The organism is Desulfitobacterium hafniense DCB-2 (genome assembly GCF_000021925.1).
Taxonomy (GTDB): Bacteria; Bacillota; Desulfitobacteriia; order Desulfitobacteriales; family Desulfitobacteriaceae; genus Desulfitobacterium; species Desulfitobacterium hafniense.
In genome coordinates this window covers 3,171,029-3,228,699 of sequence record NC_011830.1, presented here as the reverse complement: position 1 = coordinate 3,228,699, position 57,671 = coordinate 3,171,029, and the positions used below count along the sequence as shown (strand labels likewise).

The window sequence follows — 57,671 nt, the reverse complement described above, 5'->3', positions numbered from 1 at the left end:
GACGGAGGAGGGCGCCGTTTACGCTATTGATGGCTGCCCCATGCATGAGGATCCTCTCCATCTGCTTCCCCAAGTCCTGCGGGAAGAATTCGAACAGCAATACGGAATTCGTATCGAAGGCAATCTTTGTCCGGTCTGCCGGCTGAGAGTGGAAGAAGAGTTCCAGGGCCGTGTAGAGGATGTACCGATCAAGCGGATCATTTTCTCCGAAGAACAGCGGGTAGGCATCGGAACCTTCACTCCCTCTGATCCTAAATCCCAGGACATCGCAGATTTGACGGGAAGCATCGATTTCTCCACCATCACCGAATACGGCTCAGAATCGGATCCCCGAGCCTATCGTTTCGACGGTGAATTGAATAAGGCCAATAGAGGTCTTATGGAGTTTCAGGAGATGCTGAAAAGTGATGAAAAATTTCTCTGGAACCTGCTCAGCCTGTCCCAGGAAGGGAATTTTAAAGCAGGGCGGTTTGCCTTGATTTCCGCTGACGAGCTGATTATCGCCCATACCAATGAAAACGAATATAAATCCTTTGTGGCCAATAAAAAGAACGAGGCGCTTCAATCCCGGATTATCGTGATTCCAGTTCCCTATAACCTGAAAATCAGTTCTGAGGTTAAAATCTATGAAAAGCTGATCCAGCAAAGCGATCTTAAGGGGATTCACTTGGCTCCTCACAGCCTCTGGACGGCTTCGGTCTTCAGCATCATCTCCCGGCTGAAGCCCTCCAAAAAGCAAGGTATGGATCTGGTCAAGAAAATGCGTCTCTACGATGGGGAAGATGTGGAAGGGTTTAATCAGAAGGATATTAAAGATATTATGACTGAGGGTGAAGAGCAGGGAGAAGGGATGAGCGGCGTTGACCCCCGCTATGTTATTAATCGTATCTCAACAGCTCTCATCCGCGATCACAAATCCTGTATCAATGCCTTGGATATTTTACGAGCACTTAAGGATGGCCTTTCCCAACATACTTCCATCACCAAAGAGGAAAGAGAAAACCTGGTCAATCTCATCGCGGTTGCCCGCAAGGAATATGATGAAGTAGCGAAAAAAGAAGTCCAAAAAGCCTTTGTTTATGCCTATGAAGAATCGGCTAAATCCTTACTCAATAACTACCTGGATAACGTAGAAGCCTATTGTAACTCCAGCAAGCTTTACGACCCGATTACGGGAGAGGAGCTAGAGCCGGACGAGCAGCTCATGCGCAGTATCGAAGAGCAGATTGGGGTATCGGAGAATGCCAAGAAGGCTTTTCGGGAAGAAATACTGATCCGCATTTCAATCTATGCCCGCAAAAACAAGGCTTTTCAATACACTTCTCATGAGCGGTTAAGAGAGGCTATTGAGAAGAAATTATTTGCCGATCTTAAAGATGTGATTAAGGTGACGACTTCAGTATCCCATCCGGACCAGGAGCAATTGCGCCGCATTAATGAAGTGACGGATCGCCTGATTCAGCTTCATGGGTACTGCCCCATTTGTGCCAATGAAATCGTCAAATATGTCGGCTCCCTCCTCAATCGTTAAGGAGGATGAACCATGAGTGATGATATTATTGTCAGCCGGGAGGATTGGGGCTTACATCGCAAAGGCTATCTGGATCAAAACCGGCACAAAGAGAAAGTTCAGGAAGCGATCAAAAAGCAGCTTGGGGATTTAATCGTTGATGAAAGCATCATCCTCAGTGATGGCAAAAAGGCTACCAAAATACCGATGCGCTCCTTAGAAGAGTTTCGCTTTCGTTTTGATTACAACAAGAAAAAGCACACAGGCCAAGGAAGCAAAAGAATGCAGGATGGCGATATCCTGGCTCGGGAAAGCCAGCGCAAACAAGGGGCCGGTAAAGGTCCGGGTGCCGGAGATGAGCCGGGAGTCGATATTTATGAGGCTGAAGTCACTTATGAGGATCTGGCTACACTTCTTTTTGAGGAATTGCAGCTTCCTAATTTGGATGATAAAAAACGCCCCTTGATTGCTCATGATAAACCGGAATTTAAAGATATTCGCAAGAAAGGCCTGATGGCCAATATTGATAAAAAACGCACTCTTATCGAAAGCATCAAACGGCAGGCCTTGGCCGGCAAGGATCAAGACCTCAAAATACTTCCTGAGGATTTGCGCTTTAAGACCTGGGAAACTCATCCTAACTATGAAACCAATGCCGTTATCCTGGCTATGATGGATACCTCAGGGTCCATGGGTCAGTTTGAAAAGTATATATCACGAACCTTCTTTTTCTGGATGGTGCGTTTCTTAAGGGAAAAGTATGAAAATGTGGAAATGCGCTTTTTGGCCCATCACACTGAAGCGAAAGAAGTCACGGAAGAGGAGTTTTTTACCCGGGGAGAAAGCGGTGGAACTCGTTGTTCCTCCGTCTATCAACTGGCTTTAGAAATTATCCGGCGGGATTATCCTCCTGCCCACTATAATATTTATCCGGTTCATTTTACTGATGGCGATAATATTGGCTCAGACAACACCCGGTCCTTGAATCTGATGCAAAAGCTTGTGGACGTGAGTCAGGTAGTTGGCTATGGCGAGATTCTCAGAACCCACTACTCCAGCACCCTCATGTCCTCTCTAAAGCGTATTACGGATCCTAAGCTCCGCTTTGTCACGATTCGCGATCGCCAAGAAGTTTATGAAGCGCTGAAAACGGTATTTTCTTAGCCGTGCCGGCGCCGGCAGAGGATGAAAAAAGTCAGGAGAGGTGTCTATGGACTATGAGGTGACAGAACTCAGCTATTATGCTCAAGAAATTGCCAAGGTGGCCAGAGGCCTGGGGCTTGACTTTTATCCAGTGCATTTTGAGGTCTGCCCGGCTGAAGCGATTTATTCTTTTGGGGCTTATGGGATGCCGGTGCGTTTCACACATTGGAGCTTTGGCAAGGCTTTCTATCGTATGAAAATGCAGTATGATTTGAATCTCACCCGGATCTACGAACTCGTCATCAACTCGAATCCATCTTATGCGTTTCTGTTGGAAGGGAATCGCTTAATCCAGAACAAGCTGGTCATAGGCCATGTCTATGCTCATGTGGATTTTTTTAAGCATAACCGCTATTTCCGACGAACCCCTCAGGACATGGTGCTGCGCATGGAAGCTCATGCCCGGCGCATGCGGGACTACGAACTGGAGCATGGCCGGGATAAGGTGGAACAAACCTTAGATGCGGTATTAGCCATCCAAGAGCATGTGGATTTCAGAGCCCATTTAGGGCCTCAAAAAAGCTCTGCCGAAGACTCCAACAAAAAAGGCGGAGCGCAAAAGAAAATTTCCGTCCACCTAACTGAATATGCAGATCTTTGGGATAGAGAAACTGATGATGAAGCTGAGGAAAGATTACCGGAAGAAGACCTGCTGCTTTATTTAATGACTCACTCTTCAAGCCTGGAAGATTGGCAGCGGGATATATTGAGTATGATCCGTGAAGAATCCCTATACTTTTATCCCCAGATCGAAACAAAAATCATCAATGAAGGGTGGGCCACCTTTTGGCATTCACGAATTATGAGAGAACTGGACCTCACTGACGCCGAGGCGGTAGACTTTGCCGTAATGCACAGTCAAGTCGTACAGCCTGCAAAGCTGCAGCTCAATCCCTATTACTTAGGCGTTAAGATATGGGACCATCTTGCTGAGCATTATGACTGGGAAACTTTGTTTGAAATACGAGAGATGGAGAATGACATTTCCTTTGTGCGCAATTATCTCAATCAAGAACTGGTTGAGGAACTCAACCTCTTTAATTATCGTAAGGTAGGTGCCCACTGGCAAGTCATGGATACCGCCTGGGAGAAGGTGCGCGATAACCTGGTTAAGCAGCTGGTCCATGGCGGCCATCCCCGTATTTTAGTCATGGATGGGGATTACGAGGGAAAAGGCGGGCTCTATCTTGTTCATGGTCATGAGGGACTCGACTTGGACATTGTTTATCTGGAAAGAACTTTGCAGCTGCTGCAGACATTGTGGGGCAAAGGTGTTTATCTGGAAACTGTGGTGGATGGCAAAAAGATTCTTTTCGAATGCACGAGCAGCGGTATTTCCCGGAAGAGCATGGCAAAAGTTCAGGATAGGCAGAAAGAGGAACAATAATGAAGCTGTTTCCGCCGGGGGTATCTGCGGCAGAGGGGTAAAAGGTCTTGGCTCGGGTCGCGTAGCTTTACGCACAACGCGTACTCCATAGCTCCGGCGCTGGTCAACTCGCTTTCTTAACAGCATCTGCGGCGGATAAGTAGGCTTTGTAGCATGCCGCCTTGAGCGAAACTGTCCACTGGACACTTTCGCCGCCAAACCTCAGGGTAATACCTGATGTGAACCGTGGCTCCGCTATGTTAAGAAAGCCTCGTTGACCTGACCGCCCCTCCGCTAAATCCGTCCGCTTTTGTACGTAAAGCTACTGCTTGCGGGCCCCCTTTGGGCCGCCGACCCTGCCGCCCCCAGCGGCGTCGGCAAGACGGAAAAAACAGCTTGGGTCGCGACTCATCCCGCAAAGCCTGCATGCAAACACCTGCAAAGCAGCCCAAGGATTTTGCTTTACGGAAGAGAGCGAATTTAAGCGAGCGGAAACAAAACTTCGCGAAAAGCCTGCAGCGGAGTCGGGTTGGAAACAGGACGTTTCCAACCGGCCATTGAGCAGGAGCGATTTGGCCGGGTACCCGACGGAGCGGAGGGCTTTGAGCGGTAGTTTTGTCCGCACAGCTTATGGAGCGACCGCTGTAAAGCAAAATCCTGGAGAAATTCCCCAGGACTTTTGCGCAAAACAGCTTCAGAGGCATGACCCTAAAGAAAGCTCTACCTACGGAGAAAGGAGGACCCCTCTTGTTAGAACAATTGCTGACCACACTGGGAGAGTTCGTCGTCGAATTGATTTCCAGCCTGGGCTACTTTGGCGTCTTTCTGGCCATGGCCATCGAAAGTGCCTGTATCCCTCTCCCCAGTGAAATCATTCTCCCCTTTACGGGATATATGGTCTACATAGGTCATTTTGACTTTTGGACGGCTACTTTAGCGGCAACCTTAGGCAATCTTTTTGGCGGTCTCGTCGCCTATTATGTGGGTGTCCGGGGAGGCCGGCCTTTTATTCAGCGTTATGGACATTATTTTTTTATCAAGGAAAAGGAATTGCAGTGGACTGAGCGTTTATTCAGCAGGCATGGGGAAATTACCGTCTTAGTGGGACGTCTGCTGCCCGTGATACGAACCTTCATATCCCTGCCCGCCGGTATAGCAAAAATGAGTGCCGTGAAAATGGCCATCTATACAGTACTGGGGGCACTGCCCTGGTGTATGTTCTTAATCATCGTCGGAGAAAAGCTGGGCGCTAACTGGAACTCACTTAAGCCATTATTCCACCGCCTGGATCTAGTGATTGGTGTGCTCATCCTGGCAGGCATAGGTTATTTCTTTTTTAAGCGCAAGGGCCGCAAAAGGCGGTAAAAAGGTTCTATTCTTTGCGGCAAAACGGGCATACTCCAAAAAATCTGAGCCAATGCTCCTCGATTTGATACCCGCTGTCTTGCTCAAGCTTCCCGGCGATGTTGGAGATGGGGCATTCCCCTATCCATTCTTCAGTACGACCGCATTGGGAACAGATCAGCTGGTGTGAATGATGGTGATGAGATGCCAAGCTTTCCAGACGATATTTTTCGCCGCCGGCACTGAATTCTTCAGATCTCAGTAGACCTAAGCTTTTGAGCAAACTAAGCACACGATAGATGGAGGCGACACCAATAGGAACATTTTCCTGCTGAAGAAGGTTATGAATATCGTAAGCACCTAAAAATTCAGAATGGCTGGTTAAGATGCGGATAACTTTTTTACGTGGGTCAGTAAGGCGATAGCCCTTTTCTTGAATGAGTTGGATGATCTCATTGTAGTCCATTTGTGTTCACCCTTTCTCTGAGGTCTTTACACGGCCAAAACTGCGGCCCAGGCTGACTCGTTTGGGCGAACAGAGAAAGCTCAGTAAAAAGATTACGGCTGCTGTCAGAGCGATACTGGCTCCGGAAGCCACATTTAAATAATAAGAGAGATAAAGGCCGAGGATGGCGCTGATTAATCCAAAAAATACAGAGAGCAGCACTAATTTCTTCAGGGAATGAGTCCACTGAAAAGCCGACGCGGCAGGTATAGTCAGCAGTGCGGTGACAAGAATAATGCCAACGGTTTGAGAGGCCACCACTACGGTCACAGCGATCATGGCCAGCATGGCATAATGCAGGCGTGCACGGGGCAACCCTGTCACTTCGGCCATTTCCGGATCAAAGGCATAATAAACGAATTCTTTGTAGAATACCGCAAGAATGGCAAGAATCACACATGTTGAACCAACAATGATCATCAAGTCAAAAGAACCGATGGATAATACCGAACCGAAAAGATAGCCGGTCAAATTGCTTGAATAGAATTTTAAGGAGCTGATTAATGCTACCCCTAAAGCCATGGAAGTGGAAAAGAGAATGCCAATGGCTGTGTCCAGGCTGACTTTGGCTTTCTCATGAAGCGCACCAATAAATAAGGCAAGACCTATGGTATAGATATTGCCGGCGATGTATAAATTCCAGCCCAGGAGATAGCCGATAGCTAACCCCGCTAAAGAACCATGTGCTAAACCTTCGCCGATAAAGGCCAGACGTCTTAAGATCACAAAGGTTCCTACGACTGCCGTAAGCACTGCCACAGCAATGGTGCCGATGAGGGCCCGCTGCATAAAAGCATATTGCAAAGGCTCAATAAGTAGATGCATATGGAATATTCCCTCCCAGCTGATTTCCCATGAAAGTGCGCTCCAGAATATGCGGGACCAAAACCTCCTGAGGAGGACCAAAAGCGATAACCGTTTGATTGAGGCAAATTATCAAATCAAAATGATGATACTCCAAGGCCGCTAAATCATGGGTAGTGGTAAGGATAGTTATGCCATCGCCGTGGAGGTCCTCAATCAGGCCAAAAATGCTTTGCTGAGAAGGGATATCCAACCCTGTGGCCGGCTCGTCCAATAGCAACAGACGGGATTCCGTGGCCAGGGCCCGGGCGATCAGGACTCTTTGCTGCTGGCCTCCGGAAAGCTGGCCAATCGGGCGATCCTTCAGATTCAACATATTAACTTTGCTTAGGGCTTGCTCCACCAGATGATGATCCTCGGCTCGGGGACGATTAAACCAACCTAACCGTCCGGTCCGGCCTAACAGAACCACCTCATAGACCGAAATCGGAAAATCTTTATCCATGGTTTTCAACTGTGGGACATAGCCTAACTGCATTTTGCGCCGCCATTCCCGAGTCGGCGGCTGTCCAAAAACCTTAACGCTTCCTTTAGTGGCCTGATTCAGGCCGACAATGCTTTTAATCAAGGTGGACTTTCCAGAGCCATTAGGGCCGATGATGCCGACGCAGGACCCGCTGGCAATGCGCAGATTGATATCCCACAAAATATCCCGTTGGGGAAGTGAATAGGAAAAGGAATCAAACTCAACGGCCAACATTGTAAAACCTTCTTCCTGATGTAGGGTGGCTTAGGCTGATGTGGAATGACTAAGGTGAAATTACTTAAGCGCTGTGACAATGGCTGTGGTGTTGTGCTTCATGATCCCGATATAGCTGTCGGTTTCCGGCGTAACGCCAAGAGTATCATTATACAGATCTTCCACGACCTTAATCCCGGTTTCTTGGGCCAGTTGCAGAACAAGCTTGGTATTGAAACCCACTTCACCAAAGATAGCCTTGACCTGATGCTCTTTAATCAATTCGATGAGCTGAGCATAATCCTTTGCCGAAGGTTCAGACTCATCTCCGTGAACCACCGGCCGCAGGACAGTGAGTCCGTACCGCTCTGTATAATAGACCCAGGCATCATGGTAGACGATCAAATCCCGGTTCTCCTGGGGAATCGTAAGAATTTGTTCCTGTATCCACTGATCTAATGCTTCCAGTTCCCGCAGATAGTTTTCGGCATTGGTTTTAAAAATTTCCTGATCCTGGGGATAGGTCTCAATCAAGGCATCACGAATAGATTTTACATAATGTTGGGCATTTTTTACATCCAGCCAAAGGTGAGGGTTTCCCTGGGAATGGTCATGGCCATCACCTTCTCTATGGACTTCAGCTTCGTCGTGAGCACTCTCTTCCTCATGGTCACTATCATGGTCATCAATGCCCAGTATCTCTAATCCATCGGCCAGAATCACCGTGCGCAGATCCTTATTCTGAGAATTGGTGATGAGCTTTTCTAAATAAGTTTCCTGGCCGACCCCGTTGGCGAAGAAGAGCTTGGCCCCGGTCACCTGGCGTACCGCCTCGGGCGTAGGTTCGTAAGTATGGGGATCGCTCCCGGTCGGAACCAAACTGATCACCTGGATGCTCTCTCCACCTACATTTTTAATCAGATCGGCCAGAGGGGAAATGCTGGTAATGACGACCTTCTGATTCATGGTGCTGACAGGTTTTTCAGCAGAGCATCCTGTTGCCAAGAAGACAAGGGAAGCTATCAGGAATAGTTTTAGCCAATGGGAATGTTTAACGAACGAACGCATAGGTTCCTCCTTATTGATATAATATTTCAATAAGAAAGTGTACTTGAAAATACAGGGGATGTCAAATTATCCTTTAAGGAAAATGTAGAAGTGGTAAATGAGGCGAAAAATGGTTATAATCAGGAAGGAAGTGATTTTTTTTAGGAGGATGCACAGTGAGTGAACACGATTTAAATGACAAAAAACCGGTGGTAACTATTGAAATGGAAAGCGGCAGCACCATTAAAATTGAGCTGTACCCTGATGTTGCACCGGAAACAGTGAAGAATTTTGTTTCCTTAGTGGAAAAAGGCTTTTATGACGGAATTATCTTCCATCGGGTTATTCCCGGCTTTATGATTCAGGGAGGAGATCCTCAGGGCACTGGTATGGGTGGATGCGGTTATAGCATTAATGGGGAATTTACTGCCAATGGCTTTCCCAATAATCTAAAACATGAGCGTGGAGTTATTTCTATGGCGCGTACAGCCAATCCCAATTCAGCCGGGTCCCAATTTTTCCTTATGCACGCTGACTCACCTCACTTAGATGGTCAATATGCTTCCTTTGGTCGGATCATTGAGGGCATTGAGGAAGTGGATCGCATTGCCAATGTCAAGCGGGACTATCGGGATAAACCTGTAGAAGACCAGCAAATGAAGAAAGTTACGGTGGAATTTATTTAAAGAGAACTACATAAGCATGACATGGAAAAGGAGAGGGAATACCCCCTCTTTTTCCTTCTGTAAAATGTTCTTGCCGCGGCGATGCAGACATCCTGAGGAGTAGGAGGAGAAAAAGATGTGGCTCTCATCAGAATTTAATCGGATGGCAGAAAAAACCTTCAAGGCCTATGAGCCTGATGATGCCTTTTTTTCCACGTTGCTTTACGGACCTGAGGGGGTCGGGAAATCAACCCTTCTTGTGAAGTGCTGCCAACGGCTAAAGGAGAAAAAAACTATCCTTTATATAGACGCCCAGGACTTTGTCAAGAATTATGCTTTTGCGGCACAAGAAGGAACCCTGTCGCAATTTCGCCTGCGGCTCCGTACCCCTGGGGTATTGATCATGGATCATATAGAAGTGTTAAAAGGAAAGACCCGCAGCATTGAAGAATTCTATCATACTTATGAAGCTCTTTTTCAAAGGAATGGCCGTATCATCTGTGGTTTCCGCGGGGACCCCTCCCAGTTGGGGTTTCTTGGTGAGAAACTCAGCTCACGTTTGCGGGGAGGCCTGGTTGTTCCTATTTTGCAGCCCACTCCGGAGGATATGCTGAACTACCTGCGGCAGATGGCTTATGGCAAATTCTTGATTGTAGAGGATTTGGTTTTAGAATTAATGGCTGAGGAGGCCGCTAATTTTCCAGAAGCTCAAAGCCTTATGAATGGCTTCATCCAATTTGCCAATCGGACGGACAGTGCCCTCGACCATGACGCTTTATTGCTTTATCTCCAGGAACGCAGATACCAAGAGGGACTCCGCCCTTCTCCACAAAATATTATTCAGAAAGTGGCCGAGCTGACCGGGGTTGCCGCGGCAGCTATTTATAGCACCACTCGAACGCCGGAGGTTCGGCAAGCCCGACAGTTAGCAATTTACGGGATACGCAGCCTTAGCCGGCTTTCTTATCCGGAAATCGGCGCTTCCTTGAATAAATCCCATAGCAGCATCATGAAATCTTATCAGCAGTTTCAGGAAGCTGTCCAAAAGAACCCTGAGCTAAGGGAAATGCTTGAGTCATTAGTGAAGTACTTTAATTCTCCGGACGATGAAAAAACGGAAAGATGAGGAGGAAGAACGATGACCAATACCGTCAGGAAGATCGCTGTTCTTACCAGCGGGGGGGATGCTCCGGGAATGAATGCGGCCATTCGGGCAGTGGTTCGCAAGGGAATTTATCATGGACTTGAGGTTTTTGGGATTCGCAAGGGGTATGAAGGCCTGATTCATGGGGAATTCATAACCATGCATCTGGGAGCAGTAGCGGATATCATTCATAGGGGCGGTACCATGCTCATGACCGCACGTTCCCAGGAGATGCTCACCCCGGAGGGACAAAAAAACGCCGCGGCTCAATTGCGTTATCGCGGTATCGATGCGCTGATTGTGATCGGGGGGGATGGTTCTTTTCGGGGAGCACAGACCTTGTCTGCTCAAGGAATAGCCATCGTCGGTATACCGGGTACCATTGATAACGATATTACCGGCACGGATTTAACTATCGGATTTGATACTGCCGTCAATAATGTGGTTCAAGCGGTTAGTAAAATCCGGGATACGGCAACATCCCATGATCGAACCTTTTTAGTGGAAGTCATGGGACGGGATTGCGGCAACATCGCCTTGCAATCCGGCGTAGCCTGCGGTGCAGAATCCATCCTTGTGCCGGAAATCGAACCGGATCTGGATGATATTGTCGCGAAATTGGAACGCGGCCACCAACGGGGCAAACATCACAGTATCATTATGGTGGCAGAAGGGGCTATGAGTGCTTGGAATCTGGGGGAAGAACTCCGTCAGAGAACCGGCTTTGAAACCCGGGTCACCATCTTAGGCCATATCCAAAGGGGCGGCAATCCAAGTGCCCTCGATGTGGTCCTGGCCTCGCAAATGGGCGGGAAAGCAGTGGAGATACTCTGCGCCGGGGAAACCGATCGGATGACAGCCTGTGTCAACCAGGAAATCCAATCCCTGCCTTTGGAGGTGGCTTATGGTGAGCGCAAACCCTTCAACAAAGTTCTCTATGATCTGGCCAATCAATTGGCTATCTGAGCAAAAGAAATCAGCGGTCTATAGAGGAAATCAGGAAGCGCAGGTAGAATTCTTGCCTTTGAGGTGATCAACGTGGAACAAGTATTTGCATTGGATATAGGAACACGTTTGGTAATGGGGCTCATTATGGAAAAAGCTCCCGGTGGTTATCATATTATAGCCAGAGCCCAAACAGAGCATCGTCAGCGGGCCATGTACGACGGGCAGATTCATGACATAGAAGAAGTCGCTCAAGCGGTGCAACGGGTCAAGGAGGAGCTTGAAGAAAAGATAAAGAGCAAATTGCACTATGTTTCGGTGGCGGCAGCCGGCCGGGCTTTGAAGACGGCTGTGGCCACTGCCCAGAAGTCTGAACTCATCCCCATGATTTGGGAACGAGAAGATATCTTTGCTTTGGAGATGGAAGCTGTTCAAAAAGCATTGCGGGAGGTCCAAGCCGAAGACGAAATCATTCCCTACCATTGTGTCGGCTACAGCACCATTGAATCCCTCCTGGAAGGTCAGAGCCTTTCCAGTCTCAGCGGACAAAGAGGGAAGGAGGCTCAGGTTAAGGTGATCGCCACCTTCCTGCCGCGAACGGTGGTCGATGGCTTAACCCGGGTGATTTCCAAAGTAGGGTTGGAAATGCGGGAGCTGACCTTGGAGCCTATTGCGGCAGGAAGAGCAGCTATACCGCCGGATATGCGGCGTATGAACCTGGCCCTGGTGGATGTGGGTGCGGGAACTTCAGATATAGCCTTAACCAAGTCCGGTTCCTTTTTTGCCTATGGCATGGTGCCCATGGCTGGGGATGAGATTACGGAGAGAATTTGCCAGCATTTTTTAGTGGACTTTCAAACAGGGGAAAAAATCAAGCGCAGTTTAAACACCAAGACCAAAGTGACCTTTACGGATTTTCTGGGCATGAAAACGACGGTCAATAAGGAAGAGGTTCTGGAGCAGATCCAACCGGTCGTCCTTGAACTGGCTCAAAAGCTGGCGGATGAAATTCTGCGCCTGAACCAAGGAAATCCTCACGCCATTATTCTGATCGGGGGGGGAAGTCAGACACCATTATTGGCAGAAGCTTTATCCGATCTTCTTGAATTACCCAGAAACAGGGTAGGGATTCAGGTTCGCGAGCGAATCCAAGGGGTATCGGGTGAAAAATCCCTCAAAGGGCCGGATGCCATTACCCCTATAGGGATTGGCATTTCCACGATAGAAGGGGAAGGGCTGCAGTATTTTTCCGTTCATGTCAATGATCTCACTGTGCAGATCTTTGAGTTGCAATTAGCCACAGTATCCGATGCTTTGCTGGCGGCTGGAATTACGCCGAGGCTCCTTGTAGGCAGGCCGGGGTCAGCTTTAACTGTTGAGCTGAATGGAGACATTAAAGTCAGCAAGGGGCAATTCAGTAAACCTGCTCAGTTTTTCCTGAACGGGGAAGAAGTGAAATTAGACCATGAATTAAAACCAGGCGATAAAATTCAATTCATACCGGCACAGGATGGGGAGAATGCCCAGGCAACCTTTGCCGACTTGGTTCCAGCCATTCCAGAAAAGAAGATCAAAGTGAATGGTGAATCCGTGGTGTTTACCGCCCAAATCTTCTGCAACGGTCGTCCTGTGACAAGAGACGGGGATGTTCCGGATGGGGCGAAGATCACTGTGTTCCAAAATCAGACCCTTAAGGATTTGCTGCATTTTTTAAATGATAAACAGTATAGTTTATCTGAGATTCGGTATAAAATAAACGGAGAAGAAAAGGTTATCCCTATTCATAAAGAATTTTACATTAATCAGCAAAAAGTTGATCTTGAGCGCATGCTCAAGGATGGAGATGATCTTGTTATCCTGGTCAAAGAAGTCTATATCAAGGATTTGCAGCTCAAACCCACTCCCATGGTGTTTTACGTTAATGGGCAAGAGGTTGAATATCCTCCGCAAATTTTCCGTATACTCTCTCGGGGCCGGGTTCTCTCAGATCAGGAAAAAGTAGTAGATGGTATGGAACTCAGCGTTGAGGGGTATGATACCATGCCTTTGCTTTCAGAATTACTGCCCTATGTTAATATTCCTCAGGATGTTCCTGCTAACGCCCGCCTATCTCTAAAAAGAAATAATCAAGAAGCCGAGTTTACTACTCCTCTTATACCGGGGGATCGGATCGAGATTCATTGGGAACAAGTTGCAAGTGCCCTATAAACAATAAAAAAGCGCAAAAAAAACCCCCTCATCTTTCTGATGGGGGAAGGGGCTATTGCCCGGGTGGAAAAGGGTAGAGGAGTGTTTGAACTTAGTATAACTAACTGCCAGGCTATTGTCAGTAAAAAAACCTTCAACGGTCTGTAATTTTCGGTGAATGGTTGATTTTCTACTCTTGACATTCTGACGTTAGACCATAAAATGATAGTGGAGGTGTCATTTATGTTATTTCAATGGATTATGGGCATAGTTGCTCTGGCTGCTCTCATTATTTTCTTACTTTCTGACAAATGGACCAGTAAATCAAGACATTCAAGTTACTATGAACAAGTGAAAAAGCCGCAAGGTAAAGAACCCCGGCTCGCTAATCTGCCTGATGCATCGAAGCATGATAAGTTTTATTCCAAGTTGAATGCTCGTTAAGCGCAAGGAAAAGAAGAGGCTGTTGCAAAATGAACGGTACGTTCGTTAAGCAACAGCCTCTTTCCTTAAGCTATTTTCACTTGAGTTATTTTACTTAAACTATTTTACTCAGTTGTCCCGGAATTTTGTCATAATGGCAAAAAGCTGATTCCTCTAAGGTAAGCACGTATTGGACTCCTTCCAAGACCTTATTCTGTCTTTCCCGGGGGCTTAGATCAGGGTGCCGCAATGTCTCCAGGTGGTCAAGAACAGCTGGGGAAACAGTAAATTGATGAATGTCCTGAGTGCCTGTAAAGTGGAATTGATACATATAACGGTGAGTCTCTTCGATGATCAGAGCATGCCGTCCAATGGTGGCTTTATTCAAGACCTGTATGGCATCCAGGGCACAGGATTGGGTATAGGCCTTGACAAGGCATTCCGAGTCAGGAGCGGGGCGTATTCCCATCTCCCTTTGCGCCAACTGGGCGATCCGATAACCGAGAGCTATATCTGGACAAGTATGTCCATGAAAGTCTATGACAAGTTCCCAAGGGGTTTTTTCTACGCACATAAAAATTCCCTCCCGATTGCTTTTGTTAGTCTTACTTTTATTCTAACGCTAAAAGGAGGGATTTGAAAGTCAATTATGGTAATTCTCAAAAAAGACTGTTCACAAAGAGGAGTTCTATCCCCGGGCTACAACTCCGATGATTCCGCCTGCTGCGCCGGCTGCCAGGATGATGATGGACTTCTCGCCAAAATTCAGCCAGGATGGTGTGTCAGGACTTAAGACAGTGAATAAGAGGAGCAATAGCAGTAGAAAGCCGGCTCCGATACTAATGCCGTAAAACAATCCCTTCATACCGGCACGATAGGTTGTGATGGCCGCTGCCAAAAACACACTCATGCCCAGAATGATGTTATAGACCAGGGACGATTCTTGAAGCGGGGTTAAGGTGAGTACTAAACCAAGAATTAAGGAAATCAACAGGGCAATCCCGGCTGCAAGCAAAATGCCTTTGAAAACTAACCCGAAGTGAAAGGATTTGGGCATATCTCATACCTCCTTCGACTAATAGAATCTATGCATTAACTGGATAGAGTATGCGAAGGAATAAAATAGGACCTAATTGTGAAAAAGAATAAATAATCTACTGATATAATTGGATTTTTCTAGAAAAGGGGTTATAATAAGATAAGAATTATCGGTATTATTAGGCAGGGGAGATGGTTTCTTGGCCTTAAGAGACAAAACTAACCAAAGATTTAAGGAGTTTTTCGAAAAACAGTCCAAAAGAAATGATGGAAAAGAATTTGAAATCTCCTTTGCGGAAATTCAACGGGAGACCGGAGCGGCGAGCAGCACTATGAAACGGGCCATTGAGGCTTTAACTGAGGAAGGCTGGCTTGGAGTAAAACCAGGTCGCAATACTCGCTATGGACTGTTCAAGCTATTGCAAGGGGAAGCTGAAACGGCTGAGGCATTACCTGGAGCACCAGAGCCCGACCCGCCAATGTACGAGTCTACCAGTGATTTCTCTCCTGCTCCAGCCAGCGATTCGGGCAACGGTTCCTCTGCCCTGGCGAGTGAGTCAAGAGTACAGGAATTGGAACATCTTATCGATGGTCTGCGCCGTAGATTAAGAGCGCAGGAAATGACGATCGCACTGCTTCAGGATCGTATGGCAGAAATTGAAGACAAGCTGTATAAAAGATAAATTTCCAACTCTTTCATGATGTTTTTTAAAGTATTAGTGATATAATAAATGTGAATCCTGCGTTGTTCGTAGAATATCTTGGTTTTGATCCTATTTATGACAAGGGAACTGATATGATGAGCCCAGTACATCAGGCCCCACTTGTAGGGGAAGGTGGAAGCGTTTATCTAGGTGCCCACCTGCGAGAGCAGGGTCAGAAACCTGGAGTTTTACGGCAAGGCGGGGATGGTAGGGAGTTTCCCTACCATTGTTTTATTTTTGAGGCTGATTATGTCATAATAGTCTTAGACTTAATTAAAAAATTCCTTAAATAAAAATTCATAAGGGGGCAAAATGGTCAAACTAATCTTTACCCGGCATGGCGAAACCCTTTGGAATATTGAAGGCCGCGTCCAAGGAGCTATGGATTCTCCGCTTACAGAAAAGGGGATTCTCCAGGCTCGCAAGGTGGGGCAGCGCTTGCGCAAAGAAGGGATCACCCGTATTTATTCCAGCGACTTGCCCCGTGCCCGGGCCACGGCCGATGAAATCCGCAAGGCAGTTGGCATAGAAGAAATTCTCCTCGATCCGGCCTTGCGGGAATTATCCTTCGGAGAATGGGAGGGTAAGAATTGGTGGGATTTGCGGCAGCTTCATCCAGAGCTTTTTTCCCTGTGGGACACCGGACCCCATCAGGTACAGATTCCTGGAGCAGAAAGCATGTGGGAGGTCTCCGAACGGGCTTGGCAGTTTGTGCAGGAACTGCCCCGGCTTCATGACGGTGAAACTCTCTGTGTCGTCACCCATGGCATGACCCTGCAGCTCATTGTTAAGAAAGCCTTGGGGATTCCGGTGGAGCAATGGAACGATGTTCCCTGGCAGCATAATACGGCAGTGAATATTTTTGAGTTTTACGAAGATGGCCGCATTTACCCCATTCTACTTGCCGATCACACTCATTTGGATGATGATATTAAGCCGACCAGCGGTTTTACCTCAAAAAAATAGCCAGAGTAGTCTCTGGCTACTGAAGAACTTGTAGTTTTGATAGAGCATTCCTAAAGAGCTTATAAAAATACGACCCTCGCCCCGATGTTTTAGGGGGAGGGTCGTATTTCTGCTTCATTTCATAATACTATCTTTTCGGAGTATCCGGTGAAAACGGTTCCGGTCCCCAATGATTGTCTTTGGGCCAATAATACGCTGCACTTCCAGCAAGCGTTTCTGGCATTACGAGCCAATATCCTGGTATTTCTGTCAATTCAAACTTGATTCCATCACTGTCTGTTAAAAGTCCAAGCTCCTTTGCATTTACATCCATATATCTTAACAAAATCTTGGCGTATAGCTTACGGTCTTCAAGAGATAGACTATCGAAGCCTTCTTGAGTGATATGTACAGGAGCATCAACAAACTTCTGCAACTCAGGGTTTATTGAAACAGTATTTGCCCCTGCTACCCCTTGATAAGAATTATTTTTAGTAACCGCATACATTTCCTTCAGTTCTTCCAGACTGGTAAAAGGTATGCTTTCGTTTACCACTGGGTTGTCAGCCGTTTCCACTGGCTGTGGTGTCTGTTGGTCAACGGAATCTTGCGGAGCCTGGGGCGGGTTAGCATTTGCGGAACAACCGGCAAGCAAAACAACGATAGCGGCAGCAGCGACAAGACTTGTCCATTTCTTCATCATGCTTTCTCCTCATATAAGTCAATTTACATGGGTATTATTGAAGCGCGAACACTTTATGTATAACTCTCTTTAGCTATAACTATGATGAGATCAAGAGGTAAATTCAATCCGTTTTTTCTGGTAATTTCTTCTGGAAAAAAGGTGCGGCTTCCTCAATTTTTGAGGAAGCCGTATATATCTGTGAATTTTCATCAGATCCTGGTGAGTTTTTCAGCCCGGCTCCTGCCCGGGAGGCGTGGGTGAGCTATTCAACCAGTCCTGGTCAAATTTCACGATGAGCTCCTGGCTGGCCGCGGGAGAGGGAACCAAAATGGCGACTTCATGGTTCATCACAAAGGCCTTATACCCCCATCCGGAACTGCTAAAGATAAACGTCTGGCGATCGAAAATCCCTACATTAATCTCAAGAGGAGGATGGGCGGACGAATCATAATACCGAATCTGAACACCGGCAGCTTGGAGACTTTCGATATCACCCTGGTAACTCTTCGGCATAATACCGGAGTCCACGATGAGTTTAATGTCCACCCCTTTGGCCGCGGCATCGACCAAGGCTTGGAGAATATCTGAATCGGTCACATGGGAAACAATGATCCAAATATTCGTAGTGCTCTTTTGAATTTGGTCAAGAAGTTTCTGTTTTATATTGGTATTGGCCAGAACGGAGATATTATCTTCAGTTAATTCAGTGGTTTTAGGGATATCCAGGGATAGGGTTGTCGTAAAAATCCAATCCCGATTAAACACGGTGCTGGCCAGTTTCCAGGCGGAACGCTCAGATAAATGAACGGCTAGATTATGAGAATTAAACCCTTTCTCAGTCCATGGGAAAGAATAGACCATAGCCTCTCTTAAATCCACGATTAGGAATTTAGCTTCATTGGTCTGTCCTTTTTGGGCAGGGTAATACTGTACGGAGATATTGTTGCTTTTAAATTCATTGAGAGTGGTTTTATTGGGAGTTTCAAACTGGTCAAGCAATATTCTTATTTCGATACCGCTGGCAGCTTTTTGGATGATCAGGGCCTTAAGTTCCGGATCGGAAAAGATCTTTTGCTCTACATAGATGGATTTCTGGGCTGAGGTGATCAGCTCTTTAGTTTTTTCCCGTGCGGCCTTACCGTCAAAATACAGGGCTTCAGCAGAAAGGTTGGATAGAGGGACCTCTTCCTCTTTTACAAACAGGCTCTTTATATCTAGTGAGCATCCTGTAAGGAAAAGGCAAAGAATTAGAATAAGCGGGAGAAACCGTTTCCTCATAAGCTCTTCGACTCCTATGTACACATTATTTCATTGGCTCCAGACTTTTCTTCTATTATAACATAAAGAGCTCTGTTCCAAAAATCTGGTTGGCATAGATTTTTATTTTTTTACATAGACATTCACAAGCACAGAAATGTAAAGGGGCAGGATCTTGATGAGAAAAAATAAACACGGGTTTCTCTTAGTGGTCATAATCCTGTTTGTATTTTGTTCACTGAATTTACCTCAGCCGCTGACGCCTATGGCTTACAATAGCGCCCCAGCCTCGGGGAAGGTGTCCAAAGACTTCTCGGCAGATAAAGCCTATGAACATATTCTGCATTTATCGGAAAAGATCGGTCCCCGGCCGGCCGGAAGTCCTAATGAAACCAAAGCGGCTCAATATCTGTACTATATGCTGGAACAATATGGATGGAAGGTGCGGGAGCAGCCCTTCAGCAAGATTGTGGGCAATGCCAATCCTCTTAAACCCGAGCATAAAATTCAAGTGATCAACAGTCAGAACATTATCGCTGAATTACCAGGGGCCTCACCGGAAACCATTCTTCTGGGGGCTCATTATGACAGCGCCGATGTTTCAACTCCCGGAGCTATTGATAACGCTTCCGGGGTGGGCGTGCTGTTGGAAATAGCCCGTATCTTAGGTCAGGAAAAGCATCAGAAGAGCTACCAAATCGTATTTTTTGGAGCAGAAGAAAATGGTTTGGTAGGTTCACAGTATTTCACTGCTCAAAGCGATTTATCGGCGATCCAGTGGATGTTGAATTTGGACATGGTGGGCACTCCACTGGAGATTGATATCGCCGGCAAGACATCAGCACCCCCGGAATTGGTAGATAAGGTTGTAACGCTCGCCCGTCAGGAACAAATTCCTTTCCATATCAGCCGGGATTTTGCAGTGATGACCAGAGAAGGTTCACAGGGAGGGGCCAGCGATTTCAGCCCTTTCCTGGATCAAAGCATACCTGCTCTTGGTCTGGGCATTGCCGGCCGCGCGGAGGGGTACTATCATCGGCCTGAGGATCGGATTGAGCGGGTCACTTTACAAAGCCTGGATACTGTGGGCAAGTTCATTCCTAAGCTTATCGAGTCTGTGGAAGTGACGGGTAGCGGTCAGAAAACCTGGGATTCCTATTATTTGCCGTTCCAGCTGGGATCCTTCGTCGTGATCATACCGACTTTAGGGCTGAGGATACTTTTTATCCTCACTATCTTCTTTACAGTATTCTCTGTTTCCCGGAGTTTCCGTGACCAGGAACCCTTTATTCAAGGCAATCTCAAGGAGTATGTGCTGATCGGCGTAGGTATTCCCGGTGCTGCTTTTCTAGCGAGTTTCTTAAGTGGCGCCGGCGAAGCGTTATGGCAATTACTCAAAGGCAGAGTCTATTTATGGCAGGCCTATCCCGGAGTATTCTTAACGCTGAGGGTTATTCTGGTGTTATGCGCACTGCTGATCTTTTTGAAACTTTTAAGAAGCTTACCCCAGCCCAAAGGAGGCAAACTTTATTGGCTGATTGGCGTCTTGACCTTAACCCTGCTCACCATTATTTTAGGGCTTTATCGAATTGATTTAGCCTTCCCCTTTCTTTTCTGGCTGCTTTGTTTTAATCTATTTCTTTATTATCCAAGCATCATCTTATTGTTTATAGGGCCTTATTTTATCTATAAGACCCATTGGGAGCTCTTAAATTCTCAACAATGGCCCAGTTTTTATGAAACCATTCATCTCTACCCAGTATTATTTATCGTCCTCTATGGACTACTCTTTATCCCAGTTCTTTTAGGGGCCTTATATATCTTAGAAAAAGGAAAAAGACCTTGGGAGCAAATGCTCAAGCGGCTGCTTATTCCCGCTCTGTTGGTAGGTGTTGGCTGTGTTCTCGGAACGGGCTTGATTCCAAATTATAGTAGAGCCAACCCTCAGCCGATCACTGTTCAAAAAGTCTGGACGGAATCGGAAAGGGTTATACTCAGAGTATCCAGTACCGACACCCTCCCCAAGAGTCTCCTTAAAGAGCTTGATTCCCAGGAGACCAAGATTGGGGAAGACAAAAAAGTGCTTGAGTTGCCGATACCCTCTGAAAAAGCCCCCTTGCAGGCCAATGTCTCCGTCACCGACACCGGCGAGCGTCTCCTCAACTTCAAAATGGCTATGAAATATGGGCGGGATCCCTACTTAGTAAGAATAAAACTGGAAAGTAAAAAGCCTTTTAAAATCCAGGAGATGGTTGACTTCGTTCCCATTGCCAAGTTGCCCAAAAAGATTGCTTTGGAAGGTAAGGAGCGCGATGGCAGCTACGCTCTGCTTCTGGAGCGTACACCGCCTCATCAAGGGACAATACAGTGGAAAATTGCTGCCGAAGGTATCGTGAAATGCAGTATAGAAGTGGTGTTTGCCGATCAAACCCCACGGTACAGCATCAATTTGCCTCATATCTCTCCTGACTATAAAGAAGTCTATCAAGATGTTTTTGAATTCTAACTGCCAAATTTCGTCAGCATAGATTACAGAAGTCAAGGCAGAATAATGGTGAGGAGGTTGATATGATGTACAAAAAGATTGCTGTAGAAAACGGCCTTACCAATGTCGTTCAAGAATTACATACGGCGGGATTTCATACGATGCCCTTAGAGGAGGAGCCATTAAGGAATATAAGTGCAGTTGTTGTCAAAGGGGATGGGACTGATATTTTGGCGGAGGAAGCCCAGTTTCATGTGCCTGTGGTTCATGCTTCAGGACGGAGCGCTGAAGAAATCGTCGAAATTCTCAGAGACCGATTATCCTAATAGCCCATTAGTGAGGGAGTGTGCAGACACGTCCCTCTTTTATTTAGGCAACAAACCCAGAAAACGCCATAAAATAGAAAGGGAAGTTTTTTAACACTCCAAATCTTATGAAAGGGGCGATAACAATGGCCTTTGGCATCATTCCCTTTGGAGTTGGCCTGGGGTTGGGATTTGGACTAGGTGCTGTAAGCACATCTTATCGATACCCTTATCCCGGGTTTTATGGTTATCCGCCGCCACCGCCCTATGGTTACCCATACTCCTATGGGTGGTTTTATTAAAAACAGAGTTCAATCTGGAGATGTCTTGACTAATAAGTAATTCTAAAATTAAGAAGGAAAGCCGGGGCTTTCCTTCTTAATTTGTGCACCTGACATGGGAGTTATCGATATGGTGTATATAAACTAGCCCTTGGCTGCGCTTTTGCCGGCGATGTAGCCTTGGGTAATAACGCGGCCCAGTCCGTGAACCGACAGTCCGGAAGAGGCTTCGCCACCGCAGAACAGACCGGGAATGGGTTGGCCCCACAAATCGATGACCTGTTGATCGCCGTTGACTCTGAGGCCGGTCAGTGTGTCATGGAGGCAGGGAGTAGCCCAGGCCGCATAGAAGGGACCGGCGGCGATTTTGTGCTCGAGAGCCTTTTTGCCGTAGTCATCATCTTTTTTAGCATCGACAAAGCCGTTGTATCTGGCAACGGTATCCGCCAGTACCTTCGGGTCCATTTTGATATCTTCGTAATACTTGTTTACAATCTTTCCGGCCAGCTCTTCGATGGTGTCGGACACAAAGAAACGTCCGTCACCAATATCGACATAGGGAGGCTCAACTGTTAATTTGCGGCGGGCCACAGCTTCTGAATCAAAGATGGCCCAGATAGGTCCGCCGATACGGCGTGCATCCGTGGGGGAAGAGCCATCGATAATAACACTTCCCAGGGCAGCTGCAAAATAATCAAAACTGTTGGCAGTAGCATCCTCCTCATTCCAGAACCGCTTGCCTAGCGCATTGACCAGAATGGCATCCTCGAAGGTGCGGTATTCGATACCTGTTGCTCTGATCAGAGGAAAGATAACGCTTGTAGGACGCGTAGCCGCAGCGGAGTTCCGATAGCCATATTGGCAGGCGAGAAAGGCCGGCTGGGTAATGGCCGAGCCAACCTCCCGAGACTGATTGGCGAGAGTTCCGAGGGCTGCACCGATGGCCATCGCCGCAATTTCCCCGCTGGCATCTTGAAGGGAGAAGGGATCTCCGGCAACGCCGTCGTATTCTATAGTAAGGCGAGGGTCGAACATGGTACGGAAATTTACATTGCTGGTATGTCCGCCGGTAGCGATGACAATACCCTTCTTGGCCTTAATTCTGACGTTTGCTTTGGTGGTTTCGATATTGCCGTTGGGATACGCGTTTTTCAAAGGTGTGCTCTCCCCTGGCAGAGTGGTGGGATTATAGCTGCATTCAACTCCGATGGCCCGGCCTGTAAGTTCACCTTCCCTGATAATTTTATCCATGTGGTAGCTCATTAAGAATTGGCCGCCTTTTTCCCGTAAGGTTTTTTCCAGAGGCCGGACAACGCCGATGCCCCGTCTCAGGGGACCATCTTTCGGGCCGGTATTGCTCAGATAATTCACCCAGCCCATGGTCTCAACGTCGGTTACGAGATCACGGGGGACGCTTTCCGGGCTGGTGCCGCCTTCAAGATAGCTCTTACCTTTGGTAGGAGGTGTATCCAGAACCAAGACCCCATTAGCCAGAATAAATTCAAACGCTTCAGGCATAGAGTTGGCGGTCGCTCGAACAACATCGCGGTCATTGTAGCGGGAAACCTGGGTAAGATCGGTCGTATGATCCATGTAATATTGATCAGGACTATCGTCAATTCCATGCTTTTTCTGTACGCTTGTGCCGGCCCCGCTGTGCAGGTTGCCGCCGCTGACTGCACAATGGCCGCCGATATCGAAACTGGCTTCAACGACTATGACCGAGGCTCCATCCGCCTGAGCTTTGACAGCGGCGGGCAGGCCGGCTCCCCCGGCCCCGATGACGACAACGTCTGCTTCATAATCCCATTGCGGTTCAGAAGTGGACGGAGCGGGAGTATTGGCAGTATTGGTGGGTGTCGAGCAACCGGCTAAAAGAGTGGAACCGACGACAGCGCTGCCTGCCAGTATTCCGGTATTGCGCAAAAAGTCTCTTCTGGAAATACCTTTTTTATCTTTCTGAGTCATCTTAACCTACCTCCTTTGAATCTTTAAAATCAGGAATATATTCGTTAATTAAATCACAATGATTGAAGCACCTCCTTTGCTCTAACGCTCAGGATTGAAGAGTGAAGATGAATAAAACTTGTATTACATACTAAATTGGTTGCAATATTTGTGCCAATAGGGTTAAAGGAACGGGAACCCGGGATTTCCCAAGGCTTCGCTAAGCAACGAACAGTAAAATAGGACCTTGATTTTAGAATTTAAGTGAGAAAAAAAGTCCAACAGCGCTTGTGATAGTTCTAATTGTCACATATTTTAAATAATAGAATTCTAGAGTGATGCTTTTGCAGGGAGGCGCATTTCTTAATCGACCCAAAATGATAGTCCTGGATAAGGTGAAAGAGGAGGAAATATATGGAGATGAATGATTTTGTACAAATGATTCAGTCCGGTAAGATCAACTCCCAGTATTTTGCCAAGGTAGGTCATGAAAGGAATCGTTTTCTGGAAGGAAAAGAAGTGGATACAACAGTTGTGCCCCGCGAGTTTATCGATTCTTGGCAAAGATGCCGGGCCTATGGACTCGCTCCTTATACCTTGGATTATCGGGACGTGGATAGTGCCCAGAAAAAAGAGTTGTTTCAGACCATGGTAAGAAAATATGAATTCTTTTTGAAAAATGTTTTTAATATTTTTGATTTGAATGGCTATATATTTAAATTGCAGACCAAAGAGGGAATCAGTCAATTTTTGGGCAAATCCACCCTGACCTTTATGGATTGTTCCGAAGAAAAAGGAGGAACGACCAGTTCCTGTGTTTGCCTGCATGAGGATAAGCCTATCATTATTTTTCAGCCTTTCTATTATCGCCAGGCTTACATTAAACATTTTTTTGGTGAACTCCACGGAGCATCAGCTCCCATTCATAATGAACAAAATAAAGTGATCGGGGCTTTGAGTTTGCTTACTCATAAGCCGGAATTTAGTATTCAGGCCTATCATCTGATTTCTCAGATCGCTAAACTACATGACAATCTGTATTTACCGATTATGCTTGGGTATGAAAATCAAATAGGGCAAATCATCAATTGTCTTCCTCAGGGAGTTGCCTTAATTTCAGAAAAGAATATCATCAAATTTTATAATGAAAAAATAGCGGACTTGTTGGAGATAGACGGAAAGAAAAACCCTGAACATGACCTGAAGAAGCGTTTGTTAAAAATCAGTAAATCCAGAGGGGCAGATCTCGAACAAAGCTCTTATGAAATAAAAGATGACTTTACTAACCAGACGTTGAAGCTGGTTCAATTGGTGGAAAAAAGTGAATCGGGAAAACAGCTGGGCAAAGTTGAAAGAAACAATGACCTATTTACATTTTACCAGATTAAAGGAAGCAGCCCTTCCATCCAGAAAGCGAAGGATACGGCCGAAAAAATTGCCGATACCCTTGTGCCGGTGATGATTTACGGTGAAAGCGGAACTGGGAAGGAAATGTTTGCCCAAGCTATTCATAGTGCGAGCAACCGTGCCGGCAGTCCATTCGTGGCCATAAACTGCGGGGCCATTCCGGGAGAATTGGTGGAAAGTGAGCTTTTTGGCTATGAGGGAGGCTCCTTTACCGGAGCTCTGAAGGATGGCAAGATTGGCAAGATCGAAGCAGCTTCCGGGGGCACTTTGTTCCTGGATGAGATTGAAAGTATGCCGTTGAAAGATCAAATAAAGCTCTTAAGAGTGCTTTCCGCCGGCAAAGTTCAAAAAGTCGGAAGCACTACTGAGATTTCCGTGGATATTCGTTTAATCTCCGCGACGAAAACAGATCTCTTGATGCAGGCTGATGAAGGGCTATTTCGCGAGGATTTGTTTTATCGCATCAGTACCTTTGTGATTAATCTTCCCGCTTTAAGGGAAAGGAAGGAAGACATTCTTTTGTTGGCAGAGGAATTCAGCCGCAGATTACAAAAAAAATACGACAAATCTTCTGTCTCAATGGATCAAGGGTTCATTAATGCCCTGACAGCCTATAAATGGCGGGGGAATGTGCGGGAGCTGGAGCATGCCATGGAACATGCCTTCATCATGCTGGGCAGGGGAGCAGCCCTTCTGCCGGAGCATTTGTCGGTAAAGATACAAGAAGCTTATCAAAGCAGGATCACCGAAGAAGTTATCGACGAAACACTGGAAGAGGAGAACGAGCATAAATTTGGATTACTTGCCTTAGCTGAACAAAAAATGATTGAACGTGTGCTGGACTCTGTCAATGGGAATATCAGTGCTGCTGCAGAACGTCTGGGAATCAACCGCAGGACAATTCATAGGAAACTACAGCGTAAGGAAAGTTCTACGACTTTTTAATCAAGGCTATTGTTAATTATGCTTTCTTTTTTTCAATTCTGGGTGTATAGTTTAAAAGAATATCATTAAGTTAAGACTAATATGGTAATTTGTGTCTAGGCAAAATTCCGAGGATACACTATAATTTGAAGAGAAGACAGGACGGGGGGAGACTATGGCAGCAAAACAAGAAGAGTGGAAAGATGAGTATCAGAAAATATGTGAGCTTTTGCGTCATCATTCTTACAAATTGACCCCTCAAAGGCAAACGATTTTAAAAGCATTTTTAGAGAATGAGGATCAGCACCTGAGTGCGGAAGATACCTTTATGATGGTTAAGCATAACTACCCTGATATTGGGCTGGCTACGGTTTACCGTACTCTGGACCTTCTGGCCGAATTAGGCATTCTCCAAAAAAATGATTTTGGCGATGGGCGAAGCCGGTATGAGTTTAACCGTAAAGATGAGCATCACCACCACCATTTGATTTGTATCAAATGCGGAAATGTCTCAGAGTTTGATGGTGACTTGCTGGAGTCTTTGGAAGCTGAGATAGAAAAACGCAATGGCTATCAAGTAGTTGACCATGATCTGAAATTTTATGGATATTGCAATAAATGCAAAAGCACGTTGGACTGACGTGCTTTTTTGCTGATCTTAACGATAAATCATTGCCAATGCCGGATTTGAAGGGAAATGACCAATTTCCAAGCACTATTTGACGGATGATTTATGGAATGAGGGGAAGGAAAAATATACCAGTTGCTCGAAATGTACTCAAAACGAGGTAAAGGAGCGACGCCTTATGTTTCCTCTTTCAACAGCAAAAAAAGCGACAAGTGACTATTCATGGCTTTCACGACTCAAGAACTCTACCTGGATATTTACCAATAAAGACAGTGATTCCTTGGAACATTGTTTAATACGTTTGCAGCAAGACTCGGACAAGCCTCTCGTGGAAACCGTTAAGCAGGCTATCGACTTTCAAGCCTATCAGGAAGCGCGTGATTATTTGGAGCGCATCTGGGGAAGATATCCTGGCAAGGAAGGAGAAATTCAATACTTAATGGCTCGCTGCTATTTTGGTCAAGGTTTGATTCAGGAGGCATTAATATGCCTGGACAAAGCCTTAATCCATGGACCGGAAAGCACTGAATATCTGGAACTGCAGGCTGATTGCCTCATGGAAAAAGAGGATTGGCGCGGGGCAGTGGATGCCTTGAATAAAGCCATCTGGGCTAATCCCAAAAAAGTGGAGAATATTTACCGTTTGGGAACCATTTATGCCTACCACAACGAACCTCACGAGGCTTTGCGTTGTTTTCAGGGATGTTGTGAGCTGAAACCCCACAACTCTTTGTATTGGGAGATGAAAGGTGAGATCCATCTTCAACTGGAACAGATGTCACAGGCTATCATTAGCTTTGAAAAAGCTCTTCGTTATGAATATAATCCGGATCTCAAAGCTCGCTTAGCTTATTGCTACACTCAAATCAATGAACATCAAAAAGCAATCCGACTTTATCGCCAGGTATTAAAGCATGACCCAGCTCATTACGATTCCCTGTGTAATCTTGCGGCCATCTATCAAAATAAAGGTGAATCCATGGAAGCGCTCAAACTGCAGGAGCGGGCCTATGGTTTGTGTCAAAATGATCCCGTGCTACTGAATAATATGGCTTATACTCTGGTTCACCTGGGAAGGACAAGGAAAGCAACAGAATACTATCAAGAAGCTCTTAAATTAGCCCAAGCCAATCCGGTCATCCTCTATAATCTAGCGGTATGCCATACCCAGAAAGGGAATTGGGATCAAGGCATTGAGATACTCTACCGACTATTGAATATCGATCCGGATCATTCTGAGGGATGGGCACTCCTGGGCAATATTTATGACCATCTCACGGATCATGAATCAGCTGTAGATTGTTATAATAAAGCTTTACAATTAGCGTAAACTATAAGGCGTAAAGCCTTTTTTCTTTTTTAAATGAAAAACATTGTCTTTTACTTTACCATTTTTTAAAGTTTTGTTATGATTTGCTAGGAAGAAGCTGAGTCGATCTGGTATAATGTATGGCAAGCACCTATCAATAGAGAGATAATTCTGATTATTAGTCCTTGTGGGAGGAGTAGTGGAGAATTTGGGCATGGATTTAGAAAAAATAGAGGAAGCAGTGACCATGATTCTGGAAGCCATTGGAGAAGATCCAAGGCGGGAAGGATTATTGGATACCCCGAAACGAGTGGCCAGGATGTATCAGGAGGTTTTTGCCGGACTTCATGAAGACCCCAGTCAGCATTTAAAAGTGCAGTTTTCTGAAGATCATGAGGAGATGATCATTGTTAAGGATATTCCGGTTTATTCCATGTGTGAGCATCATCTGGTTCCTTTTTACGGGAAAGCCCATGTAGCTTATATACCACGTAAAGGCAAAGTGACAGGTTTATCAAAAATTGCCCGGGTTGTGGAAGGGTATGCGAAACGTCCTCAACTTCAAGAACGATTAACAGGACAGATTGCCGATTCGGTGATGAGCATGCTCAATGCCCGAGGAGTCCTTGTGGTGATCGAAGCTGAACATATGTGCATGACCATGCGGGGAGTCAAAAAGCCGGGCTCCATGACCTTAACCTCTGCAGTCCGCGGGATATTTAAAACCAATGAAATCACTCGCTCAGAAGGGTTTGCGTTGATTAAGCAATGATTGATCACTATGGAAACGAAGGAACCAAATAAAGGATGAGAGTTATGGATCAAAAAACGGGAAAAATAGAGCTCATAGGTACTCAAAAGCTTAAGATCAATCCAGAATTATATAAAGTGGTGGATTTCCTTAATAAAAATCTTAAAGAGCATAATCTGATGTTCGGCCTTAGCAAAAAAGAAAATACCATGACCATGGCAATCTATGAAGTTGAGTAATTGGAGTGAACAATGCATATTCTATTGACAAATGATGACGGATATTTTGCCCCTGGGCTGCAAACCCTCTATACAACCTTAGCTGAAGCAGGATACGATGTCTTCATTGTGGCACCGGATAGTCAAAAATCGGCAACAGGCCATTCGATCACTTTGTTTGAACCTTTGTTTATTACGAAGCACTCGTTAGATCGCGGCACCGGCTATGCGGTCAGTGGGAAACCGGCCGACTGTGTTAAATTGGCGATACAAGGCAGTATTATTCCCAAACCTGATTTAGTCATCTCCGGAATTAATAACGGCCCCAATTTGGGGACCGATGTCTTTTATTCGGGGACAGTATCCGCAGCTATGGAAGGGGTGCTTTTGGGAGTCCCCGCCATAGCAGTATCCTTAGCTTCCTTTTCTGCCGTCGACTATAAGCCGGCCGCCCAATTTGTGGCCCTATCGTTGCCGAAACTCCGCCTGGGGCCGGGATTAATCAATATCAATATTCCACCCTTGCCGGAGAAGGAGTGGAAAGGTGTCCGTGTCACGAAGCTGGGCAAAGCAGTCTATGAGAATGTCTTCGAACATCGGCAAGCTCCCTATGGCCGTGACTACTACTGGCAGGCAGGCACCGTATCACCGGAAGTCGACCAGGAAACGGACCTCTATGCTGTGCAGGAAGGCTATGTATCCATAACGCCCATGCACAGTGATTTAACCGATTATATCAAACTTAAGGAATTACGACAGAGCTTATCCCTTGAGAATCCAAATAAATAGGAGTACAGCGCACTGTACTCCTATTTTCCATGGTAGCTGAGGAAGTGTTAAAGAGTGTCGTTCTTTAAGCTTTCCTCAGCGCGACGGATCATGGCTTTAACCATACTTCCACCGATGCGGCCGCCTACATGGCCGCAATCACGGGAGGTCATGTTAGCCCATCCCTTGGTTTGGATTTGTTCGGTTAAACCTAATTCGGAGGCCACCTCCATTTTAAACTCGTCCAAAACAGACTTGGGCAAAATGCCGGCGGAGCGGTTTCTGCGACTCATAGATATCCATCTCCTTTCATCTGTTTAATCGAGACAATTCTATTTTTTACAGACGGGATTATAAATATAGTACAGAAAATATGGAGAATTTAAGCTTAATTGTTAAGGGAGGAAACTGAGTTGATTATTGGGACCTTTTTGTTTTACTTCATTTTATTCCTTTTTGTTTTTTCCTCCCCGGAAAAGCTTAAGCAAAGGGATAAACGCTGGACAAAAATATTGGTTTTACCGGCCGTCTTTGCCCTGATTTTAGCTTTTTTAACGGTGATCAAAGTGTTCTTTATCTATAAGATTATCCTGATTATTGTTCTTGGCTTAACCACGCTCCTGACCTATTGGCAGTATGGGGAGCGGATTAAGCACTGGTTAGGTTGAAACGAGATAAGATCCTCCGGGTCGCGTAGCTTTACGCACAACGCGTACTCCATAGCTCCGGGGCTGGTTAACCCGCTTTCTTAACAGCATCTGCGGCGGATAGGCATGCTTTGGGGAGTGCCGCCTTGAGCGAAACTGTCCACCGGACACTTTCGTACGCCAAACCCCGTTGTTTTCTGCATGTGAACCGTGGCTCCGCTACGTTAAGAAAGCCTCGTTGACCTGACCGCCTCTCCGCTAAATCCGACACCTTCGGGCGTGAATCCTAAAACCTTCCACCGGAAGGTTTCTTCTTCGGAGTTCACGGCTTTTGTACATAAAGCTACTGCTTGCGGGTTTCTTTGCGAGGCATTTCTGGGGTCTGCTCAGGTCTTCTTCAAAGCCATGCTTACCCAGTCCCACAAAACCCCGCTCACTCAAACCAGAAAAGCAGCCCAAGGATTTTGCTTTACGGAAGAGAGTGAATTTAAGCGAGCGGAAACAAAACTTCGCGAAAAGCACGCAGCGGAGTCGGGTTGGAAACAGGACGTTTCCAACCGGCCATTGAGCAGGAGCGATTTGGCCGGGAACCCGACGAAGCGGAGGGCTTTTCGCGTTAGTTTTGTCCGCGCAGCTTATGGAGCGACCGCTGTAAAGCAAAATCCTGGAGAAGAATGACTCAGCGTAAAAACTTGCCGAGCCAGGGAATTCTCTGCAGATCGTCACGGTTGATACCGCCGTTAAAGAAGAGAATGGCGAAGTAAAGAACCGCTCCCAGTATGATCTCCAGGAGAAAGGCTAAGGGATGGAAAGCGAAGAAGGGATGAAAGAGGCGAAAGGCCAACATCATGCCAATGCCGCCCATGAGCGGGTGGAGAAGAAACTCCCGAAGATCGACAGGCATCCCTGTATAGTGGACGATAGCGGCCAGATTCAGGGTCGAGGAGATAAAAAAACCGACGACATAAGCTACAGCCGTTCCTTTAAGCCCCCACTGAGGTGAAGCCGTTAAAATGAAAAGTATCGGTATCCGGATGACGGCGGAAATAATGGAATGGATCACCGGGAGCTGGACCTTGCCTAATCCTTGCAGAATTCCTGTAGAGGTTTGTTGAAGGTAGGAAAAGATCCCACCTAAGGCAAGGATGCGCAGAATGCTGCTGGTGCCTTCGCTTTTAAAAAAGGCGCTGAAAGGCTCAGCAAAGAAAAAGAGGATTACTAAACTGGGGACCCCGATGAAAATGGTCATCCGTAAAGCTTGGGCACTGCGGAGCTTAACCGTTTGGAATTGCTTTCGGGCGGCCGCTTCGGAAATGGCAGGAACCAAAGAGGTCGCCAAAGCAAAGGTGAAGACACTGGGAAAATTAAGGAGAGTAAACACAGCCCCGCCCAGTTGTCCGAAGAGAGTGGTGGCTTCACGGGCTGTATAGCCGGCTAGTTGCAGCCGTTGTGGTATCAGCATGGCATCCACCGTGGATAACCCGCTGGAAAAGAGCCTGCCGATCGTCACTGGATAAGCTAAGTGGAAAAGTTCTTTCATGGTTTGAATCGGATGTAGGGATTCATTCTGGTGGGAGGACTTTTTTGTTTTTTGGAGTTTATACTGAAGAATAATGATAAATAAGCCGATGATTTCTCCCGACAACATTCCCAAGGCCAAACCGGAAGCGGCCCATTCGATCCCTCTGGGCAATAAAGTGTAAGCCGAGAAAAATCCCACACTGACCCGCACCAGTTGTTCACAGATCTGACTGAGTGCAGTGGGAAGCATATTCTGCATGCCCTGAAAATACCCGCGAAAGGCTGAGGAAACAGAGACCACAAAGATTGCCGGTGTGCAGATCAAAAAAAGCCTTAGAACACGGGGATCGGGAAAGAAACGCTCTGCCAGGAGAGGCGAAATAATGTAGAGAGCCACGGAAATAACCAGCCCTGAACAGGTCAATAAAAGAAGGGAAGTACGAAATATGGAGCGGGCACGGGAATAATTCTGCAAAGATACTGCTTCGGAGATCATTTTCGAAACAGCCAAAGGGATGCCCGCAGTGGTAAAGACTAAAGCAAACATATACATAGGGAAAACCATATTGAATAGTCCAAAGGCCTCTCCGCCAATATGGGTCATGATTAAGTATTGATAAATAAAACCCAAAACCCGATTGAGAAAGTTTGCCGCCAAGAGAATGACAGCCCCATAAATAAAGGTTCTTTTGGCCATATTCCTCTCCAACCCCCTGGTCCCACTTATCCTGACTAACTTTATGCCAGAAGAAGGAAAGTGATGACAATTTATTCTAAGGATCAGGAAGGTAGGGAATTGGGTTGTCAATATCGAATATTCACACAGAGGATAACTTAATCTTCAGATGGAATGCTTTCACCTAAAGCAAGTTTCCTGGATGTTTTTTAAGTTATGGAATATTTGAAAAGGATTTTTATAGTTAGTGGAGAAATATTTAATTATTGTTGATTTAAGACAATTTTTTGTAAAGTGAATACTGTTCCAAAAATTGGGCATTCTACCTCCGAATGGAGGGGTTGCCTGTGTGGACACTCATCAAAAATGCCAAACTATTCGCACCGGAGCCGCTGCAGGAGCGGGATCTTCTCCTTGTAGGGAATCGAATCGCCGCCCTTGGCGATGACCTGTCCCTTCCCCCTTATGCTAAGGGTGAGGTGTATGACCTTCATGGACATTACCTCGTTCCCGGTTTTATCGACGCTCATGTCCATATCTGCGGAGGAGGAGGAGAAGCGGGGCCCAGCTCCAGAACTCCTGAGGTTCAACTTTCTCAACTGACGCGGGCCGGGATAACCACTGTGGTAGGTTGCTTGGGAACGGATTCTATCTCCCGTTCCATGGAAGAGCTCTTGGTTAAGGCAAATGCCTTGGAAGAAGAAGGATTAACGTGCTTTGTCTATAGCGGCGGTTATCAAGCCGATCGTATGATCTTTGATACCTTGCGCAAAGACTTAGTCTTAATCGATAAAGTGATAGGGGCGGGTGAAATCGCCATTTCTGACCATCGTTCCGCCCAACCTCAAAAATCTGAGCTGGAGCATCTTGCTGCGGAAGCTCGAGTAGGGGGGATGCTAGGAGATAAAGCGGGAGTTGTTCATATTCACCTGGGTGAAGGGAAGAGAGGTTTGTCCCCAATTCTAAAAATAATTGAGGAAACTGAAATTCCGATCAGCCAATTCATGCCAACTCATATCAATCGAAAGGAAACGCTCTTAGAGCAGGGAGTAGAGTTTCTCAAAGCAGGTGGCACAATTGATTTAACAGCAGGTTGCGATGATTTTGAACCGCATTTACAGGTTCCTTTCGTTTTAAAAGCCCTTTACGAGCAGGGATTGCTGAATGACCGTGTGACGGTTACTTCAGACGGAAATGGCAGCCTTCCTCAGTTTAACGAGGCTGGAATCCTTGTCGGCATGGGCATAGGATCCGTTCATGTTCTTTGGCGCGATATCCGGGAAGCTGTGCTCCGGTACGGCATACCCCTTGATACCGCTCTGAGAACCATTACTTCCAATCCCGCCCGTATTCTACAATTAAAAAACAAAGGCATGATTCGGGAAGGCTTTGACGGTGATTTGGTGGCCTTGTCCGATGACTTGATGATTGAGCAGGTGTGGGCTAAGGGAAGAGTTATGATTCGTAACCGTAAACCTGTTGTTTTGGGGGTATATGAGACATCATTGGCGAGTCATCTTCAGACTGTAGAAACTCCACGATTAGTCAAAGGTTAGACCTTTTCTAATACATTTTAAGGAGGTTGATTTGTCTTGAAGACCTATGACACTATGAATCTACGCAACATTTGCCTTGTAGGGCACGGAGGGGCAGGGAAGACGTCTTTGACAGAAGCTTGTCTCTTTAACTCAGGTGCGGTTACCCGTATGGGGAAAGTGCCTGAGGGAAACACTATGTCGGATTCTTTGCCAGAAGAGATTAAACACAAGGTTTCGATCAGTACGAGTCTTGTTCCTGTTGAATGGCAGGGATGTAAAATCAATGTCCTTGATACTCCGGGATATTCTGATTTTTTTGGTGAGGTTAAGTCTGCCCTTCGGGTGGCAGAGAGCGGGGTCGTTGTTCTGTGCGGTGTATCAGGTCTTGAGGTACAAGCTGAGCTTATCCTTGACTTGATGGAAGAGCAGAAGTTGCCCCGCGTTATTTTTATTAATAAGTTAGAGCGCGAGAATGCTAATTTTGAAAAGGTTCTGAACCAACTCACAGAAGCTTTCCCTAATATGCGTTTTGCCCCCTTAACTCTTCCTATAGGTCATGAAGATCAGTTTCAGGGTGTCGTAGATATTATCGAGCAAAAGGCGTATATCTATGAAAACAATGCCAGTGGGAAATATACAGTTAAGGATATTCCGTCAGATCTTCTATCTGATGTCGAACACTATCGAGAAATATTAGCTGAGGCGGTAGCCGAGGCTGATGACGATATATTGACAAAATATCTGGATGGCGAAACTTTAAGCGATGACGACCTTCGCCAAGCTTTGAAAAGCGCTTTGGAAAAGGATTTAACCGTTCCGGTCCTTGCGGGTTCAGCTCTCAAAAATGTCGGGATTGGAAATTTGCTCGACTTCTTTGTTCAATACGCCCCGGTTCCCCAAACTAAAGAAGAGAAAAGCGCCCTGATCTTTAAAACCCTGGCCGACCCCTATGTTGGTAAGATGAGTTTTATCAGGGTCTATGGAGGAAAGCTCCAAGGGGACAGTATGGTGTATAATGCTCAAAAAGAAAAAGAAGAAAAGATCAGCACTCCTTTTATTCTGCGGGGAAAAAACCAAGACCCGGTTCAGGTCGTCCCGGCGGGAGATATCGCCGTTGTAGCTAAACTTCAGGATGCAGCTACTGGTGATACCCTATGCGCCAAGGAGAATCCTGTGCAATTGGAGGGCATTGATTTACCTGTGCCCCGTTTACCTGTAGCCATCGCCCCTAAGAGCAAGGGAGATGAAGATAAACTGGGGAGTGCCCTGGCCCGCTTGGCGGAAGAGGACCCCACCATGCGTGTGGAGAAGAATGTGGAAACCAAAGAATTGATTCTCTACGGTATGGGTGAAATGCATGTTGAAATCCTGATGGAGAAGCTGCAACGGAAATTTGGCGTTGGCGTAGAGATGAAAGTTCCCCGGGTTCCCTATCGGGAAACCATTAAAAAGCCGGTTAAAGTGGAAGGAAAACACAAAAAGCAAAGCGGCGGTCATGGACAATATGGGCATGTCTGGATCAATATGGAGCCTCTCATGGACGGCGAGTTTGAATTTGCCGAGGAAGTATTCGGAGGTGCTGTACCCAGACAATACTTCCCTGCTGTAGAAAAGGGAATTCGAGAAGCTATGGCGGAAGGAGTGCTGGCCGGATATCCTGTCACTGGATTCAAGGTGACGTTGACCGATGGCTCATACCATAGTGTGGATTCTTCCGAAATGGCCTTTAAGCTGGCTTCCATTATGGCCTTCCGTAAAGGGGCAGAAATGGCGAAACCTACTTTGCTGGAGCCGATTTCTGAGGTTGAGATTAGGGTGCCGGAAGCCTACATGGGTGATGTTATCGGTGATATCAACGGCAAACGGGGCAAGGTCTTGGGAATGGAGGCCGATGGTAGATTCCAGGTGATTAAAGCTCATGTGCCGCAATCGGAAATGATGCGCTATGCCATTGATTTAAAATCCATGACCCAAGGGCGAGGCAGCTTCGATATCCGATTCTTAAAATACGATGAAGTACCTTCTAAAATCAGTGAAGGAATTATCAATGAGCTTAAAGCGGCCCAGGGAAGCTAATTAGGGTTATATAGCGCTTAATCAACAGTCAGGTAGTTACCTGGCTGTTTTCTTTTTTTTGTTAATTAAAACTAAAGATTAATAAAAAATTCCTAATTTTAAGAAGGGTATTTACAAAATGCGTTGAATATTCAAATTATTGTATAAATTATATAAATATATATTATATAAAATTGAGGGAAAAAGAGTGGAGGGCTCAACTGTGGGACAACAGCCAAAAAGGGTGGAGATAAGGGATAGTAGGCGCATAGAAGAAGAACTTAAAGTGCTCTACAATTCGATTCAAGAAGCCATTGAGGTCGCAGGCAAAGACGGAACCATTCAATATGTCAACCCGTATTTCAGCCGTTTAACAGGCATATCTCCTTATGAACGAATCGGTAAGAACATCTTCGAACTCTCACCGGAGGGGGCACTGGCAAGAGTACTGAGGACCCATGAACCAATCTATGCACATCGTTCCACGATGGAAGAGTGTGATATCGAAATCATTGCCAATGCATACCCCATTGTCATCGAAGGTAATATCGAAGCGGCCCTGGTGGTGTTTCAGCAACTAACGGAGACCTCCAGGCTGGGCGAAGAGATCGAAGCGGCGAAACAGATGATTCAAGCTCTTACAACCCGGGTCGATCAGATGGCATCCAGCTCGTATACTTTTGACGATGTTCTAGGGAGCCACCCGGATTTTGCTTTTATTCGCAATAAGGCGCGTCGCTCGGCCGAGACCCATTCACCCATTATGATCATGGGTGAAAGCGGTTCTGGAAAAGAGCTCTTTGCTCATGCCATTCATAGTGGCAGCACGCGCAGCCATAAACCTTTTTTGAAAGTGGATTGTGCCAATATACCGGAAAGCCTTCTTGAAGTTGAGTTGCTGGGTTACGAGAAGAAAAGCCAGGATAGGGCTTCCGAGCGGAAGTTGGGCAAATTGGAATGTGCCAGTGGGGGAACTCTGTTCCTTGATGAAATAGGGCTGCTTAATGACTATTTACAAGATAAATTGCTTCATATCCTTCTGGAGAAGAAGTTCCAACCTGTTGACGGAACCCAGGTGATTGAACTGGATATTCGGATTATCACGGCAACTAACCGCGATTTAAGAACTATGGTGGAGAATGGGCAGTTCTCACCGGATTTGTATCATCTGCTCGGTGGTATTGAAATCCAAATACCCCCTTTAAGAATGCATAAAGAAGATGCCTTGACTTACGCCCAGAGTTTTATCTATAAGGCCAATCGGAAGCTGGGCAAACATGTGATTGGCATAACGACTCAGGCAGAGCAGCTTTTATTGGATTACCACTGGCCGGGAAACATCCGTGAGTTGAGAAATGTCATCGAGATGGCGATGGATTCCGTGGAAGGAGATATGCTCAATATTAAGGATTTTGCCAGTTTGGTAGAGATTGTCAATAAGACGGAAGAGATTCATTATCGTGAGCCTATGGCCCTTGATGAATTAGAAAAGAGGATGATTCGCTTGGCATTAGACCGCTATGGCAATTCCGTGGAAGGGAAAAAGCGGGCAGCTGGTGTCCTCAATATCTCCTTAGCTACTCTCTATAATAAGCTGAAAACCCTCGAGGATAATGTTTAACCCAGGGTAAAAAGGTATGCTTTATGGGGAATCTGCTCATCCTATACCTAAAGGAGGGATTTTCCATGGCATTATTCGGCACAAAGGGCAGGGACCCTAAGAAAAAGCCAGAACCCGCCCCAAAGCAGCATCATCGCGGCGACGCTATTCGTGAAGATATGGAAGGGTTCAAAGATTTGTACTGGCCATAAAGGGGCCGCCCAAAAGCTCTCAACCGAGTTGGTGAGAGCTTTTTAAGTAGTCCGTAGTTTTAAGCCTTTATAATTTGATCCCTTATAAATATTTTAAGAACTTAAGCTTGACACTTTTCCTGCCTTCAAGTATAATTTCATTTGTCGCTAGTTGATAAAGTGACTTAGGGGATTAGTTTAATGGTAGAACAGCGGTCTCCAAAACCGTTAGTGTGGGTTCAACTCCTGCATCCCCTGCCAATATGAAATCCGCTCTCTGCAAGGTTTGCAGGGATTTTTTGTTTTTCGAGATTCGAAATAATAAAAATTAGGTAGAACAAAAGTGGAACATCTGATTTTATTTTGTTTATGGGAAAACCCGCCGTGAGTGGCGGGTTTTTCTAATCCACCCTCTCCACCAATAGGAGGCCCATACCGCATTGACCTGTTTCCTGTTTCAAGCTGTAAATACTGCTCCGCTATCTTCCCACTGCGTTCCGCGCTCTTCGGCATTATTTTCTTGTTCACTTTTAGCTGGCGCAGTAGGAAGATAGTAGAGTTCTCAGGCATACTTGATATCTCGTTGAGCTTGGCAGAAGAAGATGTTGAATGCGGTATTTGGCGGAGAGCCTAAAGGTATAGAAAAATAAGTATTGTGCTCCATAATTAGGATATGCTACCATATGCAGTATGGAGGTGCATAAATGAAAAAATTCTTATTCCTATTTTTACTTATTCCTTTAGTTCTATCCCTTGCAGCGTGTGGTGGAGAAGGTGTAACGGCTAAAAAGGGTGAGACAGCAGAACAATCTGTAGAAAAGGCACTTAACGCGATTAAGGCCGCCGACATCGAAGCAGCATCCAAGTACATTGATTATAATGAGATTGTTAATGCGGGCAGTACAGGAACCCCGGATACTGAAGATGAAAAGAAGTCGGAAGAGATGTCCAAGGCGATTTTAAAAAACATTGAATATAAGATTTTAGAGTCATCAGAAGAAGAAAAAACTGCTGTTGTCAAAACTGAAATTACCAACCTGGATATGAGCAACGTAATGGCTGAGTTTATCTCCCAGCTCTTTTCCCTTGCCTTCAGTGGATTAAATGAAGAACAATTAAATGAAAAGTCTTTTGAAATATTCACAAACCTGGTAAGTAGCGAAACTAAAACCGTAACGAAAACAGTGGACATTAATCTTTCTAAAAGCGAAGAAGGATGGAGAATTGTAGGGGACGACGCATTAGCTGACGCTCTAACAGGTGGATTAGTTAGTTTTTCGGACAGCATGAATGGGAACAACGAAAACAGCGGAAACAGTGACACAGATAAACTACAAGAGATAAGCAATTGGTTGATAGGAAAAGTTTGGAATGAAGGATTTGTTGACATCCAACACTACATAGCAAGAGGAAAAAGCAGCACAGGACAGACGCTTGATATTGAATTCACCTTAGAACAACTCGATGCTACAATGAAGAAAAAGGCAGATTATGATAGTTTTATCGGCGGATTGGCCGAGGAACAATACTCTCAAATAAAATCAATATGGGGAAGGTTATCCCCAGAGATAGATAGTCTATATGATCAAATTAAAGGTACTCCGCCTGTCGCAAATGATGCCAGTAATTCTTTCGATACAGGAAAGCTTGAACAGTATATGGACGCCTTTACTGATGCGGTAGATGATTTAAATTAAATTTAGTTGAACTATAAAAAGCGCCTTTCCCGGGAGTGTTTGTCACACATCCCCGGTCAGAGGCATATAGTATGGTGAGTGGATGATTTTATTATTGGATATAGTCATAAGTCTCTTTTCAGCAGGAGCAGACACCCTGGCAGTTAGAGCCGGGGTTCTTTTTTTATTGTCAGGATTTACCGTTACTATTTTTCCGCTGCCGCGATAAGTTCCTTATACGAGTATAAGTTCTGAGGCAGCGAAATTATAAGAGAGAGCTACCTCCTTTAAGTAATTAAGTAATTGTTTTCCTTCAACGAGAAGAAAGGTGCTCCTCTTTTTAAGCAGCCATAACGGCTGCGTAAAGACATTACCTGGCGATAGAGTTGGCCAGAGCCTTCTGAACTTCAAATATGTTTTTGTCTTTTTTAAACTCCTTGGTGATAGGTGATGAATTGCCAGAAATCCAGATTTTTAATTCTGCGTCGAGATCGAGGTGACCGGCTGTCTCTACAGCAAAGTGCGTGATACTTCTGAAAGGTATAGAGTGATACTCAATCTTTTTACCGGTGATGCCTTGTTTGTCCACGAGAATCAACCTGCTGTTGGTAAACACGATTAAATCTCTGATGAGTTTAAAAGCCTTTGTTATCTGTTCTGAGTCATAAAGTAAAGGACCTACTTCGCTTTCAATTTCTTTGGTGTCAATCTCTGAGGCATTGCCCATCATCCCGCTAAATATTCCCATAATGTTTAATATCTCCTTTCTGAATTGCAATGTTCAAGTATTCGAGGGAAAAATTTTATTTCCTGCTTTGGCTTAATGATGCCGAAAAGTGGGCATTTATCAGGGCACACTCTGTTTTTGTGCCCAAAATCCTATGCCGGAAATTTGCGGGAAGTGGGGTAGCTGGGGAGTGGGTCAGTCACCATTATAACGACATGTCTATATAAATATAGTATAGCGAGAGGTGATAGCATTTGGATTTTACAATTATAACAGCCCTCATTGGGATTGTAGCAGCTCTGTCCGGAATTATCTTAGGGTGGTCGGCAAGGGCAAAGGAAGCGAAAAGAGAAGTCAGAATAGACGCTGAAATCAACACAGCCATCCGTACCGACATGGAGTACCTTAAGCGCGGGGTAGATGATATCCGCATAGAGCAGCGTGCCCAGGGGCAGCGCATGGATACCATGGGTGAACGTCTTACCCGGGTTGAGGAGTCATCTAAACAGGCTCATAAGAGGATTGATCGCCTTGAGCAGAAAGGAGAGTAAGCATGAAAATCGAATGGGTGGGCACACCGAACTATCGTCAGGGGAGAAGTGGTAATCAAGTCTTTGCCATCATAAATCACATCACAGCAGGACGATATCCGGGGTGCCTCTCATGGATGCAGAATCCTGCCTCCCAGGCAAGCAGTCACTATCTCGTACTCAAGGATGGACGAATCCTGCAGCTTGTCAAAGACGAGGATACTGCGTGGCACGCCGGCCTTGTCAATAAACCGAACTGGAAGTTGTATAATGGAAAAAATCCGAACCTGTATACTATTGGCATTGAGCATGAGGCTTTAGAAGGGGAGGGGCTAACCGATGCTCAGTATCAGTCTACGTTATGGCTTCACGGTCAGCTCCTGGCCAAGTTTCCGGCAATTAAACCGGACAGTGACCACATCATCGGTCATTATCGCACAGACAGTGTAAATCGGCCGAACGATCCAGGAGCGAAGTTTCCCTGGGAGCAACTGTTTAAAGATTTAAAATCTAAGGATTTGAAAGGAGAGGAGGATATGGTGGATAATCTTGTTATCTATGCTGATGGGGATGTGGGAGCAGCCCTTATCTTGAGCCAGAAGCTGGGATGCCCGATGGTTCATAAAAACAGCTCAAACAAGTATCAAGCTGCCCAGAAGCACTGGGTTGGGGTACAAGGGACAAATGATAGTGGGAATAGCTACTATGCCGGAGCGAATCGTACCGAAACGGCAAGAGCGGTTCTGAAATGAAGCAGAGCCATTTTTCTAAGCGGATAGTGTTTCTGGTGATGTAGTTGAACACCGGATTCACTATCCGTTTTTTACTTATTGAAAAGCAAATTGAAGAAGCAGATACACGATTAGTTCATGAATAGCCCCTTAAAATTCGTATTTGTAATAGAATAGTTTAAGCTGGTAAGCAATCGCTGCTATGCCAAAACCAGCACTCTTTAGTAAATTACCGATTACGGCGAGTTTTGTGCCTCTGGTCAACACAAGAGAGGTTTTTAAGTTGGCGGTTGATCCCAGTTCTTCTAAGCGGACAATCGCCACATGGGTGAAAAGGATGCTGGCGAGAAAGAAAAGCCAGCTTGCAGCTGTGATGGACATGGCAGAATCAATATCTTTTGGTTTAACCATTGAAACGTTCTCGGTGAGAAGTGCTTGTTCTTCTTGATAGTTCGATATAAAAGCCAAGATCGTGCCGAGAAGAAAGAGTAAATCCCCTGCTCTTTCTTCATAGGTTAGGGTTAAATCAACATTTTCATTTGCCATAATCATCACTTCCCTATTTATTAAGATATGTCATAGAGCCAAGAACCGTAACATATGAAGGCTGTAATCCTGTCGCAGAGTTTTGTGCGGGAAAGAGTGCAGGAACGTCCTTCGATCAATACTCTTGAAAGACTCATTGAATATAATTTCAGCTCTTTTAAGTGAGAGGACTAATTGAGAAGACAGGTTGTGTTGGCTCCACATCTGCAGTATACTGCAGATGTGGAGCGATTTTGTCATGGGAAAAGCTTTGCATGGATTCCCGACATTCAGCCTGGATAATAATTCAATGAAATTATACTGACGCCGGAGGAATGAAATGGCAAGTGTTTTACTCGAAATCCAAGAGACAGTCAAAAAATATACAGAGATTATGGCAAAGATATCAAGAGTGGACGTAGAGGTTGTGGATACGGAATTATTTCGGGTAGCCGGTACCGGTATGTTTGCTGATCATGTAAACGAGGATATGTCCGCAGAGGGATATGCCTATAGTCATGTTATAAAAGAAGGCCGGCTTCAGGTTATTTACTCTCCAGGTCATGAATTGATCTGTAACAATTGTCCCAAGCGGGACAGCTGTGCTGAAGAAATAGAGATTGCTATGCCGATCTGGGCCAGTGATCAAATTATAGGTGTGATCGGATTGGTGGGTTCCAATGCCCAGCAACGCAATGCGATCCTGGCGGATGAAGAGACATATCTTGGGTTGATTGAGCAGATCGCTAATTTTATTGCGGCTAAAGCGATCGAACAGATCGATCGCAAGGAAAAGGAGTCAATGCTGTCAACGCTTGCTTTTGCTATTAATAATATGGAAGAAGGGGTTCTCATTGTCAGCCGCAAGCATACCATCACCATGGCCAATCGGGCCGCCAAGCAGCAGCTGATGTTGAACACTCTCGAAGGTATGCGGATTATGTTGTCTCCAACCGGGGATAAGCTTAACGGGAAGACAGAATATATGTTGAATGTCGGAGCAAAGACATTTCGTATTCTTGGCCAAATTAATTCTTTGCTCAAAGCGGATGACTCTTATGCCGAGCTTCTATCGTTTACCCCAACCCGTGATCTGAATAAAAAATTGTACGCCATGACTGCTGCGGTGAGTGAAGGTATAGTTGTAGGCAATAGTCAAGAGACGATAGCCCTTCGTACCCAAATTGGAAAAATAGCGAACAGCACTTCAACAGTGCTTATCACTGGAGAAAGCGGTACCGGCAAGGAGGTTGTGGCTACCGCTATTTGGCGTGCCGGTGATCGTAAAGAACAGCAATTTGTAGCGGTGAATTGTGCGGCTATTCCTGAGAGTCTGCTGGAAGCTGAATTATTCGGTTATGTAAAAGGGGCTTTTACAGGAGCCGATCCTAACGGCCGGGTAGGAAAATTTGAACTGGCTAATCAGGGGATCATCTTTCTGGATGAGATCGGCGATATGCCCCTGTATTTGCAGGCCAAGCTTCTACGTGTTCTTCAGGAACGTAAAATCACCCGTATCGGTTCCAATCACTTGATTTCCATCGATGTGCGTGTCATTGCCGCTACAAATAAAGATATCCGAACCATGATTGCCAATGGCAAATTCCGCGAAGATCTGTATTATAGACTGAACGTGATTCCTGTGAAGATTCTGCCCCTTCGCCACCGTCTTGAGGATATTCCCGTTCTTGCCAACTTATTTGCCCAACGGTATGCGGTAAGGCTTGGCAAGCCGGAGCGTGAAATTTCACCGGCAGCGATGCGCGCCTTGCTGGAGTATCCATGGTACGGCAATGTTCGGGAATTGGAAAACACAGTGGAATATATGGTGAATATGTGCAATGATCAGGATGTTCTGGGGTTAGAAACATTACCCAAGGATTTTTTGGTTAATGAACATACTGTCATAATTCAGGCGGATAGCTCTTATGAAAAAGAAAAAAAGCACGGTTCTGAGGAAAAGGTAATACCCCTGCAGGAGGTTGAACAACGAGAAATAGCAAAAGCTCTGCGTCTTCACGGTATGAATACTCAAGGGAAAAAAGAGGCGGCGAAAAGTCTCGGTATTAGTCTTGCAACTTTATATCGTAAACTAGAACAATTCTCAAATTGATAATTCTGTTATTCTCACATTGAGAAAATTATTGAAATGAGAATAATGGAAAGTGTGTATGCTGAATTGAGCCTAGATAAATTTGTTCAAAAATATTGAGTAAAATGCAACATTTCTGATATGTTGCATTTTTTTATTAATGATTCAAGACAATAATGTGATTGGCACGAAAATTGCAATTGTATTGTTGTGGTTAATATTTAAAGACTGACCCTAAGTGGTCATATGAAAGGAGGATCTCTGGTGAAAGAAGAGATTAAAATTATTTCATTTCAGCGTGATAAACAAAAGGCAAGCGATCTGACATTTTTGAATTTGGAGGAAGCTGAAAAGGTCCATAGCTTTCATGTCAGCTTTCCCATTTACCAAAAAACGCCGCTGCGGGAATTGAAAAACACGGCTCAAGCCCTGGGGCTTGGCACCGTCTATGTCAAGGATGAATCGTATCGTTTCGGACTCAATGCCTTCAAGGTTTTGGGGGGGAGCTATGCAATCGGCAACTATATTGCTTCAAAGCTGGGTACCGATATTCGAGATCTTCCTTACGAGAAGATGGTTTCAGAGGAAGTTCGCAGCAAGCTTGGTGAACTGACCTTTGTAACGGCGACTGATGGAAATCATGGCCGTGGTGTCGCCTGGACAGCGAACCAGCTTAAGCAGCGTTCTGTCGTCTATATGCCAAAGGGGAGTGCGCCTGAGCGGCTGGAGAATATCCGGGCTGAGGGAGCTGAGGCATCCATTACTGAGCTGAATTATGATGAAGCCGTCCGTTTGGCTAACCGCAAAGCAGAAGAAAATGGCTGGATTATGGTACAGGATACGGCCTGGCAAGGCTATGAAGATATTCCCCGTTGGATCATGCAAGGATACGGCACCTTGGGCTATGAGGTTTATGGTCAATTAAAGGAAAAACCAACCCACATCTTCTTGCAGGCTGGGGTCGGTTCTATGGCTGGAGCGGTCACTGGTTTCTTCGCTTCACTGTATGGTGAAGAACGCCCGATCATCGCCATTGTTGAGCCCAATAAGGCAGACTGCCTGTATCTTACTGCCCAGGCAGATGATGGGGAGCGGCATTTTGTCACGGGAGAGATGAACACCATCATGGCCGGACTCGCCTGCGGAGAGCCGTGCAGCATTGCCTGGGAAGTTCTGAAAGACTATGCAGATCATTTTATATCTTGCCCTGATTACGTCGCAGCAAAGGGAATGCGCATCCTTGGCAATCCTGTTCAAGGAGACGAGAGAGTCATTTCAGGTGAAAGCGGTGCGGCTCCATTTGGCTGTGTGGCAGAGATCATGACGAATCCGCTGTATAAGGAGATAAAAGATCAGCTTCAGTTGAACGAAAACTCGCGGGTTCTCTTCTTCAGTACCGAAGGAGATACGGATCAGGAAAATTATCAGGCCATTGTTTGGGATGGAAAATATCCCAGCTGCAAGTAATCAGTGATAAAGGAGATTTGATAATGAAGGAAATCAGAACAGCAAAAGCACCGGGTGCCATCGGTCCCTATTCCCAAGGATTTATCAGTGGTGATCTTGTCTATACTTCCGGGCAGATTCCTGTCGATCCTACCTCTGGTGATGTTGCCGCGGGCATTGCCGGACAAGCAGAGCAAAGCTGTAAAAACGTGGGAGCTATTTTGGAAGCAGCTGATTCAGACTTTTCAAAGGTTATAAAAACCACCTGTTTTTTAACGGACATGAATGATTTCGCGGCCTTTAACGAGGTCTATGCCCGCTATTTTGTTTCTAAACCAGCCCGCAGCTGTGTGGCAGTGAGAGCTCTGCCGAAAGGCGTTCTTTGTGAGATTGAAGCGATTGCTGAATTATAAAGTGAAAAGGAGGAAATAGATTTTATGTTAAATTCGGAAAGACAAGGGAAAGTTGTGGAGCTGTGCAGTGATCTGATGCGGGCAAAGTCCATGTCAGGAGAAGAACAAGATGTTGTCGACATTATGGAAAAGTTTTTTCGCATGCATCAATTCGACACCATAAAAAAGGATAAGTACGGCAACATCATTGGCTGCATTAAAGGTAACAGACCCGGCAAAAAAATCTTGTATGAGGGCCACATGGACGAGGTACCTGTTGCCGATCCAAAGGTTTGGACTCATGATCCTTTTGGTGCAGAAATTGAGAACGGCCGTATTTATGGCCGGGGAGCCACAGATATGAAAGGCGGTTTATCTGCCGCCTGTTGTGCAGCGGCCTTTTTCGCCGAAGATACCAACCGTGATTTTGCCGGTGAAATATATGTGGCGGGAAGCTGTCACGAAGAGTGCTTCGAAGGTGTTGCCGCCCGCTCCATCAGCGAAATAGTTCAACCTGATATTGTGGTTATTTGTGAGCCTTCACATCTGGATCTGCGGATTGGCCAGAGAGGTCGTGCCGAAATTGTCGTGGAAACCTTTGGCCGCCCCGCTCATTCTTCCAATCCCGAAAAAGGTGTCAACGCCGTTTATAAGATGATGCAGATTATAGAAGGGATAAAAGGATTGCCGGTCAACAATCATCCTGTGCTCGGCAAAGGAATTTTAGAGTTGACAGATATAAAGTCATCCCCCTATCCCGGAGCGTCGGTAGTACCTCAATACTGCCGGGCTACCTATGATCGCCGCACTCTTGTCGATGAAACGAAAGAAAGCGTGCTGGCTCCTATTCAGGATCTGATCAAGAAGCTGCAGGAAAATGACCCTGAGCTGGAGGCGAAAGTTTCCTATGCGTGGGGTTCCGAAAAATGTTATACAGGGGCAGTCATCGAAGGGGAAAGATTCTTCCCTGCCTGGCTGTATAACGAGGGTGATGATTTTGTGCAGGCGGCTTATCAGGAATTGCAAAAAAATAACTTCAGTTCGCAAATTTCTACTTGGCAATTTTGCACTAACGGAAGCCATTATGCAGGGGAAGCAAAGATTCGCACCATCGGTTTAGGTCCCTCATGGGAACATCTGGCCCATATTACCGACGAGTATATCGAGCTTGAACAGCTGTATGGTGCTGTCAGCGCCTATATGTCCATCAGTAAGGGCTTGCTTGACATGTGATGAATGCATTTTGCCGAATCTTTTATACGGTTTGAAAAAGTGTCTTAAACCAACGTCATCGCAAAGAGAAGGGAGAAAATTATGTACGATCTTATCATTAAGAACGGAACCGTTGTTTCCCCGTCATCCAGCACAATATGTGATGTAGCCATAAAAGATGACAAAATTGTCGGTCTTGGGTTTTATGAAGCCGCTGAAGGAATTCGAACCATTGATGCGACAGGAAAGTATGTTATGCCTGGTGTGATCGAAGCCCACATGCACTGCATGGCCCCTTTTCAAGGATGTTTAGGCGCCAATACCTTCTATCAACAGAGCGTCAGCGGTGCTTTCGGCGGGGTAACCATGTTTATGGATTTTGCCAATGTTTTTCCGGGAAAATCCGTTTTGGAAGCTGTCAAAGAACGCAGGGCGGAGATGGAGGAATCTGCCATAGACTTTAGTGTCCACGGAAAGTTTGTCAAGTCTCCTCCCGAGCTGGTGGAAGAAATCCCCCAACTGGCCGAGTACGGCGTACCGACCTTTAAAATGTTTATGACCTACAAAAAGGAAGGGGTCATGATCGATGAGGAGACCATGCTCAAAGTCTTTGAAAAAGCAAAGGAAGTGGGCGGTCTGCCCATGCTCCACTGTGAGGACAATACCATGGCGGAAGATGCCATCGAAAAAGTAAAGAAAATCGGCGATCTGAGTTGGGTTAACTTCGCAAAGACCAAGCCTCAGAAGTGCGAAGCAGCAGCCTTTGAACGGGCATGCAGACTTGCGGAGTATGTGGACTGCCCCGTTATGGTGGTCCATACAACCCATAAAGAAGCGTTGGATGTTGCCCGCCGTGCCCATGAATCAGGATTTCCCATCTATGTGGAGACCGGTCCCCACTATCTTACCTTGTTCGATGATAATTATGAAAAGGAAGAGGGGTATTTATACCTATGCTCTCCTCCGCTGCGCACGCCCCAGGATGCTGAAGACTTATGGCAGGGGCTGCAGGATGGTACAATATCCGTCACCGGCTCTGACGACTGCACGTTTGACACTAATGAAAAAGCAGCCTTTCTTGAAAAAGACGAAAACGGCAAGTATATTCAGGATTTCACCAAGGTAGTCAATGGCATGTCCGGATTGGAGGTTCGCTTGCCGATTCTTCTTTCTGAGGGAGCAGGGAAAGGACGCCTGACGATCAACCAGGTTTGTGCCCTGACCAGCACCAATGTTGCTAAGATCTATGGCTGCTACCCACAGAAAGGTATCATCGCCCCTGGGTCTGATGCGGATCTGGTTATTGTGGATATGGCTCAGGAGGTAACTCTATCTAAGGATATTCTCCACAACAATATCAGTTATTGCTTGCATGAAGGCTTCAAGGTAAAGGGTTACCCTATTATGACGATCGCCCGGGGGAAAGTCATTGTAGAAAACGGTGAATTTAGAGGAGAAAAAGGTGCCGGTCAATTTATTAAACGAAAAATCGATTCAAAATATCTGGAGAGATTTGGTCTTGATTAAATTATAGCAAATCGTCATTTAATACAATTTTATGGAGGGAATAGTGTATGAATTCTCCAAACCGCTCGGCTTCTTTAAGAAGCCCTGAATTAATGCCAGCAGGTAAGTCTGAAAGAACAATGTCATTAGCGGACTACTTTATTCTTTGGGCAGGTATGACGATTAACGTAGTAGCTTTCTCCCTTGGCGCACAGTATTATAACAATGGCGATGGTCTCAGTGCTTGGACGATGGTTTTTGTGATTCTTATCGGTTACGGTATAGTGACTGCCCTAACAGCACTGATTGGGGATATCGGGACCCTTTATGGCGTACCTTTTGCAGTATATGCCCGCGCGCCCTTTGGTTACAAAGGTTCATCCATTGCCGGTCTGCTGCGTGCGGTTCCGGCTCTGTATTGGTTCGGTTTTCAAACTTGGGTCGGTGCGGCTGCTTTAAACTATATTATGGAAATTCTTTTCGGCTTTAGCAATTTAACCTTAATGATCATTGCCTTTGCCGTATTTCAGGTGGTTAATGCTATGTACGGTCTAAAGGCGATGGCGAAATTTGACTGGATCGCCATTCCGGCACTGGCCATTCTTTTTGTGGCCATTGCTATCGCCATCGGAAATGCCTACGGTGTCACTGTTACCGATATTATGGCCACAAAGGGTAACGGCAACATGTCTGTCATTTATGCTATTTCCGGTATCGCCGGGGGCTGGATCACCATGGCCCTGAATGGTTCCGACTTGGCTCGCCAGATCGAGCATGTACCCAACTATGAGAAAAAAGGTTTACTGGCCCGTAACAAGCGTGCTTTAATCGGTCAGTTTTTCGGTCTGATGGTGATCGGCGTAATTTGCATGCTGATTGGTATGGCAGCAGGAATCACGACGGGTGAATGGGATTTGAACGCAATCTGTGTGAAGCTCTTTGACAGCAATTTCGGCTTGATTCTGGCGTTAATCGCTGTGGTATTTGCTCAATGGTCTACAAACACTGTCGGTAATCTGATGCCCCCTTCCTATGTTCTCATCAGCATTTTTCCCAAGCTTAACTTTAAAGTGGCGTCAATTATTTGCGGTGTGATTGCAGTAGCCATGCAACCGTGGAAAATTCAAAACTCCGGTACATTCCTTGTTGATATGCAGGTCTATATCTCCACAATGCTTGGACCGGTGATGGGAATTTTGCTGGCCGACTATTTCATTATCAGAAAATGCAAGCTCAATGTTCAGGATTTATACACTGCTGGCGGGCAGTATCAGTATAATAACGGATTCAATATGAGTGCAGTAATTGCTTTGGTGGCCGGTTTCGGATTGAGCTTCATCAGCAGTACCTATGCATTTTTCATCGGTCTGCTTGTGGCTCCGGTTGTCTACGTTGTCCTGATGAAGAATTTTACAATGAAGAAACATGATCAAAAAATCGGGCAGGTTATCGAATTTAATGAAGATATTCAATAATTGATGACATCGTCTTGATTAGCAAAGAACCCGGTTGGGGCTGTGACTGAAGTCTTCTGATCTTAAGTCCGGCCCCTATATCAATGGTCTGACAGTGTTGTACACAGTGAAATGGAGGGTCTGACTATGAAAACTTTACTGAAAAACGGTTTTATTGTTGATGGCAGTGCTGCTCCCGGCTATTATGGCGATCTACTTATCGAAAATGACAAGATTATGAGTATCGGAAATCTTGGCGATGTTGAGGCCGATCGGGTCATCGATGTAGAAGGGCATGTTATCGCCCCAGGTTTTATTGATACTCATAGTCATTCAGATATACAGATTCTGACCGATCCGGAAGTTCTGCCGAAGGTTATGCAGGGTATCACAACGGAGGTATTGGGGCAGGACGGTATTTCTTTGGTTCCGCTACCTCAACAATATATTCAGTCCTGGCGTAAGAACCTTGCTGGATTGGACGGAGACAGTGACGATATCCATTGGGAAGACTTGGCGACAACTGAAGACTATCTGCAGGCAATTGAAGAGGCACGCCCCGGTCTTAATGCGTGCTATCTGGTACCCCATGGAAATATCCGTATGAAGGCCATGGGGTTGGATAATAGAGAGCCAACCGAAGAAGAAATTCAAAAGATGAGAGAGATTACCCGACGGGAAATGGAATCCGGTGCTTTTGGAGTTTCTACCGGTTTGATTTATATGCCCTGCGCTTATTCCGGGATGAACGAGGTGGTTGAGATATGCAAAGTAGCAGCAGAATATGATGGAGTATTTGTCGTTCATCAGCGCAGTGAAGCGGATGATATCATAAACTCAATGAAGGAAGTTATCGAAATCGGCAGACAAAGCGGCATTAAGGTGCATTGGTCGCATTTTAAAGTTTGTGGAAAGCCCAACTGGAGCAAGATCGATCGTCAGATTGAACTCCTCAAGGAAGCAAGGGCTGAAGGTATCCAGGTATCATTTGACCAGTACCCTTATGTTGCCGGCAGCACCATGCTGGGAGTCATCCTTCCTCCTTGGGCCCATGACGGCGGTACGGACAAACTGCTTAAGCGTCTGGAAGATCCGGAATTGCGCACTAAGATGATCCATGATATTGAACATGGTATTCCCGGGTGGGATAACTTTGTTGATTTTGCAGGTCTGGACGGCATCTATGTAACCAGTGTTAAAAATAAAAAGAACGAAGATGTCATTGGTCTGAATCTTGTCCAGATTGGAGAGCTGCGCGGCAAGGATCCCTACGATGCCGTATTTGATCTTCTTTACGAGGAAGAAAATGCTGTTGGCATGTATGATTATTATGGGAAAGAAGAGCATGTTATCCGTTTCATGACTATGCCTGAGCAGAATGTCTGCACAGATGGCTTGCTGGGCGGTAAACCCCATCCCCGTGTCTACGGGTCGTTCCCACGTGTGTTGGGTAAATATGTCCGCGAACAAAAGGCACTCTCTCTGGAAGAAGCTGTCCGCAAGATGACAGGTAAACCGGCAGAAGTCTTTGGGTTGAAGGAGAGAGGTTTGCTGCGGGAAGGGTACTTTGCCGATATTTGCATCTTCGATCGGGACACGATTATTGATAAAGGGGATTTCACGAATCCTGCCCGGTATCCGGAAGGGATCGACTACGTTTTGATCAATGGCCAGATTGTTATCGATCACGGCAAGCATACCGGATTTCGTGCCGGATCCGTGCTGCGTAGATAAGCAAAACATTAAATTACGGTAAACAGTGATGAAATATTTGCTCATGAGCCACAGGCAGTTATATTAGAACATCAAGGGGGACAGACTTCTTATTTAGAGAAGCCGTCCCTTTTATTATGCTTTTTAGAAAGCAGGATTTTTGATTAATAAAAAAGAAAGAATCATAATATCCTTTGAGAGTAGGGGAGGTGGCTCCAACGGCTATCGATTTACACATTCATACAATAGAGTCGGACGGTTCTCTTTCAGTGGCTGGAGTTATCCAGGAGGCTGCCGAACGGGGGGTTCGTGTTTTGGCTTTGACCGATCATGAGACCACCAACGGCGTCCCGGAAGCCATGGAATTAGGCCAAAAGCATAATTTGAATATTATCCCCGGCGTTGAGCTGATCACAGCTTTCAAAGGTAAGGAAGTCCATTTGCTCGGTTATTTTTCTTATGCGGCGATGATGCATTCAGATCTCCAATCACGGCTAAAGGAACTTCGGCAGCAGCGAACCTATTTGGCTTTTGAAATGGTCAAAAGGTTACAGAAGGATGGATTCACCCTGAAATGGGCGGAGGTGGAGAAAATTGCTAATCCTGAAGGAGCGGTAAGCAAAGGCCATATTATGCGGGCTCTTCATGAACATGAGAACGGCACTATCCAGTGGCCTGTGATAGCGAAACTTTTCCAGCCTTACGGTATTGCCTACTTGCCATTTTTGGAACATCCTTTTGAAGAAGCTGTTGATTTGATCTACACATGCGGTGGTGTCCCTGTGTTGGCCCATCCCGGGTTGTTACGGGACGATCGTATGGTGGGTGAGCTTTTATCCTATCTCCCCATGGGTTTGGAGGTCTATTATGGTTATTGGGAGCAACGGGAAGCCTTGATTCAAAACTATAAAACTATAGCTCAGGATAAAGCTATCCTGACGACCGGTGGCAGCGATTTTCATGGTTTATTCGGACCGGTTAAACTGGGAGAGATTGAGGTTCCGGAACAATGCAGTCGTGAACTGCAGACTTTTCTTAAGCTTGATTTTTAGAAAGCCAGAAAGACTGGGTTGATTTATTTACTTAAGGATAAAAAAGCCCTTTCAGTGAGAAACTAAGGTTAGTTTTTGAGCTGGAGGGACAAAAGAATGCAAAAATCACGACCGGAACAGGATGTTCATGAAGACATAAAAATTCTTATCCAAACTCACTTTGGGGAATCAGGCCAAGGAATCCATATTGAAGTCAAAGGGGATAAAGTTTCCCTATGGGGGACAGTGGATAGTCTTGCTGAAAAAGACTTTATCGGGCAAAGAATTGGCCGCATCGACGGTGTAAAAGAGCTGGATAATTCTCTGACGGTTGCCAACGACGGAAAAATCACCGATAAAGATATTGAAAAGCAAGTGGTTGAGCGTTTTGCTCAATCTAATTTTGAAGAGATCATGCATTTAGGGTGCCGGGCAAGCAAAGGGATTGTGACTTTGCTTGGACATCTGGAGACGCAAAGCAGTGAGCGGCTGGCGAAACGAATTGCTTCTCAGGTTAGAGGGGTAAAAGAAGTTCGTAGTGAAATTGATTTCCTGGAAAAGGCTGTGGACGATGCCACCCTTGTTAACCGTGTTGAAAATGCCCTAGTAGCTTCTCCATGGGTGAATGCCCATGAAATCAAAACATCGGCTCGCAATGGTCTGATTACGCTTACGGGAATGGTTAATACCCAAGAGGAGATGGAATGGGCAGTGGATACAGCCTATCAAGTACCAGGGGTTAAAGCTGTGGTCAGCGAGATCTTCTCCCGTCATCGTTCTCAAGGTGAGGATCTCTATATGACGGAACAACTCGTACGCAAGCTGGGGCAGCATGGCATGACATCTCAACTTGTGCGGGCCTTTGTTCAGGATGGCATAGCTTATATGACAGGTGAGGTCTATTCCGATGAAGATCGAAGATGGGCTGAATCCATGGGACAGCATGTGGAGGGGATCAAGAGCATCAATAGCTCGATTAAAGTGGCCGCCCACTCCAGCAAATAAATGGAATCTTACAGCAGTTGGGCAATGCTTCATGGCTTCATTACTTCATTGCGAAAACATAGTGCAGGAATATTCCCCGGTGCTGTTCTGAATTTTTTCGGGATGGCACTGGGGTAATTTTTGACCTAGCTGAGATTGGCAAAAAAGTTACGAAAAATAAAAATTTCCTATAATGAGGAAACCCAAAATGTATTTTAGATATGATATAATGAATTCGTTCGTAAAAAAAATGGCAAGCAGGCTAATAAAATCCTTTGGGGGTGTTAAACATCGATCCAATTACTCATGGCTTAATCGGTGCTGCGTTGGCTAATCTTTCGGGGCACCCGATCCAACTCAATGATCCAATTTTCATAGGTTGCACATTGGGAGCAATGGTTCCTGATTTGGATATCGTCACCCATCTCAAAGGCAGACTTAATTATTTATTGAAACACCGGGGAGCCAGCCACTCATTCCTGGCTTTGGGAGGAATGGCATTAGGTTTAGGCACGCTTGTTCATTATACTTTTCCCACCAGTTCCTGGTTAGTTGTTGTATTTTGGACGTTGATAGGAACTCTGTCTCATGGAATTGCTGATTTATTGAATTCTTATGGTGCTCAGCTTTTATGGCCTTTTTATAAGAAGAAGTTCACGGTGAATATGGCCATGGTAACTGAACCGGTGATTTTTGTCTTGTTCTTTTCTTCCTTTATTGTTTCATTCACGCGGCCGGAATTTGGATTGTATTCAAGCTTAACAACCTTTGCTGTTGCACTCATCTATCTTTTTATAAGGGAAATGGATCGTTATAAGACTCGGCAACGACTTGAGGAAACTTTTGTTGTACCCCGTGGCCAGGTAAAAGTCCTGCCTGCCATGTATCGCCCTTTTAGCTGGGCATTCTTACTCTACGAGAAGGATACGGTAAGCTTTGGTGTTATGAAGAAGAAGCATGCCAAAATCCTTAAAGTGTTGCCCCAATGGGATTCGGAAGATCCACTAATTAATAATGCTTTGGAAGGCGAATTAGCGGATATTTTTAACCGGTTTACACCCTATTTTCATGTGGTCCGTACAGATAGCCCGGAAACCAAGGTACAGTTTGTTGACCTTAGATATTGGGATAAAGAAGATTTTCTCTATACCGGGGAAGTTTGCATTTGCCCGGATGGTAAGATTACTGAGGAGAGATTTTATACTTTTGGAAGCAGGAACTCGCAAGGTATAGTATTGGAGTATTGAATAGATATAAGGAGCACAGGCTTTCCGGCGTGGAAGAGTCTGTGTTTTTTTATACATATGTCAGGAGTTTTTAGCCGAACGAAAAAACTCTTTGACTATACTTTAGACATAAAGGATAATTAGAGGTGGTGGAGGTGGGACTGTGTCGAAAAGGAAAAGAAAAACCCTGCCTGTTCGGCAAGTGGTTGCTATAGTATTGGCAATATTAGGATTCTTAGCCCTGCTGGGGGAATTAGGTTTCACTGCAGTCGGTAAGGGGCTTTATAATTTGATGAAATATCCTCTTGGAGAAAAGGTTTGGCTTGCCCCCTTGGTCTTTTTTGTGTTGGCCATTGGTGTATGGGTATCGGCTCTTTGGGGGCGGAAGCAGGGAGCCAGGCCAAAGGGAAAACAGTCTTATCCCCGGGGTAAAACCAGGGAAAAGGTGAAAAGGACAAATCTTCAGGAAGAGCGCGGGGAGGAAACTTTCTTTCCTCAAGGTATGGAGCTGCCAAAAGGGAAGCTTGTTCCCTTAAAAGGATTTAAAGAATATTTCTCCACAGATTTAGAGATGAAGCCCATGGAGCCTTTGACAGAGCTTGATGACCTGGGCCGGGATTTCGATACATATTTCACAGAAGGTAAAGATATTTCCTTTAAACCCATTGGTACACGCCTGACAACACTGCAGGGATTCTCGAGTTATTTTGATGAGGTAAGTTCCGAAATAGAGGAAGAAATAAGGAATATTGAGCCTGCTTTGCCCAGTAAACGCCAGTGGGAAAAACCGGACATTACCGGCTTGGAGCCTGATCGCTATCCGGGACAAGTGGCCCAGTTGCTAAAGAACGAGCGGAGAATGCCCCAAGGGATTTCCACCGAAGAACGTGCAGCTTTACTGGGCAAGCCCCTGCAGACTCCTGCCTATAATTCGGAACCTTCCCGGGAAGAGCCATGGAGCGAAGCGGCTCACAAAAAGGAAAACCCCAAAGTGCTGCAGGAAAAGATGGATTTGGTGCGCAGTATTGCCCCCAGCCTGGTCAAGAAAGAAAGCGTGAAAAAAATTGATTTCGAACCCTTGGCAAAAGCCCCTGCTTATGAAGAAGCGACCCTTTCTGAGGCCTCTCTCCTTTCAGAAGAAGAACCTATTATAAGAGAAGAACTTATTTCAAGAGAAGAACCTAGAATCCAGGAAGATCTTGTCCCACAATTTGAGCAGAAGATTGAAGAACAAGTGCCTGCAATCAATCTGGAAGGCAACGCAGTTAATTTTCATGGGGAGAATGAAGAAGATAAGGCTATTGAACCTAAGCTAAAGACCACGGAGGCGTTGAAGAAGGCCAAGGCTTGGAGTTTGCCTTCCTTTGCATTACTGGATCCGCTTCCTCAGGTCACAGTGGTTCATGACCAGGATACCCAAAAACATCTGGAGAAGGTGTTGGAAGATTTCGGGGTTCAGGCTAAGGTCATCCGCGTGGCCCGGGGGCCGGTGATCACTCGCTATGAGCTGGCGCCTGCTCCTGGGGTGAAGATCAGCCGCATTGTCAATTTAGCAGATGATATTGCTTTGGGGTTAGCTGCCCGGGACGTGCGCATTGAAGCGCCGATTCCCGGCAAATCCGCTATTGGCATCGAAGTGCCCAATAAGCACCCCAGAGCTGTGCCTTTCCGCGAAGTTCTGGAGACACCGGAATTTAAGGAAGGGTCAGCTAAGCTGCGCATTGCTTTAGGGAAAGATATCGGCAATCAATCCATTGTGGCTAATTTAGCTAAGATGCCTCATTTGCTGGTAGCCGGAGCCACGGGTTCAGGAAAGAGCGTATGTATTACCGCTATCATCAATTCACTGCTCTTTAATACCCGTCCCGATGAGGTCAAATTTCTGATGGTGGATCCTAAAATGGTGGAATTGAGTCTTTATAATGGAATTCCCCACCTTTTGGCCCCTGTGGTGACAGACCCTAAAAAAGCCTCTGCCGCCCTGAAATGGGTGGTCAAGGAAATGGAAACCCGCTATGAATTGTTTGCCGCTTCCGGTGTACGGGATATTGAACGGTATAATCAAATGAAGGCGGCGGAGGCTGGGCAGGAAAGCGGGGCCAAAGCTGAGCCTCTTGCCCCGGCTATGCCTTGGATTGTGGTTATTATTGATGAATTGGCGGATTTAATGATGGTAGCAGCCGATGAGGTGGAAGAAGCCATTTGCCGCCTGGCACAGATGGCCAGAGCTGCCGGAATCCATTTGGTCATCGCCACCCAAAGACCTTCAGTGGATGTTATCACCGGGGTGATTAAGGCTAATATTCCCAGCCGGATTTCCTTTGCCGTAAGTTCACAGATCGACTCCAGAACCATCCTTGATTCTACCGGAGCCGAAAAACTCTTGGGAAGAGGAGATATGCTCTATTCGCCCCAAGGTATGAATAAGCCCATGCGGGTTCAAGGCTGTATGGTTGCCGATGATGAAGTTCAGAAAGTGATAACACACTGGAAGTCCCAGGGATCACCTGAGTATCTGGATCCGGAAGGATTTTTGAACGCGGGCTCTTCGGGAAAAAGTGAAGGTGTCGGACCGGATGATGAGCTTTTTATGGAGGCAGGCCATCTGATCATTACTACAGGTATGGCTTCCGTTTCCTATTTGCAAAGAAAATTAAAATTGGG

Annotated in this window: 51 protein-coding genes, 1 tRNA gene and 1 other RNA gene (2 of these 53 running past the window's edge); 40 read left to right on the top strand and 13 right to left on the bottom strand. The window is 45.8% G+C overall.

What is annotated here, in order from left to right; all coding sequences use genetic code 11:
- The 4 genes from DHAF_RS15000 to DHAF_RS14985 all read left to right on the top strand — a co-directional run.
- Positions 1-1,531 carry the 3' portion of a PrkA family serine protein kinase gene (locus DHAF_RS15000; protein ID WP_005812023.1) on the top strand. 371 nt of this gene lie to the left of the window's left edge, so the window shows 1,531 of its 1,902 coding nt (coding positions 372-1,902); the start codon falls outside the window, past its left edge; it ends in the stop codon at positions 1,529-1,531.
- 12 nt (positions 1,532-1,543) lie between these two features.
- Positions 1,544-2,674, top strand: coding sequence for a sporulation protein YhbH (yhbH, locus tag DHAF_RS14995; protein WP_005812024.1), 1,131 nt, complete (start codon positions 1,544-1,546; stop codon positions 2,672-2,674).
- Positions 2,675-2,720: 46 nt separating this feature from the next.
- Complete coding sequence (locus DHAF_RS14990; RefSeq protein ID WP_015944331.1) at positions 2,721-4,100, top strand: SpoVR family protein; 1,380 nt, start codon at positions 2,721-2,723, stop codon at positions 4,098-4,100.
- Between the two features lie 726 nt (positions 4,101-4,826).
- Positions 4,827-5,444, top strand: a complete 618-nt coding sequence (locus DHAF_RS14985) for a DedA family protein (protein WP_015944329.1) — start codon at positions 4,827-4,829, stop codon at positions 5,442-5,444.
- 7 nt (positions 5,445-5,451) lie between these two features.
- Here DHAF_RS14985 and DHAF_RS14980 read toward each other — a convergent pair whose 3' ends face one another.
- The 4 genes from DHAF_RS14980 to DHAF_RS14965 are packed head-to-tail and all read right to left on the bottom strand — an operon-like array spanning position 5,452 to position 8,539.
- Positions 5,452-5,889, bottom strand: coding sequence for a Fur family transcriptional regulator (locus DHAF_RS14980; protein ID WP_005812030.1), 438 nt, complete (start codon positions 5,887-5,889; stop codon positions 5,452-5,454).
- A 6-nt stretch (positions 5,890-5,895) separates the two neighbouring features.
- A complete protein-coding gene (locus DHAF_RS14975; RefSeq protein ID WP_005812031.1) occupies positions 5,896-6,753 on the bottom strand; it encodes a metal ABC transporter permease in 858 nt (285 codons plus the stop codon).
- On the bottom strand, positions 6,737-7,492 hold the full coding sequence (locus DHAF_RS14970; protein WP_015944328.1) for a metal ABC transporter ATP-binding protein: 756 nt from the start codon (positions 7,490-7,492) through the stop codon (positions 6,737-6,739). Before DHAF_RS14970 ends, DHAF_RS14975 begins: the two co-directional genes overlap by 17 nt.
- Before the next feature lie 60 nt (positions 7,493-7,552).
- Positions 7,553-8,539, bottom strand: a complete 987-nt coding sequence (locus tag DHAF_RS14965) for a metal ABC transporter substrate-binding protein (protein WP_005812034.1) — start codon at positions 8,537-8,539, stop codon at positions 7,553-7,555.
- Between the two features lie 155 nt (positions 8,540-8,694).
- On the opposite strand from DHAF_RS14965, the gene DHAF_RS14960 reads away from it, so the two are divergent.
- The 5 genes from DHAF_RS14960 (at position 8,695) to DHAF_RS14940 (ending at position 13,903) form a co-directional block, all read left to right on the top strand.
- Positions 8,695-9,204, top strand: a complete 510-nt coding sequence (locus DHAF_RS14960) for a peptidylprolyl isomerase (RefSeq protein ID WP_015944327.1) — start codon at positions 8,695-8,697, stop codon at positions 9,202-9,204.
- 115 nt (positions 9,205-9,319) lie between these two features.
- Positions 9,320-10,309 carry a DnaA/Hda family protein gene (locus tag DHAF_RS14955; RefSeq protein ID WP_015944326.1) on the top strand — a complete coding sequence of 330 codons (990 nt, stop codon included), beginning with the start codon at positions 9,320-9,322 and terminating at the stop codon, positions 10,307-10,309.
- Between the two features lie 12 nt (positions 10,310-10,321).
- Positions 10,322-11,293, top strand: coding sequence for a 6-phosphofructokinase (gene pfkA / locus DHAF_RS14950; protein WP_015944325.1), 972 nt, complete (start codon positions 10,322-10,324; stop codon positions 11,291-11,293).
- A 72-nt stretch (positions 11,294-11,365) separates the two neighbouring features.
- Positions 11,366-13,480, top strand: coding sequence for a cell division FtsA domain-containing protein (locus tag DHAF_RS14945; protein ID WP_015944324.1), 2,115 nt, complete (start codon positions 11,366-11,368; stop codon positions 13,478-13,480).
- A 222-nt stretch (positions 13,481-13,702) separates the two neighbouring features.
- Positions 13,703-13,903, top strand: coding sequence for a hypothetical protein (locus tag DHAF_RS14940; RefSeq protein ID WP_015944323.1), 201 nt, complete (start codon positions 13,703-13,705; stop codon positions 13,901-13,903).
- A 94-nt stretch (positions 13,904-13,997) separates the two neighbouring features.
- Here DHAF_RS14940 and DHAF_RS14935 read toward each other — a convergent pair whose 3' ends face one another.
- Positions 13,998-14,456 (bottom strand): formylmethanofuran dehydrogenase subunit E family protein, encoded by a 459-nt coding sequence (locus DHAF_RS14935; RefSeq protein ID WP_015944322.1) that lies wholly within the window; start codon positions 14,454-14,456, stop codon positions 13,998-14,000.
- Between the two features lie 114 nt (positions 14,457-14,570).
- The gene (locus DHAF_RS14930) at positions 14,571-14,939 is read right to left on the bottom strand and encodes a TIGR04086 family membrane protein (RefSeq protein ID WP_005812046.1); all 369 of its coding nucleotides are present in this window, start codon (positions 14,937-14,939) and stop codon (positions 14,571-14,573) included.
- 181 nt (positions 14,940-15,120) lie between these two features.
- Between DHAF_RS14930 and DHAF_RS14925 the strand changes: the two genes are divergently transcribed.
- The 3 genes from DHAF_RS14925 (at position 15,121) to DHAF_RS14915 (ending at position 16,590) form a co-directional block, all read left to right on the top strand.
- Positions 15,121-15,603 carry a hypothetical protein gene (locus tag DHAF_RS14925; RefSeq protein WP_005812048.1) on the top strand — a complete coding sequence of 161 codons (483 nt, stop codon included), beginning with the start codon at positions 15,121-15,123 and terminating at the stop codon, positions 15,601-15,603.
- 51 nt (positions 15,604-15,654) lie between these two features.
- Positions 15,655-15,833, top strand: a non-coding RNA gene (ssrS, locus tag DHAF_RS14920) — 6S RNA.
- Between the two features lie 103 nt (positions 15,834-15,936).
- Positions 15,937-16,590, top strand: a complete 654-nt coding sequence (locus tag DHAF_RS14915; RefSeq protein ID WP_015944321.1) for a histidine phosphatase family protein — start codon at positions 15,937-15,939, stop codon at positions 16,588-16,590.
- 127 nt (positions 16,591-16,717) lie between these two features.
- Here the strand turns inward: DHAF_RS14915 and DHAF_RS14910 are convergent, their stop codons facing one another.
- The gene (locus tag DHAF_RS14910; RefSeq protein ID WP_015944320.1) at positions 16,718-17,272 is read right to left on the bottom strand and encodes a hypothetical protein; all 555 of its coding nucleotides are present in this window, start codon (positions 17,270-17,272) and stop codon (positions 16,718-16,720) included.
- A 210-nt stretch (positions 17,273-17,482) separates the two neighbouring features.
- Positions 17,483-18,532 (bottom strand): phospholipase D-like domain-containing protein, encoded by a 1,050-nt coding sequence (locus DHAF_RS14905; protein ID WP_015944319.1) that lies wholly within the window; start codon positions 18,530-18,532, stop codon positions 17,483-17,485.
- Between the two features lie 157 nt (positions 18,533-18,689).
- Between DHAF_RS14905 and DHAF_RS14900 the strand changes: the two genes are divergently transcribed.
- Together DHAF_RS14900 and DHAF_RS14895 are read left to right on the top strand one after the other, a co-directional pair.
- Complete coding sequence (locus tag DHAF_RS14900; protein WP_015944318.1) at positions 18,690-21,017, top strand: M28 family metallopeptidase; 2,328 nt, start codon at positions 18,690-18,692, stop codon at positions 21,015-21,017.
- Positions 21,018-21,079: 62 nt separating this feature from the next.
- Positions 21,080-21,322: a YkuS family protein gene (locus tag DHAF_RS14895; RefSeq protein ID WP_005812057.1), complete on the top strand. Its 243-nt coding sequence runs from the start codon at positions 21,080-21,082 to the stop codon at positions 21,320-21,322.
- A gap of 404 nt (positions 21,323-21,726) precedes the next feature.
- Here the strand turns inward: DHAF_RS14895 and DHAF_RS14890 are convergent, their stop codons facing one another.
- Complete coding sequence (locus DHAF_RS14890; protein ID WP_015944317.1) at positions 21,727-23,550, bottom strand: FAD-dependent oxidoreductase; 1,824 nt, start codon at positions 23,548-23,550, stop codon at positions 21,727-21,729.
- Between the two features lie 393 nt (positions 23,551-23,943).
- Here DHAF_RS14890 and DHAF_RS14885 point away from each other — a divergent pair, with 393 nt between their 5' ends.
- The 6 genes from DHAF_RS14885 to surE all read left to right on the top strand — a co-directional run bounded on the left by DHAF_RS14885 (position 23,944) and on the right by surE (position 29,555).
- Positions 23,944-25,881, top strand: a complete 1,938-nt coding sequence (locus DHAF_RS14885) for a sigma-54 interaction domain-containing protein (protein ID WP_005812062.1) — start codon at positions 23,944-23,946, stop codon at positions 25,879-25,881.
- Between the two features lie 154 nt (positions 25,882-26,035).
- Complete coding sequence (locus tag DHAF_RS14880; protein WP_005812063.1) at positions 26,036-26,500, top strand: Fur family transcriptional regulator; 465 nt, start codon at positions 26,036-26,038, stop codon at positions 26,498-26,500.
- Positions 26,501-26,666: 166 nt separating this feature from the next.
- Positions 26,667-27,818 (top strand): tetratricopeptide repeat protein, encoded by a 1,152-nt coding sequence (locus tag DHAF_RS14875; RefSeq protein WP_005812065.1) that lies wholly within the window; start codon positions 26,667-26,669, stop codon positions 27,816-27,818.
- Between the two features lie 193 nt (positions 27,819-28,011).
- The gene (gene folE, locus DHAF_RS14870; RefSeq protein ID WP_014794265.1) at positions 28,012-28,569 is read left to right on the top strand and encodes a GTP cyclohydrolase I FolE; all 558 of its coding nucleotides are present in this window, start codon (positions 28,012-28,014) and stop codon (positions 28,567-28,569) included.
- A 44-nt stretch (positions 28,570-28,613) separates the two neighbouring features.
- Positions 28,614-28,787 carry a YpmA family protein gene (locus tag DHAF_RS25240; RefSeq protein ID WP_011459899.1) on the top strand — a complete coding sequence of 58 codons (174 nt, stop codon included), beginning with the start codon at positions 28,614-28,616 and terminating at the stop codon, positions 28,785-28,787.
- 12 nt (positions 28,788-28,799) lie between these two features.
- On the top strand, positions 28,800-29,555 hold the full coding sequence (surE, locus tag DHAF_RS14865) for a 5'/3'-nucleotidase SurE (protein WP_005812070.1): 756 nt from the start codon (positions 28,800-28,802) through the stop codon (positions 29,553-29,555).
- Between the two features lie 47 nt (positions 29,556-29,602).
- On the opposite strand, the gene DHAF_RS14860 is transcribed toward surE, so the two are convergent.
- Positions 29,603-29,827 carry an alpha/beta-type small acid-soluble spore protein gene (locus DHAF_RS14860; RefSeq protein WP_005812072.1) on the bottom strand — a complete coding sequence of 75 codons (225 nt, stop codon included), beginning with the start codon at positions 29,825-29,827 and terminating at the stop codon, positions 29,603-29,605.
- A gap of 120 nt (positions 29,828-29,947) precedes the next feature.
- Between DHAF_RS14860 and DHAF_RS14855 the strand changes: the two genes are divergently transcribed.
- Positions 29,948-30,202: a hypothetical protein gene (locus DHAF_RS14855; RefSeq protein WP_015944316.1), complete on the top strand. Its 255-nt coding sequence runs from the start codon at positions 29,948-29,950 to the stop codon at positions 30,200-30,202.
- A gap of 658 nt (positions 30,203-30,860) precedes the next feature.
- Here DHAF_RS14855 and spoVB read toward each other — a convergent pair.
- Positions 30,861-32,399: a stage V sporulation protein B gene (spoVB, locus tag DHAF_RS14845; RefSeq protein ID WP_005812078.1), complete on the bottom strand. Its 1,539-nt coding sequence runs from the start codon at positions 32,397-32,399 to the stop codon at positions 30,861-30,863.
- Positions 32,400-32,725: 326 nt separating this feature from the next.
- Here spoVB and iadA point away from each other — a divergent pair, with 326 nt between their 5' ends.
- The 6 genes from iadA (at position 32,726) to DHAF_RS14820 (ending at position 39,459) form a co-directional block, all read left to right on the top strand.
- The gene (gene iadA, locus DHAF_RS14840; RefSeq protein WP_015944314.1) at positions 32,726-33,934 is read left to right on the top strand and encodes a beta-aspartyl-peptidase; all 1,209 of its coding nucleotides are present in this window, start codon (positions 32,726-32,728) and stop codon (positions 33,932-33,934) included.
- A gap of 36 nt (positions 33,935-33,970) precedes the next feature.
- Positions 33,971-35,992: an elongation factor G gene (fusA, locus tag DHAF_RS14835; protein ID WP_011459896.1), complete on the top strand. Its 2,022-nt coding sequence runs from the start codon at positions 33,971-33,973 to the stop codon at positions 35,990-35,992.
- 202 nt (positions 35,993-36,194) lie between these two features.
- Positions 36,195-37,592, top strand: coding sequence for a sigma-54 interaction domain-containing protein (locus DHAF_RS14830; protein ID WP_015944313.1), 1,398 nt, complete (start codon positions 36,195-36,197; stop codon positions 37,590-37,592).
- Between the two features lie 65 nt (positions 37,593-37,657).
- On the top strand, positions 37,658-37,783 hold the full coding sequence (locus DHAF_RS26595; RefSeq protein ID WP_015944312.1) for a hypothetical protein: 126 nt from the start codon (positions 37,658-37,660) through the stop codon (positions 37,781-37,783).
- Between the two features lie 166 nt (positions 37,784-37,949).
- Positions 37,950-38,023, top strand: a tRNA-Trp gene (locus DHAF_RS14825).
- Positions 38,024-38,466: 443 nt separating this feature from the next.
- Complete coding sequence (locus DHAF_RS14820) at positions 38,467-39,459, top strand: hypothetical protein (protein ID WP_005812091.1); 993 nt, start codon at positions 38,467-38,469, stop codon at positions 39,457-39,459.
- Positions 39,460-39,808: 349 nt separating this feature from the next.
- Here the strand turns inward: DHAF_RS14820 and DHAF_RS14815 are convergent, their stop codons facing one another.
- Positions 39,809-40,186 carry a PH domain-containing protein gene (locus tag DHAF_RS14815; protein ID WP_015944311.1) on the bottom strand — a complete coding sequence of 126 codons (378 nt, stop codon included), beginning with the start codon at positions 40,184-40,186 and terminating at the stop codon, positions 39,809-39,811.
- Between the two features lie 233 nt (positions 40,187-40,419).
- Between DHAF_RS14815 and DHAF_RS14810 the strand changes: the two genes are divergently transcribed.
- Both DHAF_RS14810 and DHAF_RS14805 read left to right on the top strand, forming a co-directional pair.
- Complete coding sequence (locus tag DHAF_RS14810; protein WP_005812096.1) at positions 40,420-40,716, top strand: hypothetical protein; 297 nt, start codon at positions 40,420-40,422, stop codon at positions 40,714-40,716.
- A gap of 2 nt (positions 40,717-40,718) precedes the next feature.
- The gene (locus tag DHAF_RS14805; protein ID WP_005812098.1) at positions 40,719-41,447 is read left to right on the top strand and encodes an N-acetylmuramoyl-L-alanine amidase; all 729 of its coding nucleotides are present in this window, start codon (positions 40,719-40,721) and stop codon (positions 41,445-41,447) included.
- Positions 41,448-41,576: 129 nt separating this feature from the next.
- Here DHAF_RS14805 and DHAF_RS14800 read toward each other — a convergent pair whose 3' ends face one another.
- On the bottom strand, positions 41,577-41,972 hold the full coding sequence (locus tag DHAF_RS14800; protein ID WP_035214038.1) for a hypothetical protein: 396 nt from the start codon (positions 41,970-41,972) through the stop codon (positions 41,577-41,579).
- 319 nt (positions 41,973-42,291) lie between these two features.
- Here DHAF_RS14800 and DHAF_RS14795 point away from each other — a divergent pair, with 319 nt between their 5' ends.
- The 11 genes from DHAF_RS14795 to DHAF_RS14745 form a co-directional block, all read left to right on the top strand.
- Entirely contained in the window at positions 42,292-44,064 is a 1,773-nt protein-coding gene (locus tag DHAF_RS14795; RefSeq protein ID WP_005812102.1) for a sigma-54-dependent Fis family transcriptional regulator, read from the top strand.
- Between the two features lie 225 nt (positions 44,065-44,289).
- On the top strand, positions 44,290-45,510 hold the full coding sequence (gene dpaL / locus DHAF_RS14790; protein WP_005812104.1) for a diaminopropionate ammonia-lyase: 1,221 nt from the start codon (positions 44,290-44,292) through the stop codon (positions 45,508-45,510).
- A 23-nt stretch (positions 45,511-45,533) separates the two neighbouring features.
- Positions 45,534-45,902 carry a RidA family protein gene (locus tag DHAF_RS14785; RefSeq protein WP_005812106.1) on the top strand — a complete coding sequence of 123 codons (369 nt, stop codon included), beginning with the start codon at positions 45,534-45,536 and terminating at the stop codon, positions 45,900-45,902.
- Positions 45,903-45,926: 24 nt separating this feature from the next.
- Positions 45,927-47,114, top strand: a complete 1,188-nt coding sequence (locus tag DHAF_RS14780) for a YgeY family selenium metabolism-linked hydrolase (protein ID WP_005812108.1) — start codon at positions 45,927-45,929, stop codon at positions 47,112-47,114.
- A gap of 81 nt (positions 47,115-47,195) precedes the next feature.
- Positions 47,196-48,620 carry a dihydropyrimidinase gene (gene hydA / locus DHAF_RS14775; RefSeq protein WP_005812110.1) on the top strand — a complete coding sequence of 475 codons (1,425 nt, stop codon included), beginning with the start codon at positions 47,196-47,198 and terminating at the stop codon, positions 48,618-48,620.
- A 47-nt stretch (positions 48,621-48,667) separates the two neighbouring features.
- Positions 48,668-50,074 (top strand): cytosine permease, encoded by a 1,407-nt coding sequence (locus tag DHAF_RS14770; protein ID WP_011459893.1) that lies wholly within the window; start codon positions 48,668-48,670, stop codon positions 50,072-50,074.
- 111 nt (positions 50,075-50,185) lie between these two features.
- Positions 50,186-51,787, top strand: a complete 1,602-nt coding sequence (locus DHAF_RS14765; RefSeq protein ID WP_005812114.1) for an N-acyl-D-amino-acid deacylase family protein — start codon at positions 50,186-50,188, stop codon at positions 51,785-51,787.
- A gap of 188 nt (positions 51,788-51,975) precedes the next feature.
- Positions 51,976-52,818, top strand: coding sequence for a PHP domain-containing protein (locus DHAF_RS14760; RefSeq protein WP_005812116.1), 843 nt, complete (start codon positions 51,976-51,978; stop codon positions 52,816-52,818).
- 96 nt (positions 52,819-52,914) lie between these two features.
- Positions 52,915-53,802 carry a BON domain-containing protein gene (locus DHAF_RS14755; protein WP_005812118.1) on the top strand — a complete coding sequence of 296 codons (888 nt, stop codon included), beginning with the start codon at positions 52,915-52,917 and terminating at the stop codon, positions 53,800-53,802.
- A 254-nt stretch (positions 53,803-54,056) separates the two neighbouring features.
- Positions 54,057-55,028 (top strand): metal-dependent hydrolase, encoded by a 972-nt coding sequence (locus DHAF_RS14750; protein WP_011459892.1) that lies wholly within the window; start codon positions 54,057-54,059, stop codon positions 55,026-55,028.
- A gap of 142 nt (positions 55,029-55,170) precedes the next feature.
- Positions 55,171-57,671, top strand: the 5' portion of a protein-coding gene (locus DHAF_RS14745; RefSeq protein WP_005812122.1) for a DNA translocase FtsK. It continues 124 nt past the right edge of the window; only the first 2,501 of its 2,625 coding nucleotides appear in the window; the start codon lies at positions 55,171-55,173; its stop codon lies beyond the right edge, outside the window.

Excerpts from the sequence above, each read along its gene's own strand:
- folE (WP_014794265.1), top strand. The coding sequence starts at position 28,012 with ATGGATTTAGAAAAAATAGAGGAAGCAGTGACCATGATTCTGGAAGCC.
- DHAF_RS26595 (WP_015944312.1), top strand. The coding sequence starts at position 37,658 with ATGGCATTATTCGGCACAAAGGGCAGGGACCCTAAGAAAAAGCCAGAA.
- DHAF_RS14935 (WP_015944322.1), bottom strand. The coding sequence starts at position 14,456 with ATGTGCGTAGAAAAAACCCCTTGGGAACTTGTCATAGACTTTCATGGA.
- DHAF_RS14885 (WP_005812062.1), top strand. The coding sequence starts at position 23,944 with ATGGAGATGAATGATTTTGTACAAATGATTCAGTCCGGTAAGATCAAC.
- DHAF_RS14970 (WP_015944328.1), bottom strand. The coding sequence starts at position 7,492 with ATGTTGGCCGTTGAGTTTGATTCCTTTTCCTATTCACTTCCCCAACGG.
- DHAF_RS14805 (WP_005812098.1), top strand. The coding sequence starts at position 40,719 with ATGAAAATCGAATGGGTGGGCACACCGAACTATCGTCAGGGGAGAAGT.
- DHAF_RS14990 (WP_015944331.1), top strand. The coding sequence starts at position 2,721 with ATGGACTATGAGGTGACAGAACTCAGCTATTATGCTCAAGAAATTGCC.
- DHAF_RS14880 (WP_005812063.1), top strand. The coding sequence starts at position 26,036 with ATGGCAGCAAAACAAGAAGAGTGGAAAGATGAGTATCAGAAAATATGT.
- DHAF_RS25240 (WP_011459899.1), top strand. The coding sequence starts at position 28,614 with ATGGATCAAAAAACGGGAAAAATAGAGCTCATAGGTACTCAAAAGCTT.
- surE (WP_005812070.1), top strand. The coding sequence starts at position 28,800 with ATGCATATTCTATTGACAAATGATGACGGATATTTTGCCCCTGGGCTG.
- DHAF_RS14915 (WP_015944321.1), top strand. The coding sequence starts at position 15,937 with ATGGTCAAACTAATCTTTACCCGGCATGGCGAAACCCTTTGGAATATT.
- DHAF_RS14905 (WP_015944319.1), bottom strand. The coding sequence starts at position 18,532 with ATGAGGAAACGGTTTCTCCCGCTTATTCTAATTCTTTGCCTTTTCCTT.
- DHAF_RS14780 (WP_005812108.1), top strand. The coding sequence starts at position 45,927 with ATGTTAAATTCGGAAAGACAAGGGAAAGTTGTGGAGCTGTGCAGTGAT.
- DHAF_RS14910 (WP_015944320.1), bottom strand. The coding sequence starts at position 17,272 with ATGATGAAGAAATGGACAAGTCTTGTCGCTGCTGCCGCTATCGTTGTT.
- DHAF_RS14765 (WP_005812114.1), top strand. The coding sequence starts at position 50,186 with ATGGAGGGTCTGACTATGAAAACTTTACTGAAAAACGGTTTTATTGTT.
- DHAF_RS14860 (WP_005812072.1), bottom strand. The coding sequence starts at position 29,827 with ATGAGTCGCAGAAACCGCTCCGCCGGCATTTTGCCCAAGTCTGTTTTG.
- DHAF_RS14900 (WP_015944318.1), top strand. The coding sequence starts at position 18,690 with ATGAGAAAAAATAAACACGGGTTTCTCTTAGTGGTCATAATCCTGTTT.
- DHAF_RS14975 (WP_005812031.1), bottom strand. The coding sequence starts at position 6,753 with ATGCATCTACTTATTGAGCCTTTGCAATATGCTTTTATGCAGCGGGCC.
- DHAF_RS14795 (WP_005812102.1), top strand. The coding sequence starts at position 42,292 with ATGGCAAGTGTTTTACTCGAAATCCAAGAGACAGTCAAAAAATATACA.
- DHAF_RS14815 (WP_015944311.1), bottom strand. The coding sequence starts at position 40,186 with ATGGGAATATTTAGCGGGATGATGGGCAATGCCTCAGAGATTGACACC.
- DHAF_RS14875 (WP_005812065.1), top strand. The coding sequence starts at position 26,667 with ATGTTTCCTCTTTCAACAGCAAAAAAAGCGACAAGTGACTATTCATGG.
- DHAF_RS14785 (WP_005812106.1), top strand. The coding sequence starts at position 45,534 with ATGAAGGAAATCAGAACAGCAAAAGCACCGGGTGCCATCGGTCCCTAT.
- DHAF_RS14800 (WP_035214038.1), bottom strand. The coding sequence starts at position 41,972 with ATGGCAAATGAAAATGTTGATTTAACCCTAACCTATGAAGAAAGAGCA.
- dpaL (WP_005812104.1), top strand. The coding sequence starts at position 44,290 with ATGAAAGGAGGATCTCTGGTGAAAGAAGAGATTAAAATTATTTCATTT.
- DHAF_RS14980 (WP_005812030.1), bottom strand. The coding sequence starts at position 5,889 with ATGGACTACAATGAGATCATCCAACTCATTCAAGAAAAGGGCTATCGC.
- hydA (WP_005812110.1), top strand. The coding sequence starts at position 47,196 with ATGTACGATCTTATCATTAAGAACGGAACCGTTGTTTCCCCGTCATCC.
- DHAF_RS14955 (WP_015944326.1), top strand. The coding sequence starts at position 9,320 with ATGTGGCTCTCATCAGAATTTAATCGGATGGCAGAAAAAACCTTCAAG.
- DHAF_RS14890 (WP_015944317.1), bottom strand. The coding sequence starts at position 23,550 with ATGACTCAGAAAGATAAAAAAGGTATTTCCAGAAGAGACTTTTTGCGC.
- DHAF_RS14820 (WP_005812091.1), top strand. The coding sequence starts at position 38,467 with ATGAAAAAATTCTTATTCCTATTTTTACTTATTCCTTTAGTTCTATCC.
- DHAF_RS14940 (WP_015944323.1), top strand. The coding sequence starts at position 13,703 with ATGTTATTTCAATGGATTATGGGCATAGTTGCTCTGGCTGCTCTCATT.
- spoVB (WP_005812078.1), bottom strand. The coding sequence starts at position 32,399 with ATGGCCAAAAGAACCTTTATTTATGGGGCTGTCATTCTCTTGGCGGCA.
- yhbH (WP_005812024.1), top strand. The coding sequence starts at position 1,544 with ATGAGTGATGATATTATTGTCAGCCGGGAGGATTGGGGCTTACATCGC.
- pfkA (WP_015944325.1), top strand. The coding sequence starts at position 10,322 with ATGACCAATACCGTCAGGAAGATCGCTGTTCTTACCAGCGGGGGGGAT.
- DHAF_RS14895 (WP_005812057.1), top strand. The coding sequence starts at position 21,080 with ATGATGTACAAAAAGATTGCTGTAGAAAACGGCCTTACCAATGTCGTT.
- DHAF_RS14770 (WP_011459893.1), top strand. The coding sequence starts at position 48,668 with ATGAATTCTCCAAACCGCTCGGCTTCTTTAAGAAGCCCTGAATTAATG.
- DHAF_RS14755 (WP_005812118.1), top strand. The coding sequence starts at position 52,915 with ATGCAAAAATCACGACCGGAACAGGATGTTCATGAAGACATAAAAATT.
- DHAF_RS14930 (WP_005812046.1), bottom strand. The coding sequence starts at position 14,939 with ATGCCCAAATCCTTTCACTTCGGGTTAGTTTTCAAAGGCATTTTGCTT.
- DHAF_RS14965 (WP_005812034.1), bottom strand. The coding sequence starts at position 8,539 with ATGCGTTCGTTCGTTAAACATTCCCATTGGCTAAAACTATTCCTGATA.